Here is a 52,594-nt window from a genome sequence, read left to right as displayed (position 1 = left end):
CCGCCGGCCCGGTCGGCGACCGGGTCGGCGGGCGGCTCCGCCACCGGCGCCACCCCGTGCGCCCGGTAGAACCGCGCGACCGCGGCCTGCGTGCCCGCGCCGAACGTGCCGGAGCGGTCGCCGCCGACCGCGTACCCGAGCCCGGCGAGGGCCCGCTGCAACTGGGCCACGTCGTCGCCCGTGCTGCCGGGGCCCAGGTCGCGGTAGGCGGGGATGTCGCCCTTGAGGACGAAGACCGGGCGGCCGGAGACCTCGAGCAGCAGCTGGCCCATGCGCAGCCGCTGTCCGTCCTTGACGGCCACCTTCGTGACCACGGAGCGGCCCACGTCCTTGCCGCCGGTCCCCGCGCCGTCCACCCGCACCTGCTGCGACGCGGCGACCTGGCCGCGCGCGATGACCGTCTCGGCGAGGACCTTCTCCTGGACGGATGCGGTCAGGACGCTCGGCGGTGGCGGGCGGGTGTCGGCGGCGGCCTGGGCCGGTGACTTGATGAACGTCGCGGCGGCGGCCCCCACACCGGTGAACGCCAGCGAGCCGACGACCACGGCGATCAGCGCGCGGCGCCGACGGGCGAGCCCGCCCCCGCCGCCGCCCGCGCGTCTGTTCGGCGTCCGCTCCTCACGCATGCGACGCCTCACCCGCCCGAGACGATCTTCGAGGCGTTGCGCACGGCGGCGTCGATCTTGTGCCGCTCGGCCGTGAGCTCCTCGGCGTGGTCGTCGATGGCCTTCTTCTGGAGCGCCGATTCGGCCTGGTACCAGATCCACGCGACATGGGTCTTCCGCCGGCAGCGGATGTCGGCGGTGGCTGTGGCGATCTCTTCCGGACTGACCTGCGGGCCGCCGAACCTGGGGTCGTCGCTCGCGTCCAGCGGTTCCTTGTAGTCGTAGCCGCTGTGCTTCATGCACGACGACCACTTGGCGAACGCCGTGACGACCGCGGGGTCCTGCTTGGATTTCACGAAGGCGGCGTTGGCCAGGCCGAGCGCGGTACGTGCCTGGACCGCGGTCGCGTCGATCTTCCGGTTCGCCTCGCCGACGCAGCCGCCCTCGGGAACCTTCTTCCCGTCGATGTGCGCGGCCCGGCCGTCGAGGACGCGGGCCTGCGGCCCGTTCGGCGCGGCGCCGTCCACGGCGCCCTTCCTCATCGCGGCGTCGTAGGCCGCCTGTTCCTTGGCGTCGGGCTTGTAGCCGCGCTCCTTGGCCAGGGCCATGTCGTGGATGCCGTACCGCCAGTCGGTCAGCGTCTTCGGGCCGACCTTCGGCAGGTCGGGCGCGGGCGTCCACGTGAACCCGAAGCCCTTCATGCAGTCGCCGACCAGGATCTTCTTCGCCTGCGCGAGCTGTCCCTGCTCCTGCTCCGTCGGCATGTAGGACTGAAGCGGCAGGACCCAGTCCTGTGGGTCGGCGGAGTCGGCCGGAGCGGGCTCCGCTCCCGGGGACGTCGCCGAGGACGAGCAGCCGGTGAGCAGACACATGACCGCGACGGCAGCGACGAGCGTTCCTGAATAACGTACGTACATGAGAGCTTCGGGCTTTCCGTGCTCGGCGTGGCTAAAGGTTCACCCACTTGAAAGACGCGTTGTTGTTGTACGTCGCGTCGAGCTTGTTCACGTTGCCCCAGACGTAGTCGGCGGCACCCTTGTAGCCGCTGTTGTAATAGAGCACGCCGGTGTACGTGGAATGGGTGTTGCGGGCCGATGCCGCGTTGTTCTTCACGTGCTGGCCCTTGCCGCTGCTGCGGAATCCGCAGTACTTGAGCGGGCTGCGGCTCGTACCGTCCTCGACGGCGTCGAAGTCGTAGACGGCGTAACCGATGTTTCGGTAGTCGCCCGCCAGGTCGGAGTTGTAGAAGATCCGGAACTTGAACGTGTTGGACGAGTCGTAGTTGCAGCCGAACCAGTAGTTGTTGTAGTCGCCGCTGGCGGCCGAGGCCGGGGTTGCCGCCATGCAGACGCCGATCGCCGCGGTCAGGGCGGCGGCCGTCGCGGCCTTCTTGAGATGACGCATATCGAACTCCTGATGAGATGGCGGGCATGCCGAACGAGCACGCGAAGAACACATGCCGAAATTCCATACCGAAACGCCATGCCGAAGGACATGGGCGCCCAGGGCACGGGGACAGGCATGGAAACGGGCAGGGAAAAGCCCGATGGATGAGAACGTGGTGAGGAAAGAGCGCGTCCGAGATCAGAACGCGATGAGATCAACGCACGGCAAGGTCAGCCGTCGTCGCAGCCATGAAGACAGGCGCGGCACACAGACACAGACATGATGAGTCCCCCCGGGAATTCTGTATCGACACAGAGTCTCCAGCCTCGGGGAGGGTCAGGGCCCCGAAAAGTGAAGACGGGCGGGACTTTAACCACTCAATTCCGCACAGGCAACACCAAGGCCCCGCACAGCCACCCGCGGACAGCGTCAGGACGCGGCCGCCATGTCTGATCACCTCAGGTTTTCAGCCATAAAGCCTGGATTGGTACCTCTTTGCGGTATCACCCTCCGTCACCACCATCGCGATGTGACATGTGACACGCCTCCGGACGCCCGCCCGGCCAGGTGAACAAGACATGTACGCGTATGGAACCCATAACCCCTGGCGACCCTCTTCCCAGGTGATCAACACCTGAAAAGAGGCGTCACCGTGCCGATCAGACCTGTCCCTGCCCCGGCCGAGGCCGGCCCCCGCCCCTCCCGCCGCACCCTGCTGCGCTCGGGAGCCGCCACAGCGGCCGCGCTCACCGCCGCAGGCACCCTCAGCGCCTGCTCCCGCACCGCCCCCGCGCCGACGCGCACCGCCCTGCCCTCCCCCGCCACCGGTCTGCCCGCCGCCCGCTCCGGCCGTGCGCTGCTGCTGCAGGTTCTCGCCCACCCGGACGACGACCTGTACTTCATGAACCCGGACACCCAGCTCGCGCTCGACGCCGGCACGCCCGTGGTCTGCGTCTACGTCACCGCGGGCGAGTCCAACGGCATGAACAAGACGCCGACCGACCGCCACCCCGCCCCCGACAAGGCCGCCTACTCCGCCGCCCGCCACCAGGGCCTGCGCCAGTCCTACGCCCTCCAGGTCGGGCTGCCCCTCTTCACGCCCTGGGAGCAGGGGGTCATCCGGTTCCGCAACGGGCAGCGAGCCGAGATCAACACGCTCGAACACCAGGGCCGCCGCGTCGAGTTGATACACCTCGACGTCGCCATGCACGGCACCCCGGCACGTCATGTGGGCACCCCGACCCTGTGGGGCCACGCCGGGGTCGTCCTGCGCACGGTCGTGCCCGAGGGATCGCCGTTGCGTACCGTCCAGACGTACACCTACGACTCCCTGGTCGAGGTGCTCGTGGAGCTCTTCGAGCGGTACCGGCCCACGCTCGTGCACACCATGGACCCGGACCCCGACATCCAGCACAGCGACCACCGCACGCGGATCCGCGACAGCGAGCAGCGCGGCTACTCCGACCACCGCGACCACACCGCTGTCGGCTGCTTCACCTGGGCCGCGCTGATCCGCTGGGCGGACCGGGCCAAGGGCGGGCCGCCGCCCTTCGTGGCCACCGCCTTCCGCGGCTACTACAACCACCACTGGCCCAAGAACCTCCCGCCGCTGGTGCTCGACCAGAAGGCCGCCCACCTCGTCCCCTACGGCGCCGCCCCCGACTGGCAGTGCGGCAACCCGGCGGGCTGCGGCGACTACAACGTCGGCGGCGGACGCCCGCTCCGCAGCCGCAAGGGCTGGGTCCGCGCCACCCACCACCGCTACCCCGGCCCCCGCCTCGCGCTCGCCACCGGTCACGACGGCCGTGTCACCGCGTACGGGGTCCTGGGCCTGCGCGCCGTCCGGTACGAGGAAAAGGGTGACAACGGCGGCTTCGCCGACCCGGTCGACCTGGGCGGCGGCCCGCTCGCCCCGATTCTCGGCCAGGCCGGCCTCCCCGACGGCCGCCACCTGGTCTTCGGCCTGCGCCTCTCCTCGGTCGAGGGCAGGGGCGGGCCCGACCTGCGCGAGATCGTGGTCCTGGAACAGCGCTCCCCCGGCCGGTACGGCGCCTGGCAGGGCCTGGGCAATCCGGAGTCCGGCCAGGACCGCGGCCGCCGCATCGGCGTCCCGGTCGCCGTCACCGCCCCCGACGGCCGTGTCCACCTCTTCGTACGCAACGCGGGCAAGGGCATCAGCACGCGCGTGCGCGACCGCTCCTCCGGCGCCTGGTCCCCGTGGCGCGACCTCGGCGGCGGTCCGGTGCAGGACGGCCTGACGGCGGTGGTCGGCGGCGACGGGCAGGTGCACGTGTACGCCCCCGGCCGCGACACGGTCCACCACTGGACGCCGCAGGGCCCGACCCCGCCGACCGGCCTGCCCACCCCGGCCGGGGCCGTGGCCGTCGCGGACGGCCGCCTCTACTACCGTCCGCCGGCCTCCGACCGGCTCGTGGCCACCGGCGGCAAGAGCGTCACCTTCCCGGGCTACGGGCCGGTGGCCGCCGCGGGCCCGTACCTGTTGGGCCGCGACACGCACGGCCGGGTCCAGCTCCTGGAAGGCGGGCACATCACCCTCCTGTCCGGAGTCCCGTCCGACCCGGACCTGCCGTCGCTGCTGGTGACGGCGGACGGCCCGGTCGCCGCGGGCCTGTCGCCCGACGCCCGGCCGTGGCTGTGGCGCGGCGGGCGGGCCAAGGCATGAGAAGCGCCCGCGCCGCCTCCCGCTGACCCTCGGGCCGCCCAGCCCGAGCCCGGGTCACCCAGCCCCGAGCTCCGGGCCGCCACCCGTCTCCGTACCCGCCCGCACACCGTCCGTGTGCGGGTGTCAGGTGCGTAGGTCACTTTGACGGGGCCGGGGCGTGTTCTTTGTCCGCCTTTACCGCAACCGGGCCTGCCGGAGCGCCCTACCTTTACCGAAACCCGACACGTTCGGGTTTCGGACACGGGCCCCCGGAAGCGACGTCCCCCTCCCCCCTCCGGGCCCGGTCGGCACCGCCGCGCGGCCGAAGACCGCGCGGTCCGGTGGTCCGGCGGAAAGGATCAGCATGGCTCAGGACGGCGTCCTCGGCACCATCGAGGACAAGATCAACTCTCTCTTCGACCCGCTCGCGAAGGGCCTCGGCGATTTCGTCTTCGCCGACGTCACCGTCTTCGGAATCACCTTTCCCTGGATCGTGGCCTGGCTGGTCGTGGCCGGCGCGGTCTTCACTCTCTACTTCGGCTTCATCCAGTTCCGCAGCATCAAGCTGTCGTTGAACCTGCTGCGGGGCCGCTACAGCCGTGACGACGACCCGGGCGAGATCACCCACTTCCAGGCGCTGTCCTCCGCGCTGTCCGGCACGGTCGGCCTGGGCAACATCGCGGGTGTCGGCGTCGCCATCACCATCGGCGGGGCCGGTGCCACGTTCTGGATGGTGCTGTGCGGGCTGCTCGGCATGGCGTCGAAGTTCGTGGAGTGCACGCTCGGTGTGCGCTACCGCGACCAGCACGCGGACGGGTCGTTCTCCGGCGGGCCGATGAAGTACCTGAGCAAGGGCCTCGCCGAGCGGCTGCCCGGCCGGGGCGGCGCTCTCCTCGGCAAGGTGCTCGCCGGGCTCGCGGCCGTCATGGTCCTGTTGTTCGGCATCGGCGGCGGCAACATGTTCCAGGCCAACCAGACCGTCACCCAGATCCGCAATGTGACCGGCGGCGCCGACGGCGCGCTCGGCGGCAGCGGTTCCGCCCTGATCATGGGCGTCGTCCTGGCTCTCGTCGTCGGCGCGGTGATCATCGGAGGCATCAGGTCGATCGGCAAGGTCGCCAGCCGCCTGGTGCCGGGCATGGCCGTCCTCTACGTCGGCGCCTGCCTGATCGTCATCTTCGCCAACCTCGCCTCGGTGCCCGCCGCGTTCGGTTCGATCTTCCACGAGGCGTTCACCGGCCAGGGCGTGGTCGGCGGTGTCGTCGGCGCGCTGATCGTCGGCTTCACCCGCGCCGCCTTCTCCAACGAGGCGGGCCTCGGCTCGGCGCCGATCGCGCACTCCGCGGTGAAGACCCGCTACCCGGTGACCGAGGGGCTGGTCGCGCTGATCGGCCCGTTCATCGACACGGTCGTCGTGTGCACCATGACCGCCCTGACCATCGTCATCGCCGACAGCGGCTTCTGGAACCACGCCAAGGCCCAGTACGCGGCGAACGGCACCAAGGCCGACGGCGTCACCGTCACCTCCTCGGCCTTCGAGACCGTGCTGCCCTGGTTCCCGAAGGTGCTCACCGTCGCCGTCCTCCTCTTCGCCGTCTCGACCATGATCACCTGGTCGTACTACGGCCAGAAGGCGTGGATCCACCTGTTCGGCAAGACCAGGACCAGCGAGCGCGTCTACCAGGTGATCTTCTGCCTGTTCATCGTGATCGGCGCGGTGCTCACCTTCGGCAGCGTGCTCGACTTCACCGACGCGGTGCTGTTCCTCCTGGCGCTCGTCAACATCATCGGCCTCTACCTGCTCGCCCCGTACGTCAAGCAGGAGCTCGCCCGCTTCAAGGCGGCGCTGGCCTCCGGCGACGTCGCGCCGAAGGGGGAGGGCGCCGAAGAACCGCGCGTCCCGGTGCCCGCCACCACCGAGGAAGCCCTGTAGTCCGCGGTCCGCACTCCGCACTGCGCGGTGCGGCCCCTCTCGCAGGGCGTTGCCCGTGCCGCTACCCGCGCGGCACGGGCAACGCCCTTGTTTCCAGCAGTAGTTGGAGATGTGCGAACAGGCACTGGCGCGCGTCGGTGAGATCGATCCCGCCCACGGTCTCCGCACGCTTCAGCCGGTAGCGCAGGGTGTTGGTGTGTACGTGCAGGAGCCGCGCGGCCGCCCGCGTGTTGCACTGCGCGGCGAAGTAGGCGAGCACGGACGGTACGAGCCCGGAGTCGTGCTCCTCGTCGTGGGCGAGCAGCGCCGTGATCCGCGGGTCGCGCAGCTTCGGGTGCCGCGCGAGCAGGGCGAGGACGTCACCGACGAGCACCTCGGACCGGACGTCGTCGATGGTGGCGACACTCCGCTCCCCGCGGGCGGCGATGATGTCGAGCACCCGGTCGGCCTCGCTCTTGGACTCGGCGATCGTGTCGAGACCCTCGGCCACCGAGCCGACGGCCGCGCACGCCTCCAGCCGCAGCCGCTGCCCGGCCGTGCGTACGATCTCCTGCGCCAGACCCGTCACGGCCGCCGCACCCGCACCCGCACCCGCACCCGCACCCGACTGTTCCGGCAGCCCCGGCAGCAGCATGTACACGCGGGAGCCGGTGCCCGCCACCAGCGCGCGGCGCCGGAACGCGGCGGCGTGCACGGAGACCAGGTGCGTCAGCTCCGCCCTGCGCAGTTCGAAGGCGGGCCGTCCGGCCTCCCCGCCGCCGGCGGTGTCCCGCAGCGCGAACGCGACGACCACCGCCGGTTTCGTCAGGTCGGCACCGATGCGGGCGGCGAAGGTGCGCGGGTCGACATGGCCCTCCAGCATCCGGGTGAGCAGCGCCTCCTCCAGGTCCACGGGCCCGCCCGTACGGTGCCGCACGAGCAGCAGGGCCGCGGTGCGGGCGGCGCCGATCAGCGCGCTCTCGGCGGTGTCGGCCAGCTTCTCCCGGCCTTCCTGCACCCAGATGGAGCCGAGCAACTGCTCGTCGATACGGATGCCGATGGCCAGGCGGCGCCGGATGCCGCGCTGCGGGTTCGCGTCGACGTGCACCACCTGGTTCCCGGCGCGCAGCTGCTCGTACACACCCCACTGGCGCAGCAGCGCGAGGAAGGGGGCGGGCCCCTCCCTGCCGAGGATCGAACGGCGGCGCAGCTCGTCGACCTCGTCGTCGGAGCGGGAGTAGGCCAGGACGCGGTTGGCGCTGTCCTCGATGGTGACGATGCCGCCGGTGAGCGCGGCGACGGTCTCCGCGAGCGCGAACAGATCGGCGGGCTGCCCGGCCTCCGGGCCGGGACCGGCCCAGCGGGCGTCCGCGAGCACTTCTCTGACGTGGGCGTCGATCCCGGTCCAGGGCCGGTCGGGGCGAACGCCGAGGACGACCACGCCCGTGTCGTCGGCGAGGTCCTTCAGGGCCTGCCGGTCCTCGTCCGGGGCCTGCGGGTCGACCTTGACCGCCACGGCCGCCGCGCCCCGGTGCGCCGCGGCGCGGGCCAGGCGCAGCGCCCGGCGGCCGCGCGCGCCGATGACGAGCACCAGGTCCGCGTGGTACGTCTCCGCTTCCTCGTCGGCGTCCAGGATCGCCACGCCGCTGATCTCGGCGTCGAGCCCGCCGGGCGCGGCGACCAGGTCGATGACCGGCTCGCCGAGCGCGAGCAGCAGCTGTCGCATGCCCGCACCGGCGGGCGCCGTCTCGTCCACGCTGAGCACCCGAACCCGCCTCGCGGCTCCTGTGTGCGGACCGCGGTCGCAATCCATGACATACGGCACGAACGCCGTATGTCACAAACCTACAGAATCCGTCCCGCGGCCGGAAGGCCACGGCTCCCGTCAGGTGCGGGTGACCGTCCCGCACACGCCGGGCCCCTCCTTCTTCTGCTCCTCCTCCAGGGTCTTGCTCCGGTCGTACGGGTCACTGGCCGGGCCGGTGGCCGGTGCGCCGCTGGGCTGGCCGGGGAAGGCGGGGTGGTAGTAGCCGTCGTAGATCTCGCACTCGCTGTTGTAGGCGTCGCTGTCGTACGTCTGGAGCAACAGCGTGCCCCGGGTGACGTCCCACTTGCGCGGGTCCGCCAGAGAGAAGGTCTCCTCCCGGCGGACGGTCGTCCGCTCCACGTGATCGGACGCGTCCGTGCCGCTGCCGGCCCGCACCAGGGGGTAGACGAAGCTGTAGTCGGCGTGCACGAGCACCTCGGCCCGTCCGGCGGAGAAGGTCATGTGACCGCGCACCTTGATCACCTTGCCCGCGAGGGCCACCTGGGCCGGGTCGAAGCGGCTGACCAGCTCGGTCGGATCGTGAGCACGGCTCGGGGAACGCAGCGAACGGCGGAGCCTGCTCAGCGAGTGCGGCTGCTTCGGGTCGAGCAGGGCCATGGCCTTGGTGGGCGTGCCGCCGCGCAGCACGGCCGGGTTCAGGTTGGTGTCGACCAGGAACTCCTTGGTCAGACGCAGGGCGCGCGCCACGTCCCGCTCGGTCATCCCGCCCACCGCCTTCGCGGCGGGGAGCTGGATGGCGTCGGCGCCGTCGGCCCACCGCGCGGCGGGCGAGCCCAGGAACGGGTGCGCGCGCGTCGGCTCCGATGCCGCCTGGTCCGCGGTGCCGGGCGCGCTGGAGGGCAGCGCCGTCTCGGCGGGCAGCGGCGACGGGCTGGACGTGGGGCCGTCGGCGGTGTCCGCCGCCGCTGCCGTGTCATGGCCGGGCAGCCGGTCCGTCACCAGCGAGGGCCGCACCGCCACGACGGCGACGGCCACGGCGAGCAGCACGAGGGCGGCGGAGCGCACGTTCCGGCGCCGGCCGGCCTTCCCGTTCATCTCCTGCCAGGCCGGTCCGGTGCGCCACCCCGGCGGGGTGCCGTCGGGAACGGCCTTCAGCTTCGGCTTGCGTCCCCACCGCCGGTGTGGCTTCCGCGCCGCTTCGGACGCCGCCGCCTCGTCCTGCTCGCGCAGCCGACGGGCGACCAGCCGGGCTCGCGCGGAGGGCTCCTTGGGGGCGCCCCTGCCGCCCTCCTCCATGGCGTCCCGCTGAAACGCCTCCCACTGCTCGTCGGAGATCCCCGAGATGTCGGGGACCTCGGGAACCCCGGGGGCCCCGGAGGTCTCAGGGGCCGAGGACTCGCCCTCCGGCCGCTCGTCGGGCCGCTCGGGAGGTGGAACGGTACTCAAGGCTCGCCTCTCGTCAACGGAACGGGCGACCCACCACCGGCCGACCGCACCACGAGCCTCACGGCCTCACACTTCGCGGCCCCGCAGGCGAACTCTCCGTACGAACGGGCGCGGCAACCCGGCCCCCCGGACACCTGCACAACACGTCGGGGCATTGTGTCGCGGGGGCCGCCCGAGTCGGTACGGCACGGCCTGATCCGTGATCTTCCTGGTACGGGGCCGACACCGGGTAGGTGACGGAGGCGGCCACCAGGCCGCCCGGCGTCGGCGCGCGGTCTGAGAGAATCGGCGGCATGACGACCACCGCGCCTCTCCTCGAGACGATCCTGTCCGTGCAGGCCCGCGAGGAGTACCGGGCCCTCACCGACGACCAGGCTTCGGTCATAGACCGCGCTCTGGGCATGCTCGCCCGCGACCCACAGGCGCGTGGAACGGTCGACGAGGGGCAGGGCGCCCGGCGGGCGTTCGTCTCCCAGGAGCTCCAGATCCGCTACGGCACCCACGATCGGTACCTGGTCATCGCCGAGATCATCGTCACTGGTGGCACGTTCCTCCTCGGCGGCGCCGCGTGACGATGACGCCTGCCGCGGAGAAGCGGCTCAGGCGTGCCGAGGAACGCGCGAACGCGGCAGTGGTCCAGCGCATGACGCTCGCCGAGCAGATCGCCGATCTGACTGGCGACTAGATCGCCGATCTGACCGGCGACTAGAGCGTCTGCAGTGCCGCCGAGTCACGGCTTCGGGCGTACGCCACGAAGGGTGACCACGCCGCGCCGGTCACGGTGCGTACGAAACGGACCGCGCCCAGGCCACGCCGCCCGTTCCACTCCGCCGCCTCGGGCGACAGCCCCGCTCATCGTGCCCACCCTCGGGATCGCCGAAGTGGCGCATCTGGCAGAGCGCCGCCTCGGGACCGGTGCGTGCCGAGACGCGGTGGACCAAAAGCGTTTCGGCACGGTCCGCCCCACGCACGCACCCGGGTTCACCCTGCTGCCCCGAGTGGGCTCCACCGCGTCGTGCCATACGAAAAGGCCCGCACGACCGAAGTCGTGCGGGCCCTCTCAGAGCTCCCAGCCCCTACGGGCTACGAGACACCAGGCATCAAGCCCAGCAAGCAAGCGCGAAGCTTACTTGTTGATCTTGGTGACCTGGCCGGCGCCGACGGTCCGGCCACCCTCACGGATGGCGAACTTCAGGCCCTCTTCCATGGCGACCGGCTGGATCAGCTCGACGGTCATCTCGGTGTTGTCACCGGGCATGACCATCTCGGTGCCCTCGGGGAGGGTCACAACGCCCGTCACGTCCGTCGTACGGAAGTAGAACTGCGGACGGTAGTTGTTGAAGAACGGCGTGTGGCGGCCACCCTCGTCCTTGGACAGGATGTAGGCATGGGCCTCGAACTCGGTGTGCGGGGTGACCGAGCCCGGCTTGATGATGACCTGGCCGCGCTCGACGTCCTCGCGCTTGATGCCGCGGAGCAGCAGACCGACGTTCTCACCGGCCTGGCCCTCGTCGAGCAGCTTGCGGAACATCTCGATGCCGGTGACCGTGGTGGAGGTCTTCTCCGGCTTGATGCCGATGATGTCGACGGTCTCGTTGACCTTGAGGACACCACGCTCGATACGGCCGGTGACGACCGTACCGCGACCGGTGATGGTGAAGACGTCCTCGATCGGCATCAGGAACGGCTTGTCGACGTCGCGCTCCGGCTCCGGGATCGCGGTGTCGACGGCGGCCATCAGGTCCAGGACCGACTGGCCCCACTCCTTGTCGCCCTCGAGCGCCTTGAGCGCCGAGACCTTGACGACCGGAACGTCGTCGCCCGGGAACTCGTACTCGGAGAGGAGCTCACGGACCTCGAGCTCGACGAGCTCCAGGATCTCCTCGTCGTCCACCATGTCGGCCTTGTTCAGGGCGACGACGATGTACGGAACGCCGACCTGGCGGGCCAGGAGCACGTGCTCCTTGGTCTGCGGCATCGGGCCGTCGGTGGCGGCGACCACGAGGATGGCGCCGTCCATCTGCGCGGCACCCGTGATCATGTTCTTGATGTAGTCCGCGTGACCGGGGCAGTCGACGTGGGCGTAGTGACGCGTCTCGGTCTGGTACTCGACGTGCGCGATGGAGATGGTGATACCGCGCTGGCGCTCCTCGGGCGCCTTGTCGATCATGTCGAAGGCCGAGGCCTCGTTCAGGTCCGGGTACGCGTCGTGCAGCACCTTGGTAATGGCGGCCGTGAGGGTCGTCTTACCGTGGTCGATGTGACCGATGGTGCCGATGTTGACGTGGGGCTTAGTCCGCTCGAACTTCGCCTTCGCCACTGGGTCCTCCTGTGGAGTGGTTCTGGTACGCCTTACTCATCGGCGCCAGGTGATCTTTGCTGGACTGCTTTCCCCGGGGGGACAACCCCCGGACCCCCGGCCGGAAAGGACCAGGGATGCCGGGTCCGGCCGGAAGGCTTTCACGAGGAAAGCTGAGAGCCCGCCCGCCGAGGCTTCCGCGGGGAAATCCCGGCGGACGGGGTCAAGCCTAATGCGTGCAACCCGGAGGGTTACTCGCCCTTGGCCTTCGCGATGATCTCCTCGGCGACGTTCCGCGGAACCTCGGCGTAGGAGTCGAACTGCATCGAGTAGCTTGCGCGACCCGACGTCTTGCTGCGGAGGTCTCCGACGTAGCCGAACATCTCCGAGAGCGGGACCAGGCCCTTGACGACCCGGGCACCCATCCGCTCCTCCATGGCCTGAACCTGGCCACGGCGGGAGTTGATGTCACCGATGACCTCGCCCATGTAGTCCTCGGGCGTGGTGACCTCGACGGCCATCATCGGCTCGAGCAGCACGGGCTTGGCCTTGCGGGCGGCCTCCTTGAACGCCTGCGAACCGGCGATCTTGAAGGCGAGCTCGGAGGAGTCGACCTCGTGGTAGGCACCGTCGAGCAGCGTGACGCGCACGCCGGTCATCTCGTAACCGGCGAGGATGCCGAACTGCATGGCCTCCTGCGCACCCGCGTCCACCGAAGGGATGTACTCCTTCGGGATACGGCCACCGGTGACCTTGTTCACGAACTCGTACGAGGCGTCGCCGCCCTCGATCGGCTCGATCGAGATCTGCACCTTGGCGAACTGACCGGTACCACCGGTCTGCTTCTTGTGCGTGAAGTCGATCTTCTCGACCGCCTGGCGGATCGTCTCGCGGTACGCGACCTGCGGCTTGCCGACGTTGGCCTCGACCTTGAACTCGCGCTTCATGCGGTCGACGAGAACGTCCAGGTGGAGCTCGCCCATACCACCGATGATGGTCTGGCCGGTCTCCTCGTCCGAGTGAACCTGGAAGGAGGGGTCCTCCTCCGCGAGACGCTGGATGGCGACACCCAGCTTCTCCTGGTCACCCTTGGACTTGGGCTCGATGGCGACCTGGATGACCGGCGCCGGGAAGTCCATGGACTCCAGGATCACCGGGTTCTTCTCGTCGCACAGCGTCTCACCGGTGGTGGTCTGCTTCAGGCCCATGACGGCGACGATGTCGCCGGCGCCCACCGACTCGATCTCCTCACGCTTGTTGGCGTGCATACGGTAGATCTTGCCGATGCGCTCCTTCTTGCCCTTGACGGAGTTCAGCACGGCGGTGCCGGACTCCAGGCGGCCGGAGTACACCCGGATGAAGGTGAGCTTGCCGAGGTGCGGGTCGCTCGCGATCTTGAACGCGAGGGCCGACAGCGGCTCGTCCTCCGACGGCTTGCGCTTGACGACCTCCTCCGGGTCCTTGACGTCGTGGCCCTCGATGGCCTCGACGTCGAGCGGAGTCGGCAGGTAGCGCACGACCGCGTCGAGCAGGGGCTGGACGCCCTTGTTCTTGAACGCGGTGCCGCAGAACACCGGGGTGACGGTGGTGTCCGAGGACTTGCCGGACGCGATGGTGATACGACGGATCGCGGCGTACAGCTGCTCCTCGGACGGCTCCTCGCCCTCCAGGTACAGCTCCATGATCTCTTCGTCGTTCTCCGCGACGGCCTCAAGGAGCTTGCCGTGCCATTCGTCGGCGGCCTCCTTGTGCGTGTCGGGGATCTCGACGGTGTCGTACATCTCGCCCTTGGTCGCCTCGGCGGACCACACGAGCGCCTTCATGCGGACCAGGTCCACGACGCCCTTGAAGTCGGCCTCGGCGCCGATCGGGAGCTGCATGACGAGCGGCTGGGCACCCAGGCGGTCCGAGATCATGTCCACGCAGCGGTGGAACTCGGCGCCGGTACGGTCCAGCTTGTTGACGAAGCAGATGCGCGGGACGCCGTAACGGTCGGCCTGACGCCACACCGTCTCGGACTGGGGCTCGACACCGGCAACACCGTCGAACACCGTCACAGCACCGTCGAGCACACGCAGGGAGCGCTCCACCTCGACGGTGAAGTCGACGTGCCCGGGGGTGTCGATGATGTTGATGGTGTAGTCGTTGTTGTCGAGCGGCCAGTGGCAGGTGGTGGCAGCAGACGTGATCGTGATGCCACGCTCCTGCTCCTGCTCCATCCAGTCCATCGTGGCGGCGCCGTCGTGGACCTCACCGATCTTGTACGAGACACCGGTGTAGAACAGGATCCGCTCGGTGGTGGTCGTCTTGCCCGCGTCGATGTGGGCCATGATGCCGATGTTGCGCACCTTGGCCAGGTCAAGCGAAGTGGTAGCCATAAGGCTTCAGTCTTCTCTCGGTCTCGATGTGGGTTGCGACTACCAGCGGTAGTGCGCGAAGGCCTTGTTGGACTCGGCCATCTTGTGCGTGTCCTCGCGCTTCTTGACGGCAGCGCCGAGGCCGTTGGAGGCGTCGAGCAGCTCGTTCATCAGACGCTCGGTCATCGTCTTCTCGCGACGGGCGCGCGAGTAGCCGACGAGCCAGCGGAGCGCGAGGGTGTTGGCGCGGCCGGGCTTGACCTCGACCGGAACCTGGTAGGTCGCGCCACCGACACGGCGGGACTTGACCTCAAGGGTCGGCTTGATGTTCTCCAGCGCGCGCTTCAGCGTGATGACCGGGTCGTTGCCCGACTTCTCACGCAGGCCCTCCATGGCGCCGTAGACGATGCGCTCGGCGGTGGAGCGCTTGCCGTTCAGCAGCACCTTGTTGATGAGGGAGGTCACCAGAGGAGAACCGTAGACCGGGTCGATGATGACCGGGCGCTTCGGGGCGGGGCCCTTACGAGGCATTCTTACTTCTCCTTCTTGGCGCCGTAGCGGCTGCGGGCCTGCTTGCGGTTCTTGACACCCTGGGTGTCGAGCGAACCGCGGATGATCTTGTAGCGAACACCAGGCAGGTCCTTCACACGGCCGCCGCGCACGAGCACGATGGAGTGCTCCTGCAGGTTGTGTCCCTCACCCGGAATGTAGGCCGTGACCTCGATCCCGGAGGTCAGACGCACACGCGCGACCTTCCGCAGGGCCGAGTTCGGCTTCTTCGGGGTGGTCGTGAACACACGCGTGCAGACGCCACGACGCTGAGGGGAACCCTCGAGTGCGGGCGTCTTGTTCTTCTCGACCTTGTCCTGCCGGCCCTTGCGGACCAGCTGCTGGATCGTAGGCACTACTTCTCCGGTTTCTGTGTGCCGAGTAGTAAAGCTAACCTGGAACGTCGCCGACCCACGCGGTCGGGTGTGTCGAATCCGTCAGGCCCCTGCCGCAGGGCGGAAAGGAGACAGGCTCGGATTGCGGTGGCCGGTCACGGCCCACTGTGCGGTTTGAAGGCACGCACGCGAGCCAAGGCACACCCCAGGCACAAGGTCTGAGCGTACCCAGCCCGTCGACTCCGGTCAAAACGAATACAAGGAAGACAAGCGACGAGGTGGCCCGGCCCCTCCTGCCTGCCTACCTGGGCGAAGGGGCGGGGCCACCGTCGTGGGGCTTGTCGATCTTGTCGGCCTTGTCGGCCTGCCGGGGCTGCCGGGGCTGCCGGGGCTGCCGGGGCTGCCGGGGCTGCCGGGGCTGCCGGGGCTGCCGGGGCTGCCGGGGCTGCCGGGGCTGTTTATCTGATCGGGCGCGTCGACCTCGTCGGTCTCGCCGACCTCGTCAGTCTCGCCGACCTCGTCGGTGTCGTCGGTCTCGTCGGTGTCGTCGGTCTCGTCGCTCTCGCCGATCGCGTCGACCTCGCCGGTTCAGCCGCGCAGTGTCGCCGGGGCGGTGCGGGGGCGGGCGGACCGCTCGGCCGCGAAGACGTCCTCCAGACGGAAGAGCTGGGCGCGGCCCGCCTTGCCCGCCGGGGCGAGGCGGCCGAGCTGGACCCATTTACGGATGGTGGCGGGAGCGACACCGGCCTCCGCGGCGGCGAGCGGGCCCGGGATGAGGGTCGGCGCCAGCACGTGCGACGCCACACCGTCCCTCGCTCGTGCGGTTCGGCGGGGTTCGTCGGTCCCGCGGGTCGTGTCGGGTCGGCGGGTGTCGGGTCGGTCGGTGCCGTCTCGGCGGGCTCCGTCGGGTCGGCGGGTCGCGTCGGTTCGGCGGGGTTCGTCGGCTCCGGCGGGCCCACCGGGTCCACCGGGCCCACCGGGTCGGTCGGATCCACCGGGTCGGTCGGATCCACCGGGTCGGTCGGGTCCACCGGGTCCGCTCATCGTCCGTCCTCCACGTCGCCCGCCGTACGCTCCCACGCACCCTCGTCCCAGCTGTGCCGGTAGGCGGGGTCGTCGTGGCAGCCGCACAGCTGGTCCGTGCAGCGGCAGGCCGGGTTGACGCACAGCACCGCGCCGCGGTCGGGAAACGCCCGCAGCGAGACCGACGCGCACCACGGGCAGCGGCCCGACACTCGTACGACCGTCTCGGTGTCACCGAGCGCGCGGGAGCAGCGGCGGGCCATGCGGTGCGTCTCGTCACGGACGTGCGCGGCCAGGACGGGGTCGGCGGCGACGCGGTCGAGCAGGTCCGCGATCCGGCGCAACCGCTCGGCCACCGGCGCCCGGCGGGCGCGCGGCAGACCGAGCCGGTCCCGGACGGCCTCCTCCAGTTCGATCACACCGTCGGTGATGTCCCGGATGGTGTCGGAGATGTGCAGGCGCAGCGGGGCCGCGCTGTGACCGGGGACGGCCAGGCCGTACCGCTGCTGGAGGAGCAGCGCCTCGGCGCGTTCCTCGCGGATCCGCTCGGCGAGGTCGGCGGGGGCCTGGGCGGCGGGCCGGCGGGACGGGGCGGTGGTGCGACCGGGGACGAGCTCGGCGGACAGCTCCGGGAACTGCTGGATCAAGGTGGCGATCCAGAGAGCCGCGTGGGTGGTCGGGGCCATGGCGTCGGTCGTCGGGTGGTGCTCAGGCAACGGATCCTCCCGGAGCGGCCGGGCGCGGCGCGGCCACCGTGAGCGAACGATCAGGCGTGGGCACGGGACGGCCGGAGCGCCACAGGCGGCCCCCGCAGACGCCGTCGAACCAGCTCTCGGCCGGGGCGACGGCCTCCTCGCACGCCTGCCGCACCGCGCAGCGGGCGCAGGCACGCAGAGCGGGGGCGGCTTCCTTGGGCTTCTTGGAGAAGACGACCTTCGGAGGAAGCCCCGCACAGGCGGCCGCGGACCGCCAGGCCGCCGCAGGGGACGGCCAGGCCGCCGAAGACAGTGGTGGTGATGAGAAGGGACCGGCTGATGACACGAGGTCTCCCTGTCTGGCACATCGCCGGCACATCCCTGATGCGTCGTTGGCGCATCAGGTGCATCGCTGACGTGCCTGCCTGTGCCTGTTCGAAAGCGAGCGCCCACAGACTGACAGATTGCGCGCGCGCACGCAATGAAGTTGCGATCACCAACCCTCCCCATTAATTGCGCAGCAGCACGTAATACCGCGCGCGCAAGCAAGCTAAACTTGGCCTCCCCCCCAGAGGAAGAGAGCCCCCATGACCAGTCAGGGCCTGGACGCCTTCGCCGCGTGGGTCGAAGACCTGATGCGCGCGGGCGGATACGACATCGACAGCCCGCGCGGCGGCGGAAAGTCACGCATCGCGGACGAGGCGGGCGTACATCGCGCCGCCGTCACCCGGCTGTTGCAGCGCCAGAGCATGCCGGACCTCGAAACCACGCGCCGGCTCGCGCGCGTGCTCGGCGTACCGGTGCGCGAGATGCTCATCCGCTCCGGACGCCTGACCGCGGAGGAACTGGCGGACCCCCGCGGACACCTCTCGGCGCCGCCCCCCGGCGCGGAGTTCGGCCGCCGCCCCACACTGGAGGAGGTCGCGGAACTCCTCGGCGTGCCCGCCGACCGGCGGGAGATGTTCGTACGGGTGGTGGAGCAGTTCCTGCCGGGCGAGACGGAGTCCGTGGCCGCGCCCGCGGCACTGGCGTCGTCGGCGGCACGGACGCCCGCATCGGCGCCCGCTTCCGCCTCCGCGTCGGAGGCCGGGGCGATGTCGGCGCCGCTCTCCACGTCCGCACTGGCGGCAACGGTCACCGACTGAGATCGGGCCCCTCCCTCCCCCGGGCGCTCGGGCGCGCGTCTCTGACGCCCTCGAACACGCTCGAACACCCCTCGGGCGGGGGCGGCGGCGCCGAGCCACCCGTCGCCCCCTGGGCACTCCGAGCGCTCTTCGGGCGCTCTTCTGGCGTTCTTCGGGCGCTCTTCGGGCGCTCTTCGGACGGACCTCGGACGCACCTCGAATGCCCCTCGGACGCTCCCCCGGACGCCCCCCGGACGCACCTCGGACGGATCCCGAACACGCCCCGGACGCCCCCCGGACACACCTCGGGCGGATCCCGAATGCCCCTCGGGCGCCCCCCGGACGCACCTCGGGCGGACCCCGAACACGCCTCGTACACCCCTCGTACACCCCTCGTACACCCCTCGGGCGATCCCGACCACGCCACTCGGGCATGTCGCCGGGCACCGCGTTCGGCGCCGCGCCTCACCCCACGCACCGCTCACGCACCGCTCACGCGTCGCTCGCGCACCGCTCACGTATCGCCTCACAAGCCCCCTCGCGCACCCCGAGCGCAATCACCTCACGGATTTAGTTGCGTGCGCGCACGCTCTTCTGTCACAGTTGGTGCAGCGGCGGAGCTGTGCCCGCAGGACGGGCCAGGTCGTCTCGCCGCAGGCCGGGCCAGGGCGCCGCGGCCCCTCCCCCGCTCCCCACGCGGCGCCCGCCCGGTGCCCCTCACCGTCCAGTCGCACCGACAGTCGCACCGAGGTGACCCGGCAATGACCTCACCCACTCCACCGACCAGCTATCCCGATGTCGAGGCGCTGGTCGTCGACATCCTGAAGGCCGACTCCGCGCTCTCGACGGCGACCGTCGCCGTCTCACCGCCGTCGGGCTTCGACGGCACCACCGCCACCGTGCTCGTCAACCGGCGCGGCGGCGCCTGGGTCGGCCAGCTCCACGTCGACCAGCCGCTCATCGAGCTGGAGGTGTACGGCCCGAGCAAGCACGACGCGCTCGTACTCGCCAACTCGGCCCGTCGCGCGCTGCTCGCCTCCACCGGCAACACGTACGGCACCAACCAGATCACCGAGGTGGACGAGGAGGACGGCCCGCGCTGGCTGCCCGACTACCTCTACTCCGGAGCCAACCGTTACGTGGGCGTCTACAAGGTCTCCATGACCGTCGTCTGAGCGCCACCTCCCGGCTCCCGGGCGGCCGCCGATCGCCGCCGCCCCCACAGACCGAAGGCCCCGCCACACCCGGCGGGGCCTTCGTCGTACCCGGACCGCCGAACCGGCGCCGCGTACGACACGGCACCACCCGCACCACGCATGACCCACTCCCAACACCCGACATCCACCACTCAACACCCCTTTGAACAAGGAGAAATCCCACCATGGCAGGAACCAACAGCTCCGAGATCCGTATCGCGGGCGTCGGCCGTCTCTACGTCGCCGCCGCCGGTACCGACGTACCGAAGACCTTCACCAGCAACGCCGCCACCGACTGGACCGGCTGGAAGGACCTCGGCTTCACCGGCGGCGACGGTGTCACGTTCGGCAAGAAGGACAAGCTGGAGCCGGTCGACGTGTGGCAGGCGGTCAGCCCGGTCCACTTCGTCTACTCGGACCGGGACCTGACGCTGAAGTTCTCGCTCATGCAGTTCAACGAGGACACGCTGCCGTTCTTCATGGGCGGCGGCACCGTCAACGCGGTCGACGCCACCGCCAACCCGGGCGTCTACCAGTACGACGTCACGGACCGTCCCTCGGTCGACGCCCGCGCCCTCGGCCTGGAGTTCACCGACGTCCGGGCCGATGACGGCTCGACCGTGACCTACCGCTTCGGTATCCCGCACGGCCAGGTCACCGCGTCGGACGACATCAAGCTGGCCCGCAAGGCCGCGGCCCAGCTCGGTGTCACCTTCACGGCGATGTCCGCCGCCGACGGCAAGGCGCTGGCCAGCTTCGTGATGAAGGACGCCTCGTACGCGACGGCCTGATCCACCGGGCGGGGCGGCGATCACCGCCGCCCCGCCCACCCATCTCGCTCAACACGCTCCCTCGCACGCACAAGGAGAACGCATCACCATGGCCCGTTTCGACGTCAACGCCGCCCGCGCCCAGCGCCTGGAAGCTCTCGGCCGTACGTGGTCGTTCGAGCTCGACGACGACACCTACACCCTGCCCACCGAGCTGACCCGCGCGACCGCGAAGGCGCTGCGCAAGCTCGACGACAACGACGTGGACGGGCTGCTCCGACTGCTCATGGGCGAGCAGCAGTTCGCCCGCTTCGAGCGGCACGAGATCACGATGCAGGACATCGCCGCCATCCTGGAGGCATACGGCAAGGAGACCGGGCTCGGCCTGGGGGAAGACTGAGCCTCGTCGGGTTCGTCGACGAACACGCCGAGGCCCTCGAAGCGGACCTCCTGCGCTACTACGGCATCGACCTGCTCGACTGGCACCGCGAGCGGCTGTCCGCGCGACGACTCACGGTGCTGATCAAGAACCTGCCGCGGGACAGCGCCCTCAACCAGGAGCTGCACGGCGAGGCGGCGGAGTGGTCGGTGACGGATCATCTGCTGGCGGCCGCCGTGGACCACCTGGCAGCCGCCAACTGGATGTTCTCCTGCGTCAACTCGGGCGAGGACGGCGACCAGCCGGAGCCTCCGGCGCCTGTGCCGCGTCCGACCGACGCGGCGGAGGAACCGGACGGCGAGGCCACCACCGGTGCCGACTCCGGAACCGGAACCGGGAGCGGGGGCGGGGGCGGTACGGGCGCGGGCACAAGCACCGGTACAGGTACGAGCGGCGGAGCCGGCGCGGGACCGGGCACCTCCGAGAACCCCTCCCCCGCCCAGCTGGCCAGGTTCTTCGCCTGACCGGCGCCGCGCCGGAGGGGGCCGGAGGGGACCGGGGCAGGCGAATCAGCCGCCCGTCTCACCGCGGCTGATCCGCCTGCCCCCGCCGGTCGCTTCCGCCCCGGTCCGTGGCCCGGCCCTCCAGCTCGTCGGCGAGGGCTCGGGCCCGGTCCGAGAGCCGGGAGTGCCGCGCGTCCGGAGCCGCTCGCGTACCGCCCTGTTCTCCCTGGCCAGGCTCCCCGGCACTGGCCGGCCGTCCCCGCTCCCGCCCGGCCGCCGCGTCCGCGGGGCGGGTCAGCGGGGGCACGCTGGGCCGCCCGTTGCGCCGGACCACCGGTCGCCGCTCCGTCGACGCCGACCGCTTGCGGCGCACTTCGCGGGCGGACAGCAGGATGTCGACCGGGGTGTCGGAGGACGAGGACTCATCTGCCGCAAACTCACCCGAGGAGGCGTCACCCTCGGGACCCCTGCCCTCGAAACCCCTGCCTTCGGAGCCCGTACCTTCGGAGCCCGTACCTTCGGAGCCCGTACCTTCACGGCCCCTGCCGTCGCGACCCGTACCTTCAAGCCCCGAGCCTTCCCGACCCGCACCCTCAGGGCCCGTACCGCCCGAGCCCGTACCGCCCGAGCCCACACCGTCCGAGCCCGTACCGTCCGAGCCCGTACCCTCCGAGCCCGTACCCTCCGAGCCCGTGCCTTCGGACCCCGGCCGCTCGTGAACCTCCCCGGCCATGGACCTGGGCTCCCCGTCGGCCAACAGCCTTTCCCGCTGCCCCCGTTCGGCCGTGCGCGTCAGCTCCTCGGGCAGCCGCAGGAGCTGGACGTACGGCAGGGGTATCACCTCGCCGCCCGTACTCCCACCCCGCCCACCGTCGGCACGGCGCGCCCGGCGTGGCCGACGACCGGTGCGCGCGTCCTCCTGCCCCTGAAGATAAGCGGCCGTGATCCGCTCCTCGTACGCACGCCGTATCCCCGGCAACTGCTCGTCGACCACGTCGGCCCAGCCCGCGCTGTACGCGGCCAGTTCACGCCGGTCCAGCTCCGCCCTGGGCAGGATCACCAGATCCTCGGGCGCGTGGCCGAGCCGGTGGACGAGCTCTGACAGCCGGGCTATGAGATGCGGGAGATCGGGGGACTGTTCAAGCCAGTCGACCGCATGCTGTTGCCGCGCGTTCGCGTCCCCGACCATCCCGTAGGCCTTGCTCTCGTCCCTGCCCCATCGCGACTCGCGAGGACGGCTGCCCCGCCACCACACGCCGACGCCCGAACGACATCGGTTTCCTCGCCTGCGCCCGTCGTTCGCGCTCGATTCACCGACGGGATAACGGCCGGATCTTACTCCGCAACTCCGGCACGGCCTTCACTGCACCCACACCACAGGGGCACCGGGAGCCGCCGCGGGAGGCGTTCCGGCGGACGAGCCTCGGTAAGTACAGGTCACCACGGCAGCCACACTCGTACACTAGTTCGAACGAACAGCCGAACGAACGGCCAGACCGGAAAGCAGGCACAGATGGTGACTGGCACGAGCGACTCCCCCCAGCGGCCGACGGACGCCTACGCCCGCCTCGCCCACCTCCTGCACACCCCCACGCGCGACCCCGAGGTGCTGCTCGCCCGCGTCTACAAGGAGCTGCTCGCCCGCGAGTCGCGCGCCTACGCGGCAGGCTGGTCGGACGCGCTGACGGAGGTGCGACGGGCACGGCTGGGCCGGTCGCGGGGGTGACCGGAATCTTGCCGCGGGTAAGGCCGGGCGCCGTCTTCACCGCATGCACAGATGAAGACGAACCGTAGGAATTGCCCTGGAAGTCGCACTCGCCGTCGCGCTGCTGTCCGCATCAGCGCGACGGCCGGCGATCCTTGATGGTTCCGGCCCCCGACTGTCGCCGATCCTCGGCCCACGCAGCCCCCGAAGAGATCCCGGGCATTCCGCAATCGCGACCAGAGGCGACGTGCGGCAGGGGTTCAGCACGCCGTCACCAGATCAGATACACGGTGAGAGCCACGGCGGCGATAATTCCCACGAGGCCGAATACGCCATCAGTGGTCCTCCAAAATGATCGCTGCAGTTCATAGACGGAAATCGCACGCCCAGGACGCCTTGGATCGTAGACGACCATAATCGAATCCTGGTCGATATCGGGAACATCCCCGGGGCTCACGACCAATCGATGCCGTCGCCCCTCGGCATCCTTGTAGACGAAACGCATCGACTGGATGCCGCCGGTCCAACTGTCCCCTCCCTCGTGAGCCCGCACCCGCACGCCCCGCTTCCTCAGCCTTACCCGGCCGGCGATTCCAAGCGCGCCCATCATCACGAAGAGCAGCGGCAGAAGATATACAACCAGCAGCGTTACCAGCAACATTTTCCCTCCCGGGCAATTCAATTAAAGCACTTTAGCACGCCACCGAGGAAGAAGGAAAGGGCCGTGAGCGACCAGACTAAAAAGCCGAATACATCAGGCAATGAAACCGTCAAAGAGCTGGAACGCAAGGTTGAAAACCTTGCCGACGACATCAAGAAGAAATACAGCACGGAAGCCCTCAAGAAGGAACTCCGAGACGACATCATCAAGTTGGCGGCGCCCACGCTACTCGTCTCCATCGCGGCGCCCGCGTTCTGGAGCTCCAGTTCGCTCATCGAAAAGCTCCTGGAGAGGAAACTCGGCATAACTCGCAACAAGTGGGGTTTCTTGTGGCGACAGAGCCGGCGAGAACGCCGACTGCCCGCCGTGTCGGAGCGCCTGAAGCAGACGAACCGTAACGTCAGGCGGGCGAACCGCCGGATCGATGTGACGAACGATCGCCTCAAGCGGACGAATGGTCGAGTCAATCTGCTCGAGGAGACCGTCGCCAATATCAAGCGACGAGCAAACACGACACGGCAACAGGTACGGCATATACCGGCCTCCGCCGATTTCGCCGGAGAAACCGACAGGCTCCGCATCCTGGAACTCCACGTGAACAAGCTCTCGGAAGCCTTGGGTTAAGCGCATCGAACTTTTCCCGATCTTCCGCCTACCAACGGAGGCTTCATGTCTCTTGTGCAGTCCCTGCGCCGCTCGTCCACCGCACTCAGCGAATTCAGAAGCAAAACAGACGTCTCGGCCCGCGCCGCGAAAGAGCTCGGCAACAAGGCCAAGACGAGCAGTAGCGAGATCAACCGCATCAAATCCTCTGCCCAGTCGTCCTCCCGTCAACTGAAGAATCTCAAGACCACCTCCGACCACGCCGAGAAGTCCCTCACCAAGACCGGAAAGACCGGCTCGACCGCCGGCAGGAATCTCGGCAAGTACGAGGCCGGGGCGAAGAAGGCCGCCAAGGGCCAGGACAAGATGAACAAGTCGATGAAGGGCAACCTCTTCGGCATGCTCATGCAGCTGCTCCAGCCGCTGATCCAGAAGATCCTCGACATGGTCACCCACTCCAAGACCATGCAGAAGGTCATGAAGAAGGCATTCCAGGTCATCAAGGTGGTCATCGGCAAGGTCATGAAGGCCATCGGGCCGATCATGAAGAAGGCCGGCAAGCTCATCAAGTCGGTGTGGGGCGGCATCAAGAAGGCCATCACCCTCGTCGTGAAGGTCATCGCCAGGGTCATCAAGACGTACGTCGGCATCTGGAAGAGGGTCATCAGCGGCGCGCTGAAGGCCATCAAGGCCGTCGTCCACAGTGTGTGGAACGGCATCAAGGCCGTCATATCCCCGGTCGTCCGCTGGATCAGATCCGTCATCCCGAACGCCTTCCGTGCCGTCAAGAACAAGCTGTCCAGCATCTGGGGCGGCCTGAAGGGCATCGCGGGCCGCGCGTTCAACGGCGTCAAGGGCGCGGTGAAGGGGCCGATCAACGCGGTCATCCGCCTCATCAACAGCGCGATCAGCGCGCTCAACGGCATCAAGGTGCACATCCCCGGCTGGGTGCCCCTCGTCGGCGGCAAGACCTTCGGCCTGTCCCTGCCGCACATCCCCTACCTCGCGACCGGCGGCGTCGTCATGCCCCGCTCCGGCGGCGTTCCGGCGATCCTCGCCGAGGCCGGTGAGGCGGAGGCCGTCCTGCCGCTGAGCAAGCTCGACCTGCTGCTGCGCAGGGCCGTCACCGGCGGCAGGGCGTACCACGGGGCCGCGGCGGACGGCGGCGCGCTGCGCATCGAGAACTACTACGCGGCCGAGACCAGCAGCCCGCAGCGCACCGCCGACGCGCTGATGTTCCTGGCGAAGGCGCGCGGATGAGTACGGCGGCCACAGGCATGCCGGTCGACCCGCTCGCCGGGGTGGCTCCGGCCCTCCAGGGCTTCCGCACCCAGGTCCAGCGGGGCCAGGGCGCCCTCCGGTCCCTCACCGACCGGATCAAGCACACCGCCACCTCCGTCGGCACAATCGGCACCAGCGCCGACCACGCCACCACCGCCGTGCGCCGGACCAAAGCCGCCGCCGACACCACCGCCCGCTCCCTGGCACACACCGGGCGGACCGCGGCCACCGGCGCGCGCGGCATCAAGTCCGTCGGTCGCAGCGCCACGTTCTCCGTCCGCTCCCTCGGCAAGCTGGCGGTCGGACTCGGCGGACTGCTGTCGCTGATCACCGGCCTCATCGACGTGTCCGGCCCCCTCGGCACCCTCATGGACACGTTCGGGACCGCCATGACCATCGGCGCGGGGGTCATGCTGGTCGTCAACTACGTGACCCGCACCACGCCCGTCGGCTTCATCAGCGGCCTGCTCCTCCCGGTCGCCGGCTGGCTGCTCGACCTGGCCATGAACTCCGCGACCGGCCAGCGCCTGATGGAACAGCTCGCCAAGCTGGTCCTGACGTACGTCAGGTCGTACCTGAAGATCATGACTCCGCTGCTCAAGGTGATCGCGAAGGTGGTGGGCACCTACGTGAGCGTCTGGCTGACCGTCATCACCACCGCCCTGCGTGTCATCGGCGGCGTCGTCAGCACCGGCTTCGCCGTTCTCAAAGCCCTCACCACCGGCGACACCCGCGCTCTGCACGGCAGGGCGGCGGCGGTGTGGCGGGGCTTCAAGAGCGCGCTCAAGCCGGTGCTCAAGTGGATCGAGCATGACATCCCCCGGATGTTCTCCCGGGTCAAGAGCGCCCTGCGCAACACCCTCGGCGGCATGGGCCGGTTCGTCACCACGGGCGCGCAGGCAGTCGCCGGGGTCATCAAGGGGCCGATCAACGGGCTGATCTCGTTCGCCAACTGGATCATCGAGGGGCTCAACAAGATCAGCTTCAGCTTCTTCGGCAAGAAGTTCGGAATCCACCTCAGCAAGATCCCGATGCTCGCCGAGGGCGGCATCGCGATACCCGGCGCTGCGCCCGGCACCGGCCACGTGCTGCCGCTGTCCCAGCTCGCCTTGTCCCGGCTCGCCAGGCACCGGCCCGGCCTCCGTTCCGGTTCCGTCCGCGTCCAGCCCCCTTCGCCGTACGAACTGAAGGCGTACCACGAGCCGTCCGGCGCCACGGCCTGGTCCACCGCCGAGGAGCTGCTGTTCCTGGCCGCCGCCCACGCGCCCGCCCACCCGGTCCCGCGCGCTTTCGCGACCGCGTGAGGACCCGCCACACGAGAGTGAGGTGACGGCCCGATGGCCGATACCGCAACCACCTACACCGCCGCCGACTCCGCCTTCACCGCGGACCTCGCACCCGGCTCACTCATCACCCAGGACGGGCAGATGCAGTGGGCCGGTCTTCTTATGGGCCCCGGCACGCCCTACGCCGTGGACAGCACGGGGCTCACCGGCTGGGAGGACCTTCCGGCGTACGACAGTTCCGACGCCAACCGCCCCACCTCGCACGGCGCCTGGCCCGGCGCCCGCCACGCCCGGCCCCGCACGGTCGGCGGCGCCCTGTGGCTGCTGCCGGCGACCGTCGACGCCGCCGTGGACACCGTACGGACGCTGCGGCAGGCCCTGGCGCTCGCGGACGGCGAGCGTTGGCTGGCCGTGCGACTGCACGGCGAGACGCTGGCCGTGCGCGCTCGGGTGTCCCGGCGCGTCGTCCCCACCGACCGGCAGTACGCCCTCGCGGGCACCGCCAAGGCGTCCGTGCAGTGGGTCGCCACCGACCCGCGCCGCTACCAGGTCGTCGAGCAGTCCCTGACCACCGGTGCGCCGACGGCGGAGAGCGGACTGACCTGGCCGCTGACCTGGCCGCTGGACTTCGGTACGGCGGCGGTCACCGGTGACGTCGTCGCGGACAACGACGGCTCGGCGCCCACCCACCCCCTGATCACCTTCCAGGGACCGTGCGGCATGCCGACGGTCACCGAGCACACCACGGGGCGGCGGCTGCGCTACGACATCACGCTCACCGCCACCGACGTGCTCACCGTCGACACCTCCGCGGGCACGGTCACGCTCAACAGCACCGCCTCCCGCCGCAACACCGCCACCGCCGACTCCGCGCCCGAGGAGCTGTTCGCCTTCGAGCCGGGCAGCACCGAGCTGTCGTTCCGCCCCGACTCGTCCTCCGCGGGCGCCGCGATGACGGTGCGGTGGCGCAGCGCCGAGTGGTGAGCGGCGCCGCACGTCCCGTACCGCACCTTCCTCGCCCCGCGTCCGCGTCCCGTGACCAAGGAGAATCCTCATGACCCTGCAGTCCGCCTGGCTGGCCGAGACCGGCCAGACCCGCAACGACACCCGGCTCGCCGCACTCGGCGCCACCACCCCCGCGGACCCGGTCAGCGTCCGCTCCGGCATCCTGCCCGGCTCCTACAACGGTCAGTTCCGGGTCTCCGGCTTCTGGATGACGGGCGAGTCCGCGATGGTCGGCCGTGTCGCGGAGGGCCGCGCCGTCATCCAGGGCGCGATCAGCCAGGGCGCGTACCCGCTGGCCATGCCGGTCTACACCGACCTGACGTTCGCCGACGGCGACGCACAGTACGGCCGCATCGACCTCGTGGTCCTCAGGGTGTACGACAACGCGTACGACAGCTCAGGGAAGACCGAGGCCACCGTCGAGATCGTCCAGGGCACCCCCGCCGCCGCGCCGACCGCCCCGGCCGCGCCCGCCCTCTCCCTGCCCCTCTACGAGGTCTCCGTCCCGGCCGGCACCAGCGCGGGCACCGGCGGCATCGCCTGGCAGGCCGGGGCGCTGACGGACCTGCGGGCGACCACCGTCGCGGCCGGCGGCATCCTCCCCGCGTACGGCGACACCGGGAACGGCGCCTACCCGGGCCAGTACCGCGACAACCAGGGCGTCCTGGAGCGGTGGGACGGCTCGGCGTGGCAGCCGTACCAGCCGCCGGTCGAGGTCACCACCACCTCTACGGGCCTGGTGGCGGCCACGGGCTGGAGCGTCGTGAGCTTCGCCGGTCGCCAGTCGCACGGACTGGGCAGCTTCAGCGCCTCCGTCACCCGCACGGGCGCGACCCTCACCGTCGACAGCACCGGCAACCTCGGCGACGTCCAGCTGTGCACCCTGCCCTCGGGCTGGGCCCCCTCCCTGGGCCTGGAGGCCGTCGCCGCCGACGGGTGGGGCAGCGGCGACGCCTACATCGGCACCGACGGAACGATCACCCTGCGCACCTGGTCGTACAACGGTGAGCTGACCTCTGGCCGCAACGTCCGCGTGTCCGCGACCTACGTGCTGTAGCTCCGTCGCGCGCTACACCCGAGTCGCCCCTGCCGCCATTCTCGTCAACTTCATCGCTTTCGCTGATTTGGTCGTTTCAGCCGCTTTCACGCCTTTCACCTCTTTCATCTCTTTCACCTCTTCACCTCTTCACGCCTCTACGTCTGGGAGCCCCGTCCATGCAGATCACCTCCGGCTGGCTGCCCACCACCGGCCAGACCCGCACCGACACCCGCCTCACCTCCCTCGGCGCACTCACGCCGACCTCGCCCGTGGCCACCCGTTCCGGGGTACTGCCCGGCTCGGCCAACGGTCAGTGGATCATCTCCGGGTTCACCGTCACCGGCTCCAGCGCCATGACCGCCACCGTCTACCCGGGGCGTGCCGTGATCCAGGGCACCGACAGCCAGGGCGCCTACCCGGTCGCGCTGACCTCGAACGTCGACCTGACGTTCGCCGACGGCGACGCCCAGTACGGCCGCATCGACCTGATCGTCGCCCGCGTCTACGACGACTCCTACGACGCCTCCGGCAAGACCGAGGCCACCGTCGAGATCGTCCAGGGCACCCCCGCCGCCACCCCGGCGGTACCCGCCACACCCGCCCTGTCCCTGCCGCTCTACCAGGTCTCCGTCCCCGCCGGGACCAGCGCGGGCGGCGGCGGCATCGCCTGGAGCACCGCGCTGACCGGCGTACGCACCGCGACCGTCGCCGTCGGCGGCATCCTGCCGGTCATCAGCGACAGCAGGGCCGGCGCGTACCCGGGCCAGTACCGCGACAACAACGGACAGCTGGAGCGATGGGACGGCAGCGCCTGGGCCGCGTACCCGCCGGTGCCGACCTGGCAGTCCTGGACGCCCGACTGGACCACCAGCACGGGCAACTCCACACCGTCCTACGGCAACGCCTCGCTGAACTGCCGGTACACGAAGATCGGCACGACCGTCCACATGACCTTCGACGTCATCTTCGGCAGCACCACCAACTTCGGTGGCGGCGGCACCAGTGACAACTGGGTGTTCTCGCTGCCGGTCGGGGCCGCGTCCACCATCGAGACGCTGGGCTGGGCCGTGTTGCAGGACGACACCCAGATGCGTTCCATCGCGCGCATCCGCGGCTACGACTCGAGCCGGTTCTGGCTGGAGATCAGCTCCGGCATGCCCAACGGCAACGCCGTCGCCACCACCGGTCTGACCGACGCCGTCAGCCCGTGGACCTGGGCTTCGGGCATGCACATCTCCGGCAGCGCCACGTACGAGGCCGGCACCCCCATCGTTGTGAGGCCGCTGTGACCACGCCCGCGGACGGCACGGCGTCCACCACCCCGTACCGGGCGATCTTCTGCGACCTGCGCACCGACCGCACCATCGACATCCTGCCGCTCACCGGTGTCTCGTTCGACGACTACATCGGCAAGGCGGGATCGCTGTCCGGGACCGTCCCGGTCCCGAACGCCGAACTGGCGACCCGGGTGCGCCGCATCGAGGAGGGCCGCACCTCCGTCTACCTGGAGCGCGGCAACGACCTGTGGTGGGGCGGGATCATCTGGACGACCACCCTCAAGGGCAGCGACAAGGGTGCGCTCAGCCTGGACATCCAGGCCGCCACCTTCGACTCGTACGCCGCCCGGCGCCGCATCCGCACCAACCTCTCCTACCCCGCCACCACCGACGAGCTGGACGTCGCCCGCGGCCTGTGGCAGACCCTGCAATCGGCGGTCGGCGGCGACATCGGCGTCACGTACGGCACCGAGACCTCCGGGGTGACACGGGGCGCGAGCTGGCTCGAGGGCGACGAGACCCTCTACTCGGAGGCGCTCAAGCAGCTGGCAGCCCTGCAGGACGGCTTCGAGTACCACATCACCGTCTACCGGGACCCCGCGAGCGGGCAGCGGATCCGGCGGCTGCAACTCGGCCACCCGAAGATCATCACGTCCTCTGTCGACCTGGTCTTCGACCGCCCCGGCAGCATCCTCTCGTACGCCTTCCCGCACGACGCGACGCGCGGCGGCACCACCGCGGTGGCCCGCGGAGCCTCGGCCAACAACAACCAGACGCAGACGTCGCGGCCCCAGTACTCGGACGAAGTGGTGGCGCAGGACCTGATCGACGCCGGGTATCCACGCATCGACCTGTCGTCCAACCACGACTCGGTCACCGACAAGTTCACCCTCGACGCCCTCGCCGCGACCGAGCTGCGGCGCGCACGCGGCACCGTCGTGATCCCGGCGCTCACCATCCGCCTCGACGACCTGGTGCCGCCCGCGCTGCTGGGGCGCACCGCCCGGGTCCGGATCACCGACGAGTGGTTCGGCGAAGGGCTGAGCAATCGCTACCGGATCGTCGGCTTCCGCGCCAGCCCGGCCGAACGCGGCCGCCCCGACACCGCGGAGCTCTACCTGGAGGAGGTCACCTCATGATGCCGCAGCTGCCGGAGGACATCATCGACAGGCTGGTCGAGATGGAACGGCGCATCGAGCAGTTGTCCACGGCCGTCCACACCCGGCCGGCGCTCGACCGGATCACCAGCGGCACGGTGGAGATCACCGACGGCGGCTCGCTCGTCGTGCGCACTCCGGACGACGAGTACACCGTCCTCCAGATCGGCTCCTGGTCCGGTTCCGAGTACGGTTTCAGCCTGAGCCGACAGACCGGCCAGGCCGCCATCACCGCGTTCAACGGCGACGGCAGCAGCACCTCGCTCCAGCCGGTGCGCATCTACGACGTCCACGGCCTGGAGATCTTCTCCGACGACATCGTCACCGGCGGTCTCGCCCGGCCCTGGCTGTCCATGCTGGCGCCGCAGGACACCAACGTCGCCCGCTGGCCGCAGACCACCGCCACCTCGTGGACGACGGTGGCCCGCTCCTTCAACCCGAAGTGGCAGCCCAAGATGCGGCTGTACCTGTACACGGCCGCCTCCTCCGGGGCCACCGGCGAGGTGCGGGTGCTGCTCGACGGCGCCCAGTGGGGGACGACCGTCAGCGCCGGCTCGACGTTCGACCACACCGACCTGGTCTCCAGCGACTTCGTCAACGCCTTCGGGGCGCTGATGAAGGTCGAGATCCAGGCCAGGGTGACCAGCACCTCGGGGACCGTGTACGCCCAGCCGATGATGATGTTCGGCACCCAGTCGTAGCCCCCCTGCCCCGCTCTCCTGCTCTCCTCGTCTTTGCTGGCGTCGCCGCCTTTGCTGGCGTCGCCGCCTTTCCTCCTGCCCCCGACCTGTCTCTCCGTCTCCCTGCCGCCCCCTTGCCCCGTTGCCCCCGTTGCCCGCCTCCCCCTCCAGCCCGTGAGGTCCGCCATGAACATCGACACCACCCAGCCCTGGGGCATCGCCCTCGACTACGCCGGCCGGGCCACCGTCACCGAGAACGGCCACACCGTGCACATCCGCGTCTACGACAACTCGCTGAGCGACTCGCTCCAGCCCGACCCGCTCACCGGCGTGTACCCGTCGGTGCACGTCAGCGCCAGGTTGTCCGAGTCCGGCGACGACGACGCCGTACTGCGCGGCTTCGGAGAGGTCACCGTCGCACCGACCGGAACCTCCCCGGTCACGCCCGACCAGAACGCGGCGGCCAACGCCGTCGCCGCGGCCCTCGCCGACTTCGAGACCCGCCGGGCCGCCCACGCGGCCCTGTGTGCCACCTGGGACCCGTCCGGTGCGGCCACCGGCACGACAACCGGCACGACGGCCCCGTAGCCCTCCCGCCGCCCCGAACCACCCGCCCCGAGCCGCCCAGGCCGGGGTTTTCGTACGTCTGGAGGCCCCACCATGTCTCGTCCCCTGTCCGCCGACGCCCTCGTGTCCGCCTTGCGGGCCGAGGGCGTCACTGTCGTCGAGCACGACGGCTGGCGCACCCACAACCGCGACGCCAAGGGCCCCTGGGGCCCGGTCAACGGCGTGATGATCCACCACACCGTCAGCTCCGGCACCGACGCCTCGGTCAGGCTCTGCTACGACGGCCACTCCGAACTGCCCGGCCCGCTGTGCCACGGCGTCATCGCCAAGGACGGCACGGTCCACCTCGTCGGCAACGGCCGCGCCAACCACGCCGGCGGCGGCGACCCGTCCGTCCTCCAGGCCGTGATCACCGAGACGTACGGGGACCGGCCTCCGGCCCCGCACCAGCACGAGGGCAGCGCCGGCGCGGTCGACGGCAACACCCGCTTCTACGGGTTCGAGTGCGTCAACCTCGGCGACGGCCACGACCCCTGGCCCGCCGAGCAGCTCGACGCCATCGAGCGGGTCTCGGCCGCGCTGTGCCGGGCGCACGGCTGGGGCGCCAAGTCCGTCATCGGCCACCTGGAGTGGTCCGACTGGAAGGTCGATCCGCGCGGCTTCTCCATGACGGGCATGCGCCGCCGGGTGCAGTCCCGGCTCTCCACCGGCCGGGTCGCGCGGGCGACCCACCACGAAGCCCACCAGGAGCCGCGCCCGCCGCGCCACCAGCCGTACCCGGGCGCCTCGTTCTTCAGGGCCCACCCCCACTCCCCGATCGTCACGGCGATGGGCCACCGCCTGGTCGCCGAGGGGTGCGGCCACTACCGCGTGGGGCCCGGCCCCCAGTGGACCGAGGCCGACCGCGAGTCGTACGCCGCCTGGCAGCGCAAGCTCGGCTTCCGCGGCGCCGACGCCGACGGCTGGCCGGGGCCCACGTCATGGGCGGCGCTGAAGGTCCCGTACAGCGCCTGAGCGCCCGCCGACCACCCACACACCCGCCCCACAACGCGAGGTCCCCATGTCCGAGGCCGCCAAGCGAACCCTCCGTACCGTCCTGCAGGCCGCTCTCGGCCTGTGCGTCCTGCTGCCGGTGATCATCGACGCGGCAGGCATACGACAGACCATCCCCTGGGCAGCCGGATCCCTGGCCGTCGCCGCGGCCGTGACCCGGGTCATGGCCGTGCCGGGCGTCCAGGCCCTGCTCCCGCGATGGCTGCACGTCCAGCCCCCGTCCACCACCGACGCCGAACTGCTCTCCCTGGCCAAGGGAAGCGCGGAACGGGCGGAACGGGAGGACACGTGAAGGAACCCGCCACTCCCTTCTCCGACCCCGCCGCCGTCGCGGTGGAACTGGAACGGCTCCGCGGAACGCTGGAGGCCGGTTTCGCCCGGGTCGACGGCTCACTCGCCCTGCTGGTCCAGCGCAGCGACCAGACGGACAAGCAGCTCGACGACCACGAGCAGCGCCTCGACGCCCTGGAGCGCGCCCGCTGGCCGCTGGCCAGCGTCGGCGTCCTGGCCACCCTGGTGACGCTGGGCCTCACGGCCTGGGAACTGACCGCGCGCTGACATGCCGGGAACGCCGCAGGGCGGTCACCCCGAACGAATTCGGGGTGACCGCCCTGCGCGGGAAGCGGCTGCTCGCCTACTGCCTGGTGCCTACTCCACCTACTGGTTGTACGGACCGTAGTCGTAGTCCTCCAGCGGAACGGCCTGGCCGGAGCCGGTGCCGAACGGCGAGTAGTCCATGTCGTCGTAGCCGACGGCCGAGTACATCGCGGCCTTGGCCTCCTCGGTGGGCTCCACCCGGATGTTGCGGTAGCGGGACAGACCCGTACCGGCCGGGATGAGCTTACCGATGATGACGTTCTCCTTGAGGCCGATGAGGCTGTCGGACTTGGCGTTGATCGCCGCGTCCGTCAGCACTCGGGTCGTCTCCTGGAAGGAGGCGGCCGACAGCCAGGACTCCGTCGCCAGCGATGCCTTGGTGATACCCATCAGCTGCGGACGGCCGGAGGCGGGGTGACCGCCCTCGGTGACCACACGACGGTTCTCGCCCTCGAACTTCGCACGCTCGACCAGCTCGCCGGGCAGCAGCTCGGCGTCGCCGGACTCGATGATCGTCACGCGGCGCAGCATCTGCCGGATGATGATCTCGATGTGCTTGTCGTGGATCGACACACCCTGCGAGTTGTAGACCTTCTGGACCTCGCCGACCAGGTGCACCTGGACCGCACGCTGGCCGAGGATGCGCAGCACGTCGTGCGGGTTGGTGGCACCCACGGTCAGCTTCTGGCCGACCTCGACGTGGTCGCCCTCGCCGACGAGCAGACGGGCGCGCTTCGAGATCGGGTAGGCCGTCTCGTCGCTGCCGTCGTCCGGGGTGACGACGATCTTCTTGGTCTTCTCGGTCTCCTCGATGCGGACCCGGCCCGCGGCCTCGGAGATCGGGGCGACACCCTTCGGCGTACGGGCCTCGAAGAGCTCGACGACACGGGGCAGACCCTGGGTGATGTCGTCACCGGCCACACCACCGGTGTGGAAGGTACGCATCGTCAGCTGGGTACCGGGCTCACCGATGGACTGGGCGGCGATGATGCCGACCGCCTCACCGATGTCGACCAGCTTGCCGGTGGCCAGCGAGCGGCCGTAGCACATGGCGCAGGTGCCGACGGCGGACTCACAGGTCAGGACCGAGCGGGTCTTGACCTCCTCCACGCCGGCCGCGACCAGCTGGTCGATGAGCACGTCACCGAGGTCGACGCCCGCCGGGGCGAGCACCTTGCCGTCGACGACGATGTCCTCGGCCAGGCAGCGCGCGTACACCGACGACTCGGCGTTGTCCGCCTTGCGCAGGACACCGGTGGCGTCCTTCTCGGCGATCCGCAGCCGCAGGCCACGGTCGGTGCCGCAGTCCTCCTCGCGGATGATGACGTCCTGGGAGACGTCGACCAGACGACGGGTGAGGTAACCCGAGTCGGCGGTACGCAGAGCCGTGTCCGCCAGACCCTTACGGGCACCGTGCGTGGAGATGAAGTACTCCAGAACGGAGAGGCCCTCACGGAAGGACGCCTTGATCGGACGCGGGATCGTCTCGTTCTTGGCGTTCGACACAAGACCACGCATACCGGCGATCTGACGCATCTGCATCATGTTGCCTCGTGCACCCGAGTTCACCATCATGAAGATCGGGTTGGTCTTCGGGAAGTTGTCGTTCATCGCCTCGGCGACCTCGTTGGTCGCCTTGGTCCAGATCGCGATGAGCTCCTGCGTGCGCTCGTCCTTGGTGATCAGACCGCGCTCGTACTGCTTCTGGACCTTCTCGTCCTGCGCCTCGTAGCCCTCGACGATCGCCTTCTTCGCCTCGGGGACGACGACGTCGGAGATGGCCACGGTGACACCGGAGCGGGTGCCCCAGTAGAAGCCGGCCGCCTTCAGGTTGTCGAGCGTCGCCGCCACGATGACCTTCGGGTAGCGCTCGGCGAGGTCGTTGACGATCTCGCCCAGCTGCTTCTTGCCGACCTCGTAGTCGACGAACGGGTAGTCCTCGGGCAGCAGCTCGTTGAAGAGCGCGCGGCCCAGCGTGGTCTTCAGCCGGAAGGTGTCGCCCGGCTGGAACTCGGGCTCGCCCTCCTCGGCGACCGGCGGGACCCAGCCGCGCGGCGGGATGGTGCCCACCGGGAAGCGGATGTCGACACTCGACTGGAGCGACAGCTCGCCCGCGTCGAACGCCATGATCGCCTCGGACGTGGAGCCGAAGGAACGGCCCTCGCCCTTGACGTCCCGCATCTCGCTGTCCGTGGTGAGGAAGAACAGACCCAGGACCATGTCCTGCGTCGGCATCGTCACCGGACGGCCGTCGGCGGGCTTGAGGATGTTGTTCGAGGACAGCATCAGGATGCGGGCCTCGGCCTGCGCCTCCGCGGACAGCGGCAGGTGCACGGCCATCTGGTCACCGTCGAAGTCCGCGTTGAACGCGGTGCAGACGAGCGGGTGGATCTGGATGGCCTTGCCCTCGACCAGCTGCGGCTCGAACGCCTGGATACCGAGGCGGTGCAGGGTGGGAGCACGGTTCAGGAGAACCGGGTGCTCGGCGATGACCTCTTCGAGGACGTCGTAGACGACCGTGCGGCCGCGCTCCACCATGCGCTTGGCGCTCTTGATGTTCTGCGCGTGGTTCAGGTCGACCAGGCGCTTCATCACGAACGGCTTGAAGAGCTCCAGGGCCATGGCCTTCGGCAGACCGCACTGGTGCAGCTTCAGCTGCGGGCCGACGACGATGACGGAACGCGCCGAGTAGTCGACTCGCTTACCGAGCAGGTTCTGACGGAAGCGGCCCTGCTTGCCCTTGAGCATGTCGGACAGCGACTTCAGCGGACGGTTGCCGGGGCCCGTGACCGGGCGACCACGACGGCCGTTGTCGAAGAGCGCGTCGACGGCCTCCTGGAGCATGCGCTTCTCGTTGTTCACGATGATCTCGGGCGCACCGAGGTCGAGAAGGCGCTTGAGGCGGTTGTTGCGGTTGATGACGCGGCGGTACAGGTCGTTCAGGTCGGAGGTCGCGAAGCGGCCACCGTCCAGCTGCACCATCGGACGCAGGTCCGGCGGGATGACCGGCACGCAGTCGAGCACCATGCCCTTGGGGCTGTTGCTGGTCTGCAGGAACGCGGAGACGACCTTGAGGCGCTTGAGCGCACGGGTCTTCTTCTGGCCCTTGCCGGTGCGGATGATCTCGCGGAGGCGCTCGGCCTCCTCCTCCAGGTCGAAGGTCTCCAGGCGCTTCTGCAGCGCCGCGGCACCCATCGAGCCGTCGAAGTACGTGCCGAAACGGTCGCGCAGCTCGCGGTAGAGCAGCTCGTCGCCCTCCAGGTCCTGGACCTTGAGGTTCTTGAACCGGTTCCACACCTCGTCGAGGCGGTCGATCTCGCGCTGCGCACGGTCGCGCAGCTGCTTCATCTCACGCTCGGCGCCCTCGCGCACCTTGCGGCGCACGTCGGCCTTGGCGCCCTCGGCCTCCAGCTCGGCCAGGTCGGTCTCGAGCTTCTTGGCGCGGGCCTCCAGGTCGGAGTCGCGGCGGTTCTCGATCTGCTGACGCTCCACCTGGACGTGCGCCTCCAGGGAGGGCAGGTCGCGGGTGCGGCGCTCCTCGTCCACGTACGTGATCATGTACGCGGCGAAGTAGATGACCTTCTCGAGGTCCTTCGGCGCCAGGTCGAGCAGATAGCCCAGGCGCGACGGAACACCCTTGAAGTACCAGATGTGGGTGACGGGGGCGGCCAGTTCGATGTGGCCCATCCGCTCACGGCGCACCTTGGCGCGCGTGACCTCGACGCCACAGCGCTCGCAGATGATGCCCTTGAAGCGGACGCGCTTGTACTTACCGCAGTAGCACTCCCAGTCCCGGGTGGGGCCGAAGATCTTCTCGCAGAAGAGGCCGTCCTTCTCGGGCTTGAGGGTGCGGTAGTTGATGGTCTCGGGCTTCTTGACCTCGCCGTGGCTCCACTGGCGGATGTCCTCCGCTGTGGCCAGGCCGATCCGGAGCTCGTCGAAGAAGTTGACGTCGAGCACTATGCGTCAATCCCTCTCAGGGTTGTGAGTCTGCAGGTCTGAAACGGGGGTCGAGGGGTCGGCGGGGGCCTCGCCTGGCGGCGCGGCCCCTACCGGACTCCCGTCAGACCTCTTCGACGCTGCTCGGCTCGCGCCGGGACAGGTCGATGCCGAGCTCCTCCGCCGCGCGGAAGACGTCCTCGTCGGTGTCGCGCATCTCGATGGACATGCCGTCCGAGGACAGCACCTCCACGTTGAGGCACAGAGACTGCATTTCCTTGATGAGCACCTTGAAGGACTCGGGAATGCCGGGCTCGGGGATGTTCTCGCCCTTGACGATGGCCTCGTACACCTTGACGCGGCCGGTGACGTCGTCGGACTTGATGGTCAGAAGTTCCTGGAGCGCGTACGCGGCGCCGTATGCCTCAAGCGCCCACACCTCCATCTCACCGAAGCGCTGACCACCGAACTGCGCCTTACCACCCAGCGGCTGCTGGGTGATCATCGAGTACGGACCGGTCGAGCGGGCGTGCAGCTTGTCGTCGACCAGGTGGTGCAGCTTGAGGATGTACATGTACCCGACCGAGATCGGGTCCGGGAACGGCTCACCCGAGCGGCCGTCGAACAGCCGCGCCTTGCCGGACGGGAGGACCATGCGGTCGCCGTCGCGGTTCGGGCGGGTGTTCTCCAGGAGCCCCGCGAGCTCGTCCTCACGGGCGCCGTCGAAGACCGGGGTCGCGACGTTCGTACGCGGCTCGACCTTGTCGGCGCCGATGCCCTGCAGGCGCTGGGCCCACTCGTCGGCGAGGCCGGAGACGTCCCAGCCCTGGCTGGCGAGCCAGCCGAGGTGGATCTCCAGGACCTGTCCCGGGTTCATTCGGGACGGGACACCGAGCGGGTTGAGGATGATGTCGACCGGCGTGCCGTCCTCCAGGAACGGCATGTCCTCGATCGGGTTGATCTTGGAGATGACGCCCTTGTTGCCGTGACGGCCGGCGAGCTTGTCACCGTCGGTGATCTTGCGCTTCTGGGCCACGTAGACGCGGACCAGCTGGTTGACGCCCGGGGGAAGCTCGTCGCCCTCCTCCCGGTCGAAGACGCGCACGCCGATGACCTTGCCGATCTCACCGTGCGGCACCTTCAGGGAGGTGTCACGGACCTCACGGGCCTTCTCACCGAAGATGGCGCGCAGCAGGCGCTCCTCCGGCGTCAGTTCGGTCTCACCCTTCGGGGTGACCTTGCCGACGAGGATGTCACCGGCGACGACCTCGGCACCGATGCGGATGATGCCGCGCTCGTCGAGGTCGGCGAGGACCTCCTCGGAGACGTTCGGGATGTCCCGGGTGATCTCCTCGGGGCCGAGCTTGGTGTCACGGGCGTCGACCTCGTGCTCCTCGATGTGGATCGAGGAGAGGACGTCGTCCTGCACGAGGCGCTGCGACAGGATGATCGCGTCCTCGTAGTTGTGGCCCTCCCACGGCATGAACGCCACGAGCAGGTTCTTGCCGAGCGCCATCTCGCCCTGTTCGGTGGCGGGACCGTCGGCCAGGACCTGGCCCTCGATCACGCGCGCGCCCTCGTCCACGACGACCTTCTGGTTGACAGAGGTGCCCTGGTTGGAGCGGGTGAACTTGGACAGGCGGTACGTGGTGTACGTGCCGTCGTCGTTGGCGGTGGTGATGTAGTCCGCGGAGACCTCCTGGACCACACCGTCCTTGTCGGCCTTGAGCACGTCACCGGCGTCGGTGGCGCAGCGGTACTCCATGCCGGTGCCGACGAGCGGCGCCTCGGACTTGATGAGCGGCACGGCCTGGCGCATCATGTTCGCGCCCATGAGGGCACGGTTGGCGTCGTCGTGCTCGAGGAACGGGATCATGGCGGTCGCGACCGACACCATCTGGCGCGGCGAGACGTCCATGTAGTCGACGTCGTCGCCGGGGACGTAGTCGACCTCGCCGCCGCGGCGGCGGACCAGGACGCGGGCCTCGGCGAAGTGGAGGTCGTCCGTCAGCGGCGCGTTGGCCTGCGCGATGACGAAGCGGTCCTCCTCGTCGGCCGTCAGGTAGTCGACGTCGTCGGTGACGACACCGTCGACGACCTTGCGGTACGGCGTCTCGATGAAGCCGAACGGGTTGATCCGGCCGTACGAGGCGAGCGAGCCGATCAGACCGATGTTCGGGCCTTCGGGCGTCTCGATCGGGCACATGCGGCCGTAGTGCGACGGGTGCACGTCTCGGACCTCGAAGCCGGCCCGCTCACGGGAGAGACCACCCGGGCCGAGGGCGTTCAGACGACGCTTGTGCGTCAGCCCCGACAGCGGGTTGTTCTGGTCCATGAACTGGGACAGCTGCGAGGTGCCGAAGAACTCCTTGATCGACGCCACGACCGGGCGGATGTTGATCAGGGTCTGCGGCGTGATCGCCTCGACGTCCTGGGTGGTCATGCGCTCGCGCACGACGCGCTCCATACGGGCGAGACCCGTACGGACCTGGTTCTGGATCAGCTCGCCGACGTTACGGATGCGGCGGTTGCCGAAGTGGTCGATGTCGTCGGTCTCGACGACGATCTCCCGGCCGGACTCGCCGATCGTCTCGGTCTCACCGGCGTGCAGCTTCACCAGGTACTTGATGCTGGCGATGATGTCGGCGGTGGTGAGCACGCCGGCGTCCAGCGGCTCGTCCGCGCCGAGCTTCTTGTTGACCTTGTAGCGGCCGACCTTCGCGAGGTCGTAGCGCTTGGGGTTGAAGTACAGGTTCTCCAGCAGCGTCTGCGCGGCCTCACGCGTGGGCGGCTCGCCCGGACGCAGCTTGCGGTAGATGTCGAGCAGCGCGTCGTCCTGGCCCTGGGTGTGGTCCTTCTCCAGGGTGGCGCGCATGGACTCGTACTCGCCGAACTCCTCAAGGATCTGCTCGGTCGTCCAACCGAGAGCCTTGAGCAGGACGGTGACGGACTGCTTGCGCTTGCGGTCGATGCGCACACCGACCATGTCGCGCTTGTCGATCTCCATCTCCAGCCAGGCACCCCGGGACGGGATGATCTTGGCGGAGAAGATGTCCTTGTCCGACGTCTTGTCGATGCTGGAGTCGAAGTAGACGCCGGGCGAGCGGACCAGCTGCGAGACGACGACACGCTCGGTGCCGTTGATGACGAAGGTGCCCTTGTTGGTCATGAGCGGGAAGTCGCCCATGAAGACCGTCTGGGACTTGATCTCGCCGGTCTCGTTGTTCATGAACTCGGCCGTGACGAAGAGCGGAGCCGCGTACGTGAAGTCGCGCTCCTTGCACTCGTCGATCGAGTTCTTCGGCGGCTCGAAACGGTGGTCGCGGAACGTCAGGGACATCGACCCGGAGAAGTCCTCGATCGGGGAGATCTCCTCGAAGATCTCCTCCAGACCGGACTTGGTGGGGACGTCCCGTCCACTTTCCAGAGCCGCCTCGACACGAGCCTTCCACGCGTCGTTGCCGAGCAGCCAGTCGAAGCTCTCGGTTTGCAGCGCAAGAAGGTTCGGAACCTCAAGGGGCTCCTTGATCTTTGCAAAGGAGATGCGCAGCGGGGCAGTGCTGGCGCCGTTGTTCGTATTCGCGGTCGAGGCGTTGCGCGAGGCGGCCAAGAGGGGGTCCTTCCGAGGGCTCGGACTCACTACGCGCGTACCGGTCCCTCACGACAGCAGCGGGGCAGACTCCGCCTGAACTGACTCGTTTGGCCAGGTCAGAACGGTTTCAATCCACAGTGCTGGAGCGAGGGCATGCCCCTGGTGACGGGCAGGAGGCAGCTAACAGGCAGCGCAAAGGGACAGTGTAGCCAGAAGGCCCACTGATGTCCAGTGCGGGTTTTTTGAGACCCTCGGTGTTCTCAACGTGCTCCTGCTGCGGCATGCCCTGTGCGATCGTCGACGCACATCCTTACTGCCCTCTACGCCGCCGATCCATGCCTCGAATCCCGGATCGTTGTGACGACGCGTCCTGAGAATTGCGCGCTGCGTGCGGTTCGTCAAGGCCCCCTCGTGGCCGGACAGGGGTGGCGCCGGGCACAACGAAGATCACCATACTCGTCGCGACCGACACCGCAAGGCATCCTCGACCTGCGAGCCCGGGAACGCCGAAGGGCGACCACCCACATGGGTGATCGCCCTTCGGTGCTTCGGTGTTACAGCCCGCGTGGGACCGATGTCACCGAGAAGTCGACCGTCGGCCGACGACGGGTCACTTGACCTCGACGGAGGCGCCGGCGCCCTCGAGGGCCTCCTTGGCCTTGTCCGCGGCGTCCTTGGCGACCTTCTCCAGGACCGGCTTCGGGGTGCCGTCGACGAGGTCCTTGGCCTCCTTCAGACCCAGGGAGGTCAGCTCGCGCACGACCTTGATGACCTGGATCTTCTTGTCGCCGGCGCCGGTGAGGATGACGTCGAACTCGTCCTTCTCCTCGGCGGCCTCGGCGGCCGGGGCGCCCGGGGCGCCGGCGGCGACGACGGCGGCCGGGGCGGCGGCGGTGACGTCGAACTTCTCCTCGAACGCCTTCACGAACTCGGAGAGCTGGATGAGGGTCATGTTCTCGAACTCAGCGAGCAGTTCGTCCTGGGTGAGAGCCATGATGGCTTTCCTTCCACTTGATCGGCAGGTGCCGGATGTACTGGGTGAGGCGGGCGTATGCCTATCGGCATTACTTCGTAGACGTGCGGCCCGCTACGACCGCTGCCGGGCGGCGGCGGTCATGTTGCGAGCCGAGTTACTCGGCACCGCCCTGCTCGGCCTGCTTGGCACGAAGCGCCTCCGCGGTGCGGACGAACTTCGAGGGCAGCGCCTGGAAGACCGCGGCAGCAGAGGACTGCTTGGCCTTCATGGCGCCCGCCAGCTTGGCGAGCAGAACCTCGCGGGACTCGAGGTCCGCAAGCTTCTTGATCTCGTCGGCGGACAGCGCCTTGCCGTCAAGGACACCGCCCTTGATGACGAGATTCGGGTTCTCCTTGGCGAAGTCACGGAGACCCTTCGCCGCCGTGACCGGGTCACCGGTCACGAAGGCGACAGCGGTCGAGCCCTTGAGGTGCTCGTCCAGCTGGATCCCGGCCTCGTTGGCCGCGATCTTGGTCAGCGTGTTCTTCACCACACGGTACTGAGCGTTCTCGCCGAGAGAACGGCGGAGCTCCTTGAGCTGCGCCACGGACAGTCCGGTGTAGGAAGTGACAACAGCGGCGTTGGAGTCGCGCAGCTTCTGCGTGATCTCCTCGACGGCTGCGACCTTGTCGGATGTCGCCATGAGCCTCGGCCTCCTTCCGGGTGATTCGGACCGCGCGGACCCGAAGGAGGACTGGGGAAAACGAAACGCCCCGGCGCAGGCGCACGGGGCGTGAGCTCGACCGGACGGGACGTCCAGGAGCACTTCCACAGTCACCTGCGCGGGTCGTCCGCCGTTTCAGCGGATCCTTCGGCCACCGCGCCCTCTCGCGAGAGCACGGCAACGACCAGCGGTCTTTGGCTTCTGTGGAAGGTTACGCGAAGGGTCGCGTGTCAGGCAAATCCGGTCAGGCTCCGGTCCCCGCCGTGGAACCGGCGGCCTTGCCCGCGCCCTGGAGCATCTGCATGAGGTCGAAGGTCTGGCTCGGGGGCGGCACGTCGAGCTTGATCGCGGCACCGTAGTCGGAGAACTTCTCGGAGATGTCGACGGCGCCCTTGGAGGTGTCCATCGTGACGTCCATCCGGACCGGCAGGTCGTCCTTGCTGATCCACAGTTCGGTCTCGTACTGCTTGATGCCCGCCTGCTTGACGTTCTTCAGGAGCTGCGCCCGGTCGGACTTGCTGAGGACCTTCAGCGAGTCGTTGCTCGCCATCATCTCCTCGACCGACATCGTGCCCTTGTAGTGCTCGGCCTTGACCCCGTCGACCGTGGCGGAGCCGAGGTGCTTGAGGTTGGGCGAGTCGAGCAGCACCGCGATCTGGTCGGCCGGCGACTGGTTCATGTTGTTCGCGCCGCCGGTCATCTTGCTCATGAGGGACGCGTCGCCGCTCTGCTTGGCCGCGGCGGCGAGGTCGATCTTCATCCAGCGCTTGCCGCCCATGTCCGCGTCCTTGGCCGCGGCGGCGCCCATGTCCATGTACATGACGTTGTCCTGCCAGAGCATGCGCACGCTGTCCGGCATGCCGTCGGCGCCGCTCTCGTCGAGCCCGGAGCTCTTCATCGTCATGTCCATCACCTGGGGGTCCCAGCCCATAGTCCCGGACATCTTGACGGTGTCCCTGCCGCCGCTCGCGCTGGGCGTCTTCATCGTCATCGTGACCTTGGCCGACTTGGCCTCGGAGGTCTTCTTGTACGCGGCGGTCACCGCGTTGGCGACCTGGGACTGCGACTGCGTGCCGTCCGCCGCCTTCTTGTCCCCGCCCTTGTCCGATCCCCCGCTGCAGGCGACCGCGCCGGTGCACAGCAGCGCTGTGGCGACAACGGCCCCCGCCGTGCGACGTACGACAACACTCATCTCAATCCCACCCCTGTGAACGTGTGTGCTCCCCGCACACTATCCGCCACCCTATCGAAGAACGGGAACGGGCCCCGCACCTCGAAAGGTGCGGGGCCCGTCGTTCGACTTCGGTGAGCCTCAGGAAGGGGCTCAGACCGCCGCCGGGTCCTCCTCGGTGAGGAGGTTGCGGGTGCGGTTCGGGTCGAGCGGAATGCCGGGGCCCATCGTGGTGCTGAGGGCGGCCTTCTTGATGTAGCGACCCTTGGCGGCGGACGGCTTCAGGCGGAGGATCTCCTCCAGGGCCGCGCCGTAGTTCTCCACCAGCTTGGTGTCGTCGAAGGACGACTTGCCGATGATGAAGTGCAGGTTCGCGTGCTTGTCGACGCGGAACTCGATCTTGCCGCCCTTGATCTCGTTCACGGCCTTGGCCACGTCCGGGGTCACGGTGCCGGTCTTCGGGTTCGGCATCAGGCCACGGGGACCGAGCACGCGGCCGAGGCGGCCGACCTTGCCCATGAGGTCCGGGGTGGCGACGACGGCGTCGAACTCGTTGAGGCGGTTGCCCTTGGAGATCTCGTCGATGAGCTCGTCGGAGCCGACGATGTCGGCGCCCGCGGCCTCCGCGGCCGCTGCACGGTCACCGGTCGCGAAGACCAGGACCCGGGCGGTCTTGCCGGTGCCGTGCGGAAGGTTCACGGTGCCACGGACCATCTGGTCGGCCTTTCGCGGGTCAACGCCCAGGCGGAAGGCGACCTCGACGGTGCCGTCGAACTTCGTCGAGGAGGTCTCCTTGGCGAGACGGACGGCCTCGAGCGGGGCGTAGAGCTTGTCCCGGTCGATCTTGGCGTCCGCAGCGCGGAGAGTCTTGCTGCGCTTGCTCACTACTGCTCCTGTGTGCTGAGAGGAGTCGTGGTCCGGGCCGAGCAGGCCCTGCCACGGTGGTCGTACGAGGTTGAGGTCAGCCCTCGACCGTGATGCCCATGGAACGGGCGGTGCCGGCGATGATCTTCGACGCGGCGTCCAGGTCGTTGGCGTTGAGGTCGGGCATCTTGGTGGTGGCGATCTCGCGGACCTGCGCCTGGGTGATCTTGGCGACCTTGGTCTTGTGCGGCTCGCCGGAGCCCTTCTCGACACCAGCGGCCTTGAGGATCATCTTCGCGGCCGGCGGGGTCTTGGTGACGAAGGTGAAGGAACGGTCCTCGTAGACCGTGATCTCCACCGGGATGACCCAACCGCGCTGCGACTCGGTCGCGGCGTTGTAGGCCTTGCAGAACTCCATGATGTTGACGCCGTGCTGGCCGAGCGCGGGGCCGACCGGCGGGGCCGGGTTGGCGGCACCGGCCTGGATCTGGAGCTTGATCAGCCCCGTGACCTTCTTCTTCTTGGGAGGCATAGCTCTCCGGGTCCTTTCGATTCGGGTCCTGCCTGCGCTCGGGGACCACCCGAACGCAGGCATACCGCACAACGATAACGGGTATGGATGCGCGGCCAAAAACCGAGCAGGTCAGGCGGACGCTCGCACGTCCCGCCTGACCTGGTCGGAAGCTCTCTGAGCCCGTGCCGGAAGAACTGGTCGCGACCTAGTTCTTCTGGATCTGGTCGAAGCTCAGCTCGACCGGGGTCTCGCGGCCGAAGATCTCGACGAGGCCCTTGACCTTCTTCGAGTCGGCGTTGATCTCGTTGATCGTGGCCTGCAGCGTGGCGAACGGGCCGTCGGTGACGGTGACCGAGTCGCCGACCTCGAAGTCCAGGACCTGGACCTCGACCTTGCGCTGCGGAGCCGGCTTGCCCTCGGCCTCGGCGGCCTCGCGGGCGGCCTTCTCCTCGGCCTCGGGGGCGAGCATCTTGACGATCTCGTCCAGGGTCAGCGGGTACGGGTCGTAGGCGTTGCCCACGAAGCCGGTGACGCCGGGGGTGTTGCGGACGACGCCCCAGGACTCGTTCGTCAGGTCCATGCGGACGAGCACGTAGCCGGGCAGCTTGTTCTGCCGGACGTTCTTGCGCTCGCCGTTCTTGATCTGGACGATCTCTTCCTCGGGGACCTCGGCCTGGTAGATGAAGTCCTCGACGTTGAGCGAGACGGCACGCTGCTCCAGGTTGGCCTTCACGCGCTTCTCGTAGCCCGCGTAGGTGTGGATGACGTACCACTCGCCGGGCAGGCCGCGCAGCTCGTCGCGGAGCGCGGTGATCGGGTCGACCTGCTCCTCGGGCTCCTCGGCGGCCTCCTCGGCTTCCTCGGCCGCCTCCGCCTCTTCTTCGGCGGATTCCTCGGTCGCGATCTCGGCCTCGACAGCCTTGTCCTCGGCGTCGTCGACCTCGGTGCCGTCCTCGGCCTCGACGTTGACGGCCGCTTCCTCGGCGGGCTCACCGGCGGCGATGTCGGCAGCCTCGGCCTGGTCCGGCTCCTCGGCGTCCGCCGCCTCGACGATGTCGAGCGCGTCCTCAGCGGACTCGACCGGCTCGATCGCCTCGTTCAGGTTCGGGTCAGACACTGTGGCTGCTTCTTCCTGGATACATGGGGGTGGAACACGCGAAAGGGACGCCGGAACCGGCGCCCTCCGCTCTCGGCCTAGCCGAAGACGTACTTGACGAGATGGTTGAAGCCATAGTCAACCACCATCACAAGTCCGATCATGATGGCGACGAACACGATCACCACGGACGTGTACGTCGTGAGCTCACCGCGCGTCGGCCAGACGACCTTGCGGAGCTCCGCGATGACCTGGCGGTAGAAGAGTGCGAGACGGCCGAAGGGGCCCTTCTTGCCGCGCTTGCCGCCCTTGCCGCTCTTACGGGCCTTCTTCTTGGCCTCCGGCGCCTCATCCTGGGCATCAGGCATGTCGATGGAGCCCACGGCGTCCGTCACTCGTCCTCACCTGATTCCGGGTCGTGGCCGTGCCGCGCCCGGTCGAGCCGCACGGCGGTGCATTGCAGTACGTACATGCGCACACATCCTGGCGAGAGGCGTGTGTAGCAGGGCCGGAGGGACTTGAACCCCCAACCGCTGGTTTTGGAGACCAGTGCTCTACCAATTGAGCTACGACCCTTTGCGTCCCCCAACCTACCGCATCCGCCCGGCCGCACGGTGTGCGTCGGGAGTGGTGCGGCCGGTGAAGGCCAACGAGCAGTGAGTGTACGTGTTCTGCGGCGCTCCGTCGAACAGGATCGGATCGCCGGTGGATCGCCAGTGGATCTTCGCCCGGCGGCCGGGGGGCGAACGGTCTCCCAAACCCGTGTGCCGCACGGGTTGCGGGTCTGGAACGATGGGGCCATGAGCGCTGCAACTCCGCCCCCAGGTACCGCCCCTACGGAGCGCCGGGTCTCTGCCCGGGTCGGCTCCATCTCCGAGTCCGCGACCCTCGCCGTGGACGCCAAGGCCAAGGCCCTGAAGGCCGCCGGGCGTCCGGTGATCGGCTTCGGCGCCGGCGAGCCCGACTTCCCGACGCCGGACTACGTGGTCGAGGCGGCCGTCGAGGCCTGCAAGAACCCGAAGTTCCACCGCTACACCCCGGCCGGCGGTCTGCCCGAGCTCAAGGCCGCCATCGCCGCCAAGACGCTGCGCGACTCCGGCTACGAGGTGGACGCCTCGCAGATCCTGGTGACCAACGGCGGCAAGCAGGCCATCTACGAGGCGTTCGCCGCCATCCTGGACCCGGGCGACGAGGTCATCGTCCCGGCCCCGTACTGGACCACCTACCCGGAGTCGATCCGCCTCGCGGGCGGCGTGCCGGTGGAGGTCACGGCCGACGAGACGACCGGGTACCGCGTCTCCGTCGAGCAGCTGGAGGCCGCGCGCACGGAGCGCACCAAGGTCGTGCTCTTCGTCTCGCCGTCCAACCCGACCGGCGCCGTCTACAGCGAGGAAGAGGCGGAGGCCATCGGCCGCTGGGCCCTCGACCACGGCCTGTGGGTGATGACGGACGAGATCTACGAGCACCTGGTCTACGGGGACGCGAAGTTCACGTCGCTGCCCGCCATCCTGCCGGAGCTGCGCGACAAGTGCATCGTGGTCAACGGTGTCGCGAAGACGTACGCGATGACCGGCTGGCGCGTGGGCTGGGTCATCGGCCCCAAGGACGTCGTGAAGGCCGCGACGAACCTCCAGTCGCACGCCACGTCCAACGTCTCCAACGTGTCGCAGGCCGCCGCGATCGCGGCCGTCTCCGGCGACCTGGAGGCCGTGGCGACGATGCGCGAGGCATTCGACCGGCGCCGCCGCACCATCGTGCGGATGCTCAACGAGATCGACGGCGTCCTCTGCCCCGAGCCCGAGGGCGCGTTCTACGCGTACCCGTCGGTGAAGGGCCTGCTCGGCAAGGAGATCCGCGGCAAGCGCCCGCGGAACAGTGTCGAGCTGGCCGCGCTCATCCTGGAGGAGGCCGAGGTCGCCGTGGTGCCGGGCGAGGCCTTCGGCACCCCCGGTTACCTGCGCCTTTCGTACGCGCTCGGCGACGAGGACCTGGTCGAGGGCGTCTCCCGCATCCAGAAGCTGCTGGCCGAGGCCCAGGACTGAGCGGATGTGACGCACGAGCGGGCCGTCTCCCCCCGGGAGGCGGCCCGCTTCTTCGTTCGGACCAGGGCCCGAAGGTGGAAAGGCGCTACCGGTACGACACGTCCGTGCGGCAGGATCTTGGGATGGAGCGTGTAGCACGTGATGTACGCCAGTTGCCCAAGGCCCACCTGCACCTGCACTTCACCGGGTCGATGCGGCCCACGACCCTGCTGGAGCTGGCCGACAAGTACGGCGTCCGGCTGCCGGACGCGCTGACGAGCGCCGAGCCGCCGAAGCTGCGGGCCACGGACGAGCGCGGATGGTTCCGCTTCCAGCGCCTCTACGACGCGGCGCGCTCCTGTCTGCGGGCCCCGGAGGACATCCAGCGCCTGGTGCGGGAGGCCGCGGAGGAGGACATCGCGGACGGTTCGGGGTGGCTGGAGATCCAGGTCGACCCGACCTCGTACGCGCCCCGGCTCGGCGGGCTCATCCCGGCCCTCGAGATCATCCTGGACGCCGTCGACACGGCGTCGCGGGAGACGGGCCTCGGGATGCGGGTGCTGGTCGCCGCGAACCGTATGAAGCATCCGCTGGACGCCCGCACGCTGGCGCGGCTCGCGGTGCGGTACGCGGAGCGCGGCATCGTCGGCTTCGGGCTCTCCAACGACGAGCGGCGCGGCATGGCGCGCGACTTCGACCGGGCGTTCCACATCGCGCGCGAGGGCGGGCTGCTGGCGGCGCCGCACGGCGGTGAGCTGACCGGGCCGGCGTCCGTGCGCGACTGCCTCGACGACCTGCACGCGTCGCGGATCGGGCACGGGGTGCGGGCGGCCGAGGACCCGCGGCTGCTGCGGCGCCTGGCCGAGTCGGGCGTCACCTGCGAGGTGTGCCCGGCCTCGAACGTCGCGCTCGGCGTCTACGACAAGCCCGAGGACGTGCCGCTGCGCACGCTGTACGAGGCCGGGGTGCCGCTCGCGCTCGGCGCCGACGACCCGCTGCTCTTCGGCTCGCGCCTGGCCGCCCAGTACGAGATCGCCCGCCGCCACCACGCCTTCACCGACGCCGAGCTGGCCGAGCTGGCACGCCAGTCGGTGCGCGGCTCGGCCGCTCCGGACGACATCAGGCAGAAGCTGCTCGGTGGCGTGGAGGAGTGGCTCGCGGCGTGAGCGCCGTCGGGCGCGGCCGGTCAGGCGGGCGCCGAGACGCCGGTGAGCAGCGTACGGGCGATGCGGGCGGCGAACTCGTCCAGGGGCTGCGGCGGCCTGCGGTCCGGGGACGCCTCGTAGGCGAAGGCGCGCTGCGCGCAGGCCCCCAGGAGGAGTGAGGCGGCGGCGAACGTGTCGGCGTCGGGCCCGATGCGCCCGGCCTTCTGCTCGCTCCTCAGATAGGCGTCCAGGCCCTCGATGGGCCGGTGCGGTCCTGTGCCGAGCTCGCGCAGCACGTCGTCGTGGCGGCGCTTGAGGCGGGGCTCCGCGTACAGGGACGCGGCCATCGCGAACGTCTGCTCGTAGAAGAGTGCCGCCTCGCGCGCGATGGCGGTGAGGTTCTCCTCGACGGTGCGGCGCGCGCCCCTCGCGTCGTCGGCCGTGAGGTGGCCGATGAGCGATCCCAGCTTCGGCAGGCGCTCGCTGAGCACCGTCACGAAGAGCTCTTCCTTGTTGGCGAAGTACTTGTAGAGCGCCGCCTCGGAGCAGCCCGCCACCTTGGCGATCTCCTTGGTGGTGGTGCGGGCCAGCCCGATGCTCAGCATGAGTTCGTGGGCCGCGTCGATGATGCGGACCCTCGCGGGCTTCTGGTCCGTGCGGTCCATGCGGTCCATGCGGTCTCCGAACGCGCTTGACGGGTGAGTGAGTGCTCACCCATCCTAAGGGGCAGCACGGGTGAGTGAACACTCACCCACTCATGGAGCCAGACAGACGGACCAGGAGACACACCATGAAGCTCACGGTTTTCGGCGCCACCGGCGGTGTCGGCCAGGAGATCGTCAAGCAGGCCCTGGCGGCGGGGCACGAGGTCACGGCGGTGGTGCGCGACCCCGCGCGGTTCGCCGTGACCGGCGAGCGCCTTCAGGTGTTCCGCTCCGACCTGACCGACCCGGAGGCGCTGCGCCCCGCGGTGGCCGGCCGCGACGCCGTCCTGTCCGGCCTGGGCGCGCGCAAGATCTCCGACGCGGGCGTCGCCACCGCGCTGACGCGGTCGGTCCTGGCCGCGATGGAGGCGGAGGGCACGCGCCGTCTCCTGGTGGTCAGCGCGGCACCGGTGGGCCCGCTGCCGGAGAACTCCCCGCTCGCCGATCGCGCGGCACGGAACGTGATCGGCCTGATCTTCAAGAACGTCTACGCCGACCTGACGGAGATGGAGTCGGAGCTGGCGCGCAGCGCCACCGACTGGACGTCGGTGCGCCCTCCGCGCCTGCAGAACAAACCTCTGACCGGCGCGTACCGGACGGTGATCGGCGGCTTCCCGAACGCGGGCCGCTTCCTCGCGCGCGCGGACGTCGCGCACGCGATGCTGGCGTTGGTGGACGACCCGGCGGCGGTGAAGCAGGGGGTGGGGGTCGCGTACTAGAGGCTGACGCCGACCGTCACCGGCTCGTTGACGAGGGTCACCCCGAATGCCTCGCGGACGCCCGCGACGACCTCACGGGCCAGCGCGAGCAGGTCCTCCGTGGTGGCCTCGCCGCGGTTGGTGAGGGCGAGGGTGTGCTTGGTGGAGATGCGGGCGGGCCCGGTGCCGTAGCCCTTGGTGAAGCCCGCCTTGTCGATGAGCCAGGCCGCGGAGGTCTTGGTGCGGCCCGCGCCCGCGGGGTAGGCGGGCGCCTGCGCGTCCGGGCCGAGCCGCTCGGCCACGCGCGCGTGGAAGGCCGCGAACTGCTCGTCGGTGAGGATCGGGTTGGTGAAGAACGACCCCGCGGACCAGGTGTCGTGGTCGTCGGCGTCGAGCACCATGCCCTTGCCGGCCCGCAGCTTGAGCACGGTCTCACGCGCGCGTGCGGCGGGAACACGGTCGCCCGCCTCGACACCGAGGGTGCGTGCGGTCTCGGGGTACTTGACGGGAGCGCTCAGCCCGCCCGCGTCCTCCAGCTCGAACCGCACGCGCAGCACCACGTACCGGTCGGGCTCGGCCTTGAACCGGCTGTGCCGGTAGGCGAAGCCGCACTCGGCGTTCGGGATGGTGACGGTCTCACCGGCCCGGCGGTCGTAGGCGACCACCTCGGTGATGGTGGAGGAGACCTCCTGCCCGTACGCTCCCACGTTCTGGATCGGCGTCGCACCGGCCGAGCCGGGGATCCCGGCAAGGCACTCGATGCCCGCGAGCCCGGCCGCCACGGTCCGCTCGACGGCGTCGCTCCACACCTCTCCGGCGGCCAGCTCAAGACGCGTCCCGTCGAGTTCGAAGCCCCGGGTGGCGATGCGCAGGGCGGTGCCGTCGAAGCCCTTGTCACCGATGAGGAGGTTGCTCCCGCCACCGATGACCAGCAGCGGGGTGCCCGTGGCATCGGCCTCGCGCACCGCGTCGAGCACCTCGGCGTCCGTGGTCGCGGTGATCAGCCGGGCGGCGGGCCCGCCGAGCCGGAAGGTGGTCAGGGGCGCGAGGGGAGCATCGTGAAGTTCCTGCACGCGCCCAAGCGTACGAGACGGCTCCGCCGCGGGAACGGCACGGCGGGCGACGGCGGGCGACGGCTCCAGGGTGCCGGGCAGGCCCGGCCGGACAGCGCGGGGTGGGGTCGAGCGGGGCCGGGCGGGGCGAGGCGAGACCGGGCAGGCGACGCGAGGCGAGGCGGCGACGCGAGGCGGC

General features: G+C 69.6%; 49 protein-coding genes, 1 tRNA gene and 1 pseudogene. 26 read left to right on the top strand and 25 right to left on the bottom strand.

Annotated features, from left to right (window positions below):
- The 3 genes from OFY01_RS19460 to OFY01_RS19450 form a co-directional block, all read right to left on the bottom strand.
- The coding region (locus OFY01_RS19460; protein ID WP_266601617.1) for a peptidoglycan-binding domain-containing protein at positions 1-626 on the bottom strand (626 nt) is incomplete at its 3' end.
- Positions 627-634: 8 nt separating this feature from the next.
- Positions 635-1,522, bottom strand: coding sequence for a hypothetical protein (locus OFY01_RS19455; RefSeq protein WP_266601615.1), 888 nt, complete (start codon positions 1,520-1,522; stop codon positions 635-637).
- Positions 1,523-1,553: 31 nt separating this feature from the next.
- Positions 1,554-2,009: a hypothetical protein gene (locus OFY01_RS19450; protein WP_266601613.1), complete on the bottom strand. Its 456-nt coding sequence runs from the start codon at positions 2,007-2,009 to the stop codon at positions 1,554-1,556.
- A gap of 634 nt (positions 2,010-2,643) precedes the next feature.
- Between OFY01_RS19450 and OFY01_RS19445 the strand changes: the two genes are divergently transcribed.
- Together OFY01_RS19445 and OFY01_RS19440 are read left to right on the top strand one after the other, a co-directional pair.
- A complete protein-coding gene (locus OFY01_RS19445; RefSeq protein WP_266601612.1) occupies positions 2,644-4,674 on the top strand; it encodes a PIG-L family deacetylase in 2,031 nt (676 codons plus the stop codon).
- Positions 4,675-5,017: 343 nt separating this feature from the next.
- Entirely contained in the window at positions 5,018-6,586 is a 1,569-nt protein-coding gene (locus OFY01_RS19440) for an alanine/glycine:cation symporter family protein (protein ID WP_266601611.1), read from the top strand.
- Between the two features lie 61 nt (positions 6,587-6,647).
- Here OFY01_RS19440 and OFY01_RS19435 read toward each other — a convergent pair whose 3' ends face one another.
- A complete protein-coding gene (locus tag OFY01_RS19435) occupies positions 6,648-8,321 on the bottom strand; it encodes a PucR family transcriptional regulator (RefSeq protein WP_266601610.1) in 1,674 nt (557 codons plus the stop codon).
- 129 nt (positions 8,322-8,450) lie between these two features.
- On the bottom strand, positions 8,451-9,779 hold the full coding sequence (locus OFY01_RS19430) for a hypothetical protein (RefSeq protein ID WP_266601609.1): 1,329 nt from the start codon (positions 9,777-9,779) through the stop codon (positions 8,451-8,453).
- Positions 9,780-10,072: 293 nt separating this feature from the next.
- On the opposite strand from OFY01_RS19430, the gene OFY01_RS19425 reads away from it, so the two are divergent.
- Positions 10,073-10,351 carry a hypothetical protein gene (locus OFY01_RS19425; RefSeq protein ID WP_266601608.1) on the top strand — a complete coding sequence of 93 codons (279 nt, stop codon included), beginning with the start codon at positions 10,073-10,075 and terminating at the stop codon, positions 10,349-10,351.
- Positions 10,352-10,905: 554 nt separating this feature from the next.
- Here the strand turns inward: OFY01_RS19425 and tuf are convergent.
- The 4 genes from tuf to rpsL all read right to left on the bottom strand — a co-directional run bounded on the left by tuf (position 10,906) and on the right by rpsL (position 15,340).
- The gene (tuf, locus tag OFY01_RS19420; RefSeq protein ID WP_266601606.1) at positions 10,906-12,099 is read right to left on the bottom strand and encodes an elongation factor Tu; all 1,194 of its coding nucleotides are present in this window, start codon (positions 12,097-12,099) and stop codon (positions 10,906-10,908) included.
- A gap of 230 nt (positions 12,100-12,329) precedes the next feature.
- Positions 12,330-14,456 (bottom strand): elongation factor G, encoded by a 2,127-nt coding sequence (fusA, locus tag OFY01_RS19415; protein WP_266601604.1) that lies wholly within the window; start codon positions 14,454-14,456, stop codon positions 12,330-12,332.
- A 39-nt stretch (positions 14,457-14,495) separates the two neighbouring features.
- A complete protein-coding gene (gene rpsG / locus OFY01_RS19410; protein WP_111663838.1) occupies positions 14,496-14,966 on the bottom strand; it encodes a 30S ribosomal protein S7 in 471 nt (156 codons plus the stop codon).
- Positions 14,967-14,968: 2 nt separating this feature from the next.
- Complete coding sequence (rpsL, locus tag OFY01_RS19405) at positions 14,969-15,340, bottom strand: 30S ribosomal protein S12 (RefSeq protein WP_003948652.1); 372 nt, start codon at positions 15,338-15,340, stop codon at positions 14,969-14,971.
- A gap of 310 nt (positions 15,341-15,650) precedes the next feature.
- On the opposite strand from rpsL, the gene OFY01_RS19400 reads away from it, so the two are divergent.
- Positions 15,651-15,785: a hypothetical protein gene (locus OFY01_RS19400; RefSeq protein WP_266601599.1), complete on the top strand. Its 135-nt coding sequence runs from the start codon at positions 15,651-15,653 to the stop codon at positions 15,783-15,785.
- 122 nt (positions 15,786-15,907) lie between these two features.
- Here OFY01_RS19400 and OFY01_RS19395 read toward each other — a convergent pair whose 3' ends face one another.
- The 3 genes from OFY01_RS19395 to OFY01_RS19385 form a co-directional block, all read right to left on the bottom strand.
- Positions 15,908-16,111, bottom strand: coding sequence for a hypothetical protein (locus tag OFY01_RS19395; protein WP_266601597.1), 204 nt, complete (start codon positions 16,109-16,111; stop codon positions 15,908-15,910).
- A 248-nt stretch (positions 16,112-16,359) separates the two neighbouring features.
- Positions 16,360-17,028 (bottom strand): hypothetical protein, encoded by a 669-nt coding sequence (locus tag OFY01_RS19390; protein ID WP_266601620.1) that lies wholly within the window; start codon positions 17,026-17,028, stop codon positions 16,360-16,362.
- A gap of 22 nt (positions 17,029-17,050) precedes the next feature.
- Entirely contained in the window at positions 17,051-17,416 is a 366-nt protein-coding gene (locus tag OFY01_RS19385; RefSeq protein WP_266601595.1) for a WhiB family transcriptional regulator, read from the bottom strand.
- Positions 17,417-17,624: 208 nt separating this feature from the next.
- Between OFY01_RS19385 and OFY01_RS19380 the strand changes: the two are divergent.
- The 7 genes and pseudogenes from OFY01_RS19380 to OFY01_RS19350 form a co-directional block, all read left to right on the top strand.
- Positions 17,625-18,062, top strand: a pseudogene (locus OFY01_RS19380) (helix-turn-helix domain-containing protein); the annotation flags it as partial.
- Between the two features lie 860 nt (positions 18,063-18,922).
- A complete protein-coding gene (locus OFY01_RS19375; protein WP_266601593.1) occupies positions 18,923-19,336 on the top strand; it encodes a hypothetical protein in 414 nt (137 codons plus the stop codon).
- Between the two features lie 206 nt (positions 19,337-19,542).
- Positions 19,543-20,148 (top strand): phage tail tube protein, encoded by a 606-nt coding sequence (locus tag OFY01_RS19370; RefSeq protein WP_266601591.1) that lies wholly within the window; start codon positions 19,543-19,545, stop codon positions 20,146-20,148.
- Positions 20,149-20,236: 88 nt separating this feature from the next.
- Positions 20,237-20,527, top strand: coding sequence for a hypothetical protein (locus tag OFY01_RS19365; RefSeq protein WP_266601589.1), 291 nt, complete (start codon positions 20,237-20,239; stop codon positions 20,525-20,527).
- A 116-nt stretch (positions 20,528-20,643) separates the two neighbouring features.
- Positions 20,644-21,030, top strand: a complete 387-nt coding sequence (locus OFY01_RS32625) for a hypothetical protein (protein ID WP_407700380.1) — start codon at positions 20,644-20,646, stop codon at positions 21,028-21,030.
- A 694-nt stretch (positions 21,031-21,724) separates the two neighbouring features.
- The gene (locus OFY01_RS19355; protein WP_266601587.1) at positions 21,725-22,111 is read left to right on the top strand and encodes a hypothetical protein; all 387 of its coding nucleotides are present in this window, start codon (positions 21,725-21,727) and stop codon (positions 22,109-22,111) included.
- A 411-nt stretch (positions 22,112-22,522) separates the two neighbouring features.
- A complete protein-coding gene (locus tag OFY01_RS19350) occupies positions 22,523-22,735 on the top strand; it encodes a hypothetical protein (RefSeq protein WP_266601585.1) in 213 nt (70 codons plus the stop codon).
- Positions 22,736-22,985: 250 nt separating this feature from the next.
- On the opposite strand, the gene OFY01_RS19345 is transcribed toward OFY01_RS19350, so the two are convergent.
- Complete coding sequence (locus tag OFY01_RS19345; RefSeq protein WP_266601583.1) at positions 22,986-23,375, bottom strand: hypothetical protein; 390 nt, start codon at positions 23,373-23,375, stop codon at positions 22,986-22,988.
- 63 nt (positions 23,376-23,438) lie between these two features.
- Here OFY01_RS19345 and OFY01_RS19340 point away from each other — a divergent pair, with 63 nt between their 5' ends.
- The 12 genes from OFY01_RS19340 to OFY01_RS19285 all read left to right on the top strand — a co-directional run bounded on the left by OFY01_RS19340 (position 23,439) and on the right by OFY01_RS19285 (position 33,881).
- Positions 23,439-23,999, top strand: a complete 561-nt coding sequence (locus tag OFY01_RS19340) for a hypothetical protein (protein ID WP_266601581.1) — start codon at positions 23,439-23,441, stop codon at positions 23,997-23,999.
- Between the two features lie 45 nt (positions 24,000-24,044).
- The gene (locus OFY01_RS19335) at positions 24,045-25,238 is read left to right on the top strand and encodes a phage tail protein (RefSeq protein WP_266601579.1); all 1,194 of its coding nucleotides are present in this window, start codon (positions 24,045-24,047) and stop codon (positions 25,236-25,238) included.
- A complete protein-coding gene (locus OFY01_RS19330; RefSeq protein ID WP_266601577.1) occupies positions 25,235-26,563 on the top strand; it encodes a tape-measure protein in 1,329 nt (442 codons plus the stop codon). The genes OFY01_RS19335 and OFY01_RS19330 overlap by 4 nt, the downstream gene beginning before the upstream one ends.
- 33 nt (positions 26,564-26,596) lie before the next feature.
- The gene (locus OFY01_RS19325) at positions 26,597-27,529 is read left to right on the top strand and encodes a phage distal tail protein (protein WP_266601575.1); all 933 of its coding nucleotides are present in this window, start codon (positions 26,597-26,599) and stop codon (positions 27,527-27,529) included.
- Between the two features lie 70 nt (positions 27,530-27,599).
- Complete coding sequence (locus OFY01_RS19320; RefSeq protein WP_266601573.1) at positions 27,600-28,607, top strand: hypothetical protein; 1,008 nt, start codon at positions 27,600-27,602, stop codon at positions 28,605-28,607.
- Positions 28,608-28,765: 158 nt separating this feature from the next.
- Positions 28,766-29,878 (top strand): hypothetical protein, encoded by a 1,113-nt coding sequence (locus OFY01_RS19315; protein WP_266601571.1) that lies wholly within the window; start codon positions 28,766-28,768, stop codon positions 29,876-29,878.
- Positions 29,875-31,005: a hypothetical protein gene (locus OFY01_RS19310; protein ID WP_266601569.1), complete on the top strand. Its 1,131-nt coding sequence runs from the start codon at positions 29,875-29,877 to the stop codon at positions 31,003-31,005. The genes OFY01_RS19315 and OFY01_RS19310 overlap by 4 nt, the downstream gene beginning before the upstream one ends.
- Complete coding sequence (locus OFY01_RS19305; protein ID WP_266601567.1) at positions 31,002-31,724, top strand: hypothetical protein; 723 nt, start codon at positions 31,002-31,004, stop codon at positions 31,722-31,724. The genes OFY01_RS19310 and OFY01_RS19305 overlap by 4 nt, the downstream gene beginning before the upstream one ends.
- A 165-nt stretch (positions 31,725-31,889) precedes the next feature.
- Positions 31,890-32,291, top strand: a complete 402-nt coding sequence (locus OFY01_RS19300; protein ID WP_266601566.1) for an ATP-binding protein — start codon at positions 31,890-31,892, stop codon at positions 32,289-32,291.
- Positions 32,292-32,363: 72 nt separating this feature from the next.
- Positions 32,364-33,284: a peptidoglycan-binding protein gene (locus tag OFY01_RS19295; protein WP_266601564.1), complete on the top strand. Its 921-nt coding sequence runs from the start codon at positions 32,364-32,366 to the stop codon at positions 33,282-33,284.
- Positions 33,285-33,330: 46 nt separating this feature from the next.
- Positions 33,331-33,615 carry a hypothetical protein gene (locus OFY01_RS19290; RefSeq protein WP_266601562.1) on the top strand — a complete coding sequence of 95 codons (285 nt, stop codon included), beginning with the start codon at positions 33,331-33,333 and terminating at the stop codon, positions 33,613-33,615.
- Complete coding sequence (locus OFY01_RS19285; protein ID WP_266601560.1) at positions 33,612-33,881, top strand: hypothetical protein; 270 nt, start codon at positions 33,612-33,614, stop codon at positions 33,879-33,881. The genes OFY01_RS19290 and OFY01_RS19285 overlap by 4 nt, the downstream gene beginning before the upstream one ends.
- Positions 33,882-33,980: 99 nt before the next feature.
- Here OFY01_RS19285 and OFY01_RS19280 read toward each other — a convergent pair whose 3' ends face one another.
- The 10 genes from OFY01_RS19280 to OFY01_RS19235 form a co-directional block, all read right to left on the bottom strand.
- Positions 33,981-37,880: a DNA-directed RNA polymerase subunit beta' gene (locus OFY01_RS19280; RefSeq protein WP_266601558.1), complete on the bottom strand. Its 3,900-nt coding sequence runs from the start codon at positions 37,878-37,880 to the stop codon at positions 33,981-33,983.
- Between the two features lie 103 nt (positions 37,881-37,983).
- Positions 37,984-41,469 (bottom strand): DNA-directed RNA polymerase subunit beta, encoded by a 3,486-nt coding sequence (gene rpoB, locus OFY01_RS19275; protein WP_266601556.1) that lies wholly within the window; start codon positions 41,467-41,469, stop codon positions 37,984-37,986.
- A 592-nt stretch (positions 41,470-42,061) separates the two neighbouring features.
- Positions 42,062-42,445 carry a 50S ribosomal protein L7/L12 gene (gene rplL, locus OFY01_RS19270; RefSeq protein WP_407700379.1) on the bottom strand — a complete coding sequence of 128 codons (384 nt, stop codon included), beginning with the start codon at positions 42,443-42,445 and terminating at the stop codon, positions 42,062-42,064.
- 136 nt (positions 42,446-42,581) lie between these two features.
- A complete protein-coding gene (gene rplJ / locus OFY01_RS19265; RefSeq protein WP_266601554.1) occupies positions 42,582-43,109 on the bottom strand; it encodes a 50S ribosomal protein L10 in 528 nt (175 codons plus the stop codon).
- 265 nt (positions 43,110-43,374) lie between these two features.
- Positions 43,375-44,322: a hypothetical protein gene (locus tag OFY01_RS19260; RefSeq protein WP_266601553.1), complete on the bottom strand. Its 948-nt coding sequence runs from the start codon at positions 44,320-44,322 to the stop codon at positions 43,375-43,377.
- 132 nt (positions 44,323-44,454) lie between these two features.
- Positions 44,455-45,186, bottom strand: coding sequence for a 50S ribosomal protein L1 (gene rplA, locus OFY01_RS19255; RefSeq protein ID WP_266601552.1), 732 nt, complete (start codon positions 45,184-45,186; stop codon positions 44,455-44,457).
- 76 nt (positions 45,187-45,262) lie between these two features.
- Positions 45,263-45,697: a 50S ribosomal protein L11 gene (rplK, locus tag OFY01_RS19250; RefSeq protein ID WP_095853122.1), complete on the bottom strand. Its 435-nt coding sequence runs from the start codon at positions 45,695-45,697 to the stop codon at positions 45,263-45,265.
- Positions 45,698-45,884: 187 nt separating this feature from the next.
- Entirely contained in the window at positions 45,885-46,796 is a 912-nt protein-coding gene (nusG, locus tag OFY01_RS19245; RefSeq protein ID WP_266601551.1) for a transcription termination/antitermination protein NusG, read from the bottom strand.
- A 77-nt stretch (positions 46,797-46,873) separates the two neighbouring features.
- Positions 46,874-47,170 (bottom strand): preprotein translocase subunit SecE, encoded by a 297-nt coding sequence (secE, locus tag OFY01_RS19240; RefSeq protein ID WP_266601549.1) that lies wholly within the window; start codon positions 47,168-47,170, stop codon positions 46,874-46,876.
- A gap of 108 nt (positions 47,171-47,278) precedes the next feature.
- Positions 47,279-47,351 (bottom strand) — tRNA-Trp (locus OFY01_RS19235).
- A 224-nt stretch (positions 47,352-47,575) separates the two neighbouring features.
- Between OFY01_RS19235 and OFY01_RS19230 the strand changes: the two genes are divergently transcribed.
- Together OFY01_RS19230 and OFY01_RS19225 are read left to right on the top strand one after the other, a co-directional pair.
- Complete coding sequence (locus tag OFY01_RS19230; protein ID WP_266601547.1) at positions 47,576-48,817, top strand: pyridoxal phosphate-dependent aminotransferase; 1,242 nt, start codon at positions 47,576-47,578, stop codon at positions 48,815-48,817.
- 122 nt (positions 48,818-48,939) lie between these two features.
- Positions 48,940-49,962, top strand: coding sequence for an adenosine deaminase (locus OFY01_RS19225; protein ID WP_266601545.1), 1,023 nt, complete (start codon positions 48,940-48,942; stop codon positions 49,960-49,962).
- A gap of 20 nt (positions 49,963-49,982) precedes the next feature.
- Here OFY01_RS19225 and OFY01_RS19220 read toward each other — a convergent pair whose 3' ends face one another.
- Complete coding sequence (locus tag OFY01_RS19220) at positions 49,983-50,606, bottom strand: TetR/AcrR family transcriptional regulator (RefSeq protein WP_266601618.1); 624 nt, start codon at positions 50,604-50,606, stop codon at positions 49,983-49,985.
- Between the two features lie 125 nt (positions 50,607-50,731).
- Between OFY01_RS19220 and OFY01_RS19215 the strand changes: the two genes are divergently transcribed.
- Positions 50,732-51,364: an NAD(P)-dependent oxidoreductase gene (locus OFY01_RS19215; RefSeq protein WP_266601544.1), complete on the top strand. Its 633-nt coding sequence runs from the start codon at positions 50,732-50,734 to the stop codon at positions 51,362-51,364.
- Here the strand turns inward: OFY01_RS19215 and OFY01_RS19210 are convergent.
- On the bottom strand, positions 51,361-52,416 hold the full coding sequence (locus OFY01_RS19210; protein ID WP_266601542.1) for a UDP-N-acetylmuramate dehydrogenase: 1,056 nt from the start codon (positions 52,414-52,416) through the stop codon (positions 51,361-51,363). The genes OFY01_RS19215 and OFY01_RS19210 overlap by 4 nt on opposite strands.
- Positions 52,417-52,594 lie beyond the last annotated feature (178 nt).

Source organism: Streptomyces beihaiensis, from assembly GCF_026274175.1.
Lineage (GTDB): Bacteria > Actinomycetota > Actinomycetes > Streptomycetales > Streptomycetaceae > Streptomyces > Streptomyces beihaiensis.
This window is presented reverse-complemented; position numbering and strand designations above follow the sequence as displayed.

Excerpts from the sequence above, each read along its gene's own strand:
- OFY01_RS19350 (WP_266601585.1), top strand. The coding sequence starts at position 22,523 with ATGGTGACTGGCACGAGCGACTCCCCCCAGCGGCCGACGGACGCCTAC.
- OFY01_RS19425 (WP_266601608.1), top strand. The coding sequence starts at position 10,073 with ATGACGACCACCGCGCCTCTCCTCGAGACGATCCTGTCCGTGCAGGCC.
- OFY01_RS19450 (WP_266601613.1), bottom strand. The coding sequence starts at position 2,009 with ATGCGTCATCTCAAGAAGGCCGCGACGGCCGCCGCCCTGACCGCGGCG.
- OFY01_RS19385 (WP_266601595.1), bottom strand. The coding sequence starts at position 17,416 with ATGTGCCGGCGATGTGCCAGACAGGGAGACCTCGTGTCATCAGCCGGT.
- OFY01_RS19315 (WP_266601571.1), top strand. The coding sequence starts at position 28,766 with ATGCAGATCACCTCCGGCTGGCTGCCCACCACCGGCCAGACCCGCACC.
- OFY01_RS19230 (WP_266601547.1), top strand. The coding sequence starts at position 47,576 with ATGAGCGCTGCAACTCCGCCCCCAGGTACCGCCCCTACGGAGCGCCGG.
- OFY01_RS19325 (WP_266601575.1), top strand. The coding sequence starts at position 26,597 with ATGGCCGATACCGCAACCACCTACACCGCCGCCGACTCCGCCTTCACC.
- rpsG (WP_111663838.1), bottom strand. The coding sequence starts at position 14,966 with ATGCCTCGTAAGGGCCCCGCCCCGAAGCGCCCGGTCATCATCGACCCG.
- rplK (WP_095853122.1), bottom strand. The coding sequence starts at position 45,697 with ATGCCTCCCAAGAAGAAGAAGGTCACGGGGCTGATCAAGCTCCAGATC.
- OFY01_RS19290 (WP_266601562.1), top strand. The coding sequence starts at position 33,331 with ATGTCCGAGGCCGCCAAGCGAACCCTCCGTACCGTCCTGCAGGCCGCT.
- OFY01_RS19330 (WP_266601577.1), top strand. The coding sequence starts at position 25,235 with ATGAGTACGGCGGCCACAGGCATGCCGGTCGACCCGCTCGCCGGGGTG.
- OFY01_RS19455 (WP_266601615.1), bottom strand. The coding sequence starts at position 1,522 with ATGTACGTACGTTATTCAGGAACGCTCGTCGCTGCCGTCGCGGTCATG.
- fusA (WP_266601604.1), bottom strand. The coding sequence starts at position 14,456 with ATGGCTACCACTTCGCTTGACCTGGCCAAGGTGCGCAACATCGGCATC.
- OFY01_RS19335 (WP_266601579.1), top strand. The coding sequence starts at position 24,045 with ATGTCTCTTGTGCAGTCCCTGCGCCGCTCGTCCACCGCACTCAGCGAA.
- OFY01_RS19345 (WP_266601583.1), bottom strand. The coding sequence starts at position 23,375 with ATGTTGCTGGTAACGCTGCTGGTTGTATATCTTCTGCCGCTGCTCTTC.
- OFY01_RS19390 (WP_266601620.1), bottom strand. The coding sequence starts at position 17,028 with ATGGCCCCGACCACCCACGCGGCTCTCTGGATCGCCACCTTGATCCAG.
- OFY01_RS19225 (WP_266601545.1), top strand. The coding sequence starts at position 48,940 with ATGGAGCGTGTAGCACGTGATGTACGCCAGTTGCCCAAGGCCCACCTG.
- OFY01_RS19260 (WP_266601553.1), bottom strand. The coding sequence starts at position 44,322 with ATGAGTGTTGTCGTACGTCGCACGGCGGGGGCCGTTGTCGCCACAGCG.
- OFY01_RS19300 (WP_266601566.1), top strand. The coding sequence starts at position 31,890 with ATGAACATCGACACCACCCAGCCCTGGGGCATCGCCCTCGACTACGCC.
- rplL (WP_407700379.1), bottom strand. The coding sequence starts at position 42,445 with ATGGCTCTCACCCAGGACGAACTGCTCGCTGAGTTCGAGAACATGACC.
- OFY01_RS19370 (WP_266601591.1), top strand. The coding sequence starts at position 19,543 with ATGGCAGGAACCAACAGCTCCGAGATCCGTATCGCGGGCGTCGGCCGT.
- OFY01_RS19375 (WP_266601593.1), top strand. The coding sequence starts at position 18,923 with ATGACCTCACCCACTCCACCGACCAGCTATCCCGATGTCGAGGCGCTG.
- OFY01_RS19220 (WP_266601618.1), bottom strand. The coding sequence starts at position 50,606 with ATGGACCGCACGGACCAGAAGCCCGCGAGGGTCCGCATCATCGACGCG.
- OFY01_RS19320 (WP_266601573.1), top strand. The coding sequence starts at position 27,600 with ATGACCCTGCAGTCCGCCTGGCTGGCCGAGACCGGCCAGACCCGCAAC.
- rplJ (WP_266601554.1), bottom strand. The coding sequence starts at position 43,109 with ATGGCGACATCCGACAAGGTCGCAGCCGTCGAGGAGATCACGCAGAAG.
- OFY01_RS19365 (WP_266601589.1), top strand. The coding sequence starts at position 20,237 with ATGGCCCGTTTCGACGTCAACGCCGCCCGCGCCCAGCGCCTGGAAGCT.
- OFY01_RS19305 (WP_266601567.1), top strand. The coding sequence starts at position 31,002 with ATGATGCCGCAGCTGCCGGAGGACATCATCGACAGGCTGGTCGAGATG.
- OFY01_RS19440 (WP_266601611.1), top strand. The coding sequence starts at position 5,018 with ATGGCTCAGGACGGCGTCCTCGGCACCATCGAGGACAAGATCAACTCT.
- OFY01_RS19295 (WP_266601564.1), top strand. The coding sequence starts at position 32,364 with ATGTCTCGTCCCCTGTCCGCCGACGCCCTCGTGTCCGCCTTGCGGGCC.
- OFY01_RS19215 (WP_266601544.1), top strand. The coding sequence starts at position 50,732 with ATGAAGCTCACGGTTTTCGGCGCCACCGGCGGTGTCGGCCAGGAGATC.